This window comes from Desulfonatronum sp. SC1 (assembly GCF_003046795.1).
Lineage (GTDB): Bacteria > Desulfobacterota > Desulfovibrionia > Desulfovibrionales > Desulfonatronaceae > Desulfonatronum.
The window spans coordinates 1-56077 of sequence record NZ_PZKN01000029.1 but is presented as its reverse complement, the minus strand read 5'-3'; the positions used below and the strand labels follow the sequence as shown (position 1 = coordinate 56077).

At 59.6% G+C, this 56077-nt stretch carries 57 protein-coding genes, 1 rRNA gene and 1 riboswitch; of the genes, 24 read left to right on the top strand and 34 right to left on the bottom strand.

Annotated features, from left to right (window positions below):
* Positions 1-252: 252 nt before the first annotated feature.
* Positions 253-678 carry a DUF4351 domain-containing protein gene (locus C6366_RS14640; protein ID WP_107739187.1) on the bottom strand — a complete coding sequence of 142 codons (426 nt, stop codon included), beginning with the start codon at positions 676-678 and terminating at the stop codon, positions 253-255.
* 96 nt (positions 679-774) lie between these two features.
* Between C6366_RS14640 and C6366_RS14635 the strand changes: the two genes are divergently transcribed.
* Both C6366_RS14635 and C6366_RS14630 read left to right on the top strand, forming a co-directional pair.
* Positions 775-999 (top strand): addiction module protein, encoded by a 225-nt coding sequence (locus C6366_RS14635; RefSeq protein ID WP_107739185.1) that lies wholly within the window; start codon positions 775-777, stop codon positions 997-999.
* Entirely contained in the window at positions 996-1319 is a 324-nt protein-coding gene (locus C6366_RS14630; RefSeq protein ID WP_107739183.1) for a type II toxin-antitoxin system RelE/ParE family toxin, read from the top strand. Before C6366_RS14635 ends, C6366_RS14630 begins: the two co-directional genes overlap by 4 nt.
* A gap of 72 nt (positions 1320-1391) precedes the next feature.
* Here the strand turns inward: C6366_RS14630 and C6366_RS14625 are convergent, their stop codons facing one another.
* The 5 genes from C6366_RS14625 to C6366_RS14605 all read right to left on the bottom strand — a co-directional run bounded on the left by C6366_RS14625 (position 1392) and on the right by C6366_RS14605 (position 5995).
* Positions 1392-2105 carry an ABC transporter ATP-binding protein gene (locus tag C6366_RS14625; protein ID WP_107739181.1) on the bottom strand — a complete coding sequence of 238 codons (714 nt, stop codon included), beginning with the start codon at positions 2103-2105 and terminating at the stop codon, positions 1392-1394.
* A 2-nt stretch (positions 2106-2107) separates the two neighbouring features.
* Positions 2108-2896, bottom strand: a complete 789-nt coding sequence (locus C6366_RS14620; protein ID WP_107739179.1) for an ABC transporter ATP-binding protein — start codon at positions 2894-2896, stop codon at positions 2108-2110.
* Positions 2893-3852 carry a branched-chain amino acid ABC transporter permease gene (locus C6366_RS14615; protein ID WP_107739176.1) on the bottom strand — a complete coding sequence of 320 codons (960 nt, stop codon included), beginning with the start codon at positions 3850-3852 and terminating at the stop codon, positions 2893-2895. The genes C6366_RS14620 and C6366_RS14615 overlap by 4 nt, the downstream gene beginning before the upstream one ends.
* Entirely contained in the window at positions 3849-4754 is a 906-nt protein-coding gene (locus C6366_RS14610; RefSeq protein ID WP_107739174.1) for a branched-chain amino acid ABC transporter permease, read from the bottom strand. The genes C6366_RS14615 and C6366_RS14610 overlap by 4 nt, the downstream gene beginning before the upstream one ends.
* 113 nt (positions 4755-4867) lie before the next feature.
* On the bottom strand, positions 4868-5995 hold the full coding sequence (locus C6366_RS14605; protein WP_107739172.1) for a branched-chain amino acid ABC transporter substrate-binding protein: 1128 nt from the start codon (positions 5993-5995) through the stop codon (positions 4868-4870).
* Between the two features lie 351 nt (positions 5996-6346).
* Here C6366_RS14605 and C6366_RS14600 point away from each other — a divergent pair, with 351 nt between their 5' ends.
* From C6366_RS14600 to C6366_RS14585, 4 genes are all read left to right on the top strand, one after another.
* The gene (locus tag C6366_RS14600; RefSeq protein WP_107739170.1) at positions 6347-7744 is read left to right on the top strand and encodes a pitrilysin family protein; all 1398 of its coding nucleotides are present in this window, start codon (positions 6347-6349) and stop codon (positions 7742-7744) included.
* On the top strand, positions 7725-9140 hold the full coding sequence (locus tag C6366_RS14595) for a pitrilysin family protein (protein WP_107739168.1): 1416 nt from the start codon (positions 7725-7727) through the stop codon (positions 9138-9140). The genes C6366_RS14600 and C6366_RS14595 overlap by 20 nt, the downstream gene beginning before the upstream one ends.
* Positions 9141-9188: 48 nt before the next feature.
* A complete protein-coding gene (locus C6366_RS14590) occupies positions 9189-9797 on the top strand; it encodes a DUF1007 family protein (protein ID WP_107739165.1) in 609 nt (202 codons plus the stop codon).
* A gap of 192 nt (positions 9798-9989) precedes the next feature.
* Complete coding sequence (locus C6366_RS14585) at positions 9990-10817, top strand: ion transporter (RefSeq protein ID WP_107739163.1); 828 nt, start codon at positions 9990-9992, stop codon at positions 10815-10817.
* 188 nt (positions 10818-11005) lie between these two features.
* Here the strand turns inward: C6366_RS14585 and C6366_RS14580 are convergent, their stop codons facing one another.
* The 3 genes from C6366_RS14580 to C6366_RS14570 all read right to left on the bottom strand — a co-directional run bounded on the left by C6366_RS14580 (position 11006) and on the right by C6366_RS14570 (position 13497).
* A complete protein-coding gene (locus C6366_RS14580) occupies positions 11006-12031 on the bottom strand; it encodes a rod shape-determining protein (protein ID WP_107739161.1) in 1026 nt (341 codons plus the stop codon).
* Positions 12032-12226: 195 nt separating this feature from the next.
* Complete coding sequence (locus C6366_RS14575; RefSeq protein ID WP_233248515.1) at positions 12227-13267, bottom strand: GAF domain-containing protein; 1041 nt, start codon at positions 13265-13267, stop codon at positions 12227-12229.
* Between the two features lie 17 nt (positions 13268-13284).
* Positions 13285-13497: a DUF6485 family protein gene (locus C6366_RS14570; protein ID WP_107739157.1), complete on the bottom strand. Its 213-nt coding sequence runs from the start codon at positions 13495-13497 to the stop codon at positions 13285-13287.
* A gap of 328 nt (positions 13498-13825) precedes the next feature.
* Here C6366_RS14570 and C6366_RS14565 point away from each other — a divergent pair, with 328 nt between their 5' ends.
* Positions 13826-14266 carry a Fur family transcriptional regulator gene (locus C6366_RS14565; protein WP_107739155.1) on the top strand — a complete coding sequence of 147 codons (441 nt, stop codon included), beginning with the start codon at positions 13826-13828 and terminating at the stop codon, positions 14264-14266.
* 276 nt (positions 14267-14542) lie between these two features.
* On the top strand, positions 14543-15664 hold the full coding sequence (gene msrB / locus C6366_RS14560) for a peptide-methionine (R)-S-oxide reductase MsrB (RefSeq protein ID WP_107739153.1): 1122 nt from the start codon (positions 14543-14545) through the stop codon (positions 15662-15664).
* 75 nt (positions 15665-15739) lie between these two features.
* On the opposite strand, the gene C6366_RS14555 is transcribed toward msrB, so the two are convergent.
* The 14 genes from C6366_RS14555 to C6366_RS14485 form a co-directional block, all read right to left on the bottom strand.
* Positions 15740-16216 carry a PaaI family thioesterase gene (locus C6366_RS14555; protein WP_107739150.1) on the bottom strand — a complete coding sequence of 159 codons (477 nt, stop codon included), beginning with the start codon at positions 16214-16216 and terminating at the stop codon, positions 15740-15742.
* A 2-nt stretch (positions 16217-16218) separates the two neighbouring features.
* On the bottom strand, positions 16219-17862 hold the full coding sequence (pgi, locus tag C6366_RS14550) for a glucose-6-phosphate isomerase (RefSeq protein WP_107739148.1): 1644 nt from the start codon (positions 17860-17862) through the stop codon (positions 16219-16221).
* A gap of 32 nt (positions 17863-17894) precedes the next feature.
* Positions 17895-19010, bottom strand: a complete 1116-nt coding sequence (aroC, locus tag C6366_RS14545) for a chorismate synthase (RefSeq protein WP_107739146.1) — start codon at positions 19008-19010, stop codon at positions 17895-17897.
* Positions 19007-21004: a nucleoside-diphosphate sugar epimerase/dehydratase gene (locus C6366_RS14540; RefSeq protein ID WP_107739144.1), complete on the bottom strand. Its 1998-nt coding sequence runs from the start codon at positions 21002-21004 to the stop codon at positions 19007-19009. Before C6366_RS14540 ends, aroC begins: the two co-directional genes overlap by 4 nt.
* A 313-nt stretch (positions 21005-21317) precedes the next feature.
* Complete coding sequence (gene ccsA, locus C6366_RS14535) at positions 21318-21992, bottom strand: cytochrome c biogenesis protein CcsA (RefSeq protein ID WP_107739142.1); 675 nt, start codon at positions 21990-21992, stop codon at positions 21318-21320.
* A 238-nt stretch (positions 21993-22230) separates the two neighbouring features.
* Complete coding sequence (locus tag C6366_RS14530; protein ID WP_107739140.1) at positions 22231-22902, bottom strand: heme exporter protein CcmB; 672 nt, start codon at positions 22900-22902, stop codon at positions 22231-22233.
* Positions 22895-23563 (bottom strand): heme ABC exporter ATP-binding protein CcmA, encoded by a 669-nt coding sequence (gene ccmA / locus C6366_RS14525; RefSeq protein ID WP_107739138.1) that lies wholly within the window; start codon positions 23561-23563, stop codon positions 22895-22897. The genes C6366_RS14530 and ccmA overlap by 8 nt, the downstream gene beginning before the upstream one ends.
* A gap of 40 nt (positions 23564-23603) precedes the next feature.
* Positions 23604-25526 carry a heme lyase CcmF/NrfE family subunit gene (locus C6366_RS14520; protein WP_107739136.1) on the bottom strand — a complete coding sequence of 641 codons (1923 nt, stop codon included), beginning with the start codon at positions 25524-25526 and terminating at the stop codon, positions 23604-23606.
* Positions 25527-25599: 73 nt separating this feature from the next.
* A complete protein-coding gene (locus C6366_RS14515; RefSeq protein WP_107739134.1) occupies positions 25600-26019 on the bottom strand; it encodes a cytochrome c maturation protein CcmE in 420 nt (139 codons plus the stop codon).
* Positions 26020-27803: 1784 nt separating this feature from the next.
* A complete protein-coding gene (locus tag C6366_RS14505; protein WP_107739130.1) occupies positions 27804-28202 on the bottom strand; it encodes a ribbon-helix-helix domain-containing protein in 399 nt (132 codons plus the stop codon).
* 26 nt (positions 28203-28228) lie between these two features.
* The gene (locus C6366_RS14500; protein WP_107739128.1) at positions 28229-28792 is read right to left on the bottom strand and encodes a DJ-1/PfpI family protein; all 564 of its coding nucleotides are present in this window, start codon (positions 28790-28792) and stop codon (positions 28229-28231) included.
* Between the two features lie 356 nt (positions 28793-29148).
* A complete protein-coding gene (locus tag C6366_RS14495) occupies positions 29149-29574 on the bottom strand; it encodes a peptidylprolyl isomerase (protein ID WP_107739126.1) in 426 nt (141 codons plus the stop codon).
* 320 nt (positions 29575-29894) lie between these two features.
* Positions 29895-30230 (bottom strand): TraR/DksA family transcriptional regulator, encoded by a 336-nt coding sequence (locus C6366_RS14490; RefSeq protein WP_107739124.1) that lies wholly within the window; start codon positions 30228-30230, stop codon positions 29895-29897.
* An 8-nt stretch (positions 30231-30238) separates the two neighbouring features.
* On the bottom strand, positions 30239-31846 hold the full coding sequence (locus tag C6366_RS14485; RefSeq protein WP_107739122.1) for a peptide chain release factor 3: 1608 nt from the start codon (positions 31844-31846) through the stop codon (positions 30239-30241).
* Positions 31847-32104: 258 nt separating this feature from the next.
* On the opposite strand from C6366_RS14485, the gene C6366_RS14480 reads away from it, so the two are divergent.
* From C6366_RS14480 to C6366_RS14415, 14 genes are all read left to right on the top strand, one after another.
* A complete protein-coding gene (locus C6366_RS14480; RefSeq protein ID WP_107739192.1) occupies positions 32105-32338 on the top strand; it encodes an antitoxin MazE family protein in 234 nt (77 codons plus the stop codon).
* Complete coding sequence (locus C6366_RS14475; RefSeq protein ID WP_107739120.1) at positions 32328-32675, top strand: type II toxin-antitoxin system PemK/MazF family toxin; 348 nt, start codon at positions 32328-32330, stop codon at positions 32673-32675. The genes C6366_RS14480 and C6366_RS14475 overlap by 11 nt, the downstream gene beginning before the upstream one ends.
* 123 nt (positions 32676-32798) lie before the next feature.
* A complete protein-coding gene (locus C6366_RS14470; protein ID WP_107739118.1) occupies positions 32799-33878 on the top strand; it encodes a putative metalloprotease CJM1_0395 family protein in 1080 nt (359 codons plus the stop codon).
* 61 nt (positions 33879-33939) lie between these two features.
* Positions 33940-34088: riboswitch (cobalamin riboswitch) on the top strand.
* Between the two features lie 439 nt (positions 34089-34527).
* A complete protein-coding gene (locus C6366_RS14465; RefSeq protein WP_158269802.1) occupies positions 34528-35526 on the top strand; it encodes a sirohydrochlorin cobaltochelatase in 999 nt (332 codons plus the stop codon).
* On the top strand, positions 35513-36145 hold the full coding sequence (gene cbiM, locus C6366_RS14460; RefSeq protein WP_107739114.1) for a cobalt transporter CbiM: 633 nt from the start codon (positions 35513-35515) through the stop codon (positions 36143-36145). Before C6366_RS14465 ends, cbiM begins: the two co-directional genes overlap by 14 nt.
* On the top strand, positions 36139-36789 hold the full coding sequence (locus tag C6366_RS14455; RefSeq protein ID WP_107739112.1) for a hypothetical protein: 651 nt from the start codon (positions 36139-36141) through the stop codon (positions 36787-36789). Before cbiM ends, C6366_RS14455 begins: the two co-directional genes overlap by 7 nt.
* 8 nt (positions 36790-36797) lie before the next feature.
* On the top strand, positions 36798-37586 hold the full coding sequence (locus C6366_RS14450) for an energy-coupling factor transporter transmembrane protein EcfT (protein WP_107739110.1): 789 nt from the start codon (positions 36798-36800) through the stop codon (positions 37584-37586).
* Positions 37586-38236, top strand: a complete 651-nt coding sequence (locus C6366_RS14445; protein WP_107739108.1) for an energy-coupling factor ABC transporter ATP-binding protein — start codon at positions 37586-37588, stop codon at positions 38234-38236. The genes C6366_RS14450 and C6366_RS14445 overlap by 1 nt, the downstream gene beginning before the upstream one ends.
* Positions 38237-38539: 303 nt before the next feature.
* The gene (locus tag C6366_RS14440; protein ID WP_107739106.1) at positions 38540-39664 is read left to right on the top strand and encodes an iron ABC transporter substrate-binding protein; all 1125 of its coding nucleotides are present in this window, start codon (positions 38540-38542) and stop codon (positions 39662-39664) included.
* A 2-nt stretch (positions 39665-39666) separates the two neighbouring features.
* Positions 39667-40740, top strand: coding sequence for an iron ABC transporter permease (locus C6366_RS14435; RefSeq protein WP_107739104.1), 1074 nt, complete (start codon positions 39667-39669; stop codon positions 40738-40740).
* Positions 40737-41489, top strand: coding sequence for an ABC transporter ATP-binding protein (locus C6366_RS14430; RefSeq protein WP_031387616.1), 753 nt, complete (start codon positions 40737-40739; stop codon positions 41487-41489). The genes C6366_RS14435 and C6366_RS14430 overlap by 4 nt, the downstream gene beginning before the upstream one ends.
* 107 nt (positions 41490-41596) lie before the next feature.
* Positions 41597-42211 carry an FmdE family protein gene (locus C6366_RS14425; protein WP_107739102.1) on the top strand — a complete coding sequence of 205 codons (615 nt, stop codon included), beginning with the start codon at positions 41597-41599 and terminating at the stop codon, positions 42209-42211.
* Between the two features lie 108 nt (positions 42212-42319).
* Positions 42320-43009 carry a hemolysin III family protein gene (locus tag C6366_RS14420; protein ID WP_107739100.1) on the top strand — a complete coding sequence of 230 codons (690 nt, stop codon included), beginning with the start codon at positions 42320-42322 and terminating at the stop codon, positions 43007-43009.
* A gap of 4 nt (positions 43010-43013) precedes the next feature.
* Entirely contained in the window at positions 43014-43619 is a 606-nt protein-coding gene (locus C6366_RS14415; protein WP_107739098.1) for a MarC family protein, read from the top strand.
* Positions 43620-43794: 175 nt separating this feature from the next.
* Here C6366_RS14415 and serB read toward each other — a convergent pair whose 3' ends face one another.
* Positions 43795-45027 carry a phosphoserine phosphatase SerB gene (gene serB, locus C6366_RS14410; RefSeq protein ID WP_107739095.1) on the bottom strand — a complete coding sequence of 411 codons (1233 nt, stop codon included), beginning with the start codon at positions 45025-45027 and terminating at the stop codon, positions 43795-43797.
* A 379-nt stretch (positions 45028-45406) separates the two neighbouring features.
* On the bottom strand, positions 45407-46849 hold the full coding sequence (locus C6366_RS14400) for a PLP-dependent aminotransferase family protein (RefSeq protein ID WP_107739091.1): 1443 nt from the start codon (positions 46847-46849) through the stop codon (positions 45407-45409).
* Between the two features lie 166 nt (positions 46850-47015).
* On the opposite strand from C6366_RS14400, the gene C6366_RS14395 reads away from it, so the two are divergent.
* Positions 47016-47366, top strand: coding sequence for a DUF2917 domain-containing protein (locus tag C6366_RS14395; RefSeq protein WP_107739089.1), 351 nt, complete (start codon positions 47016-47018; stop codon positions 47364-47366).
* 151 nt (positions 47367-47517) lie between these two features.
* On the opposite strand, the gene C6366_RS14390 is transcribed toward C6366_RS14395, so the two are convergent.
* From C6366_RS14390 to C6366_RS14355, 8 genes are all read right to left on the bottom strand, one after another.
* The gene (locus tag C6366_RS14390) at positions 47518-47949 is read right to left on the bottom strand and encodes a single-stranded DNA-binding protein (protein WP_107739087.1); all 432 of its coding nucleotides are present in this window, start codon (positions 47947-47949) and stop codon (positions 47518-47520) included.
* Between the two features lie 8 nt (positions 47950-47957).
* Positions 47958-48323 (bottom strand): hypothetical protein, encoded by a 366-nt coding sequence (locus C6366_RS14385; RefSeq protein ID WP_107739084.1) that lies wholly within the window; start codon positions 48321-48323, stop codon positions 47958-47960.
* 49 nt (positions 48324-48372) lie between these two features.
* The gene (locus C6366_RS14380) at positions 48373-49023 is read right to left on the bottom strand and encodes a biotin attachment protein (protein ID WP_107739082.1); all 651 of its coding nucleotides are present in this window, start codon (positions 49021-49023) and stop codon (positions 48373-48375) included.
* Between the two features lie 77 nt (positions 49024-49100).
* Positions 49101-51356, bottom strand: coding sequence for a carboxyl transferase domain-containing protein (locus C6366_RS14375; RefSeq protein ID WP_107739080.1), 2256 nt, complete (start codon positions 51354-51356; stop codon positions 49101-49103).
* A 261-nt stretch (positions 51357-51617) separates the two neighbouring features.
* The gene (locus C6366_RS14370; protein WP_107739079.1) at positions 51618-53042 is read right to left on the bottom strand and encodes a biotin carboxylase N-terminal domain-containing protein; all 1425 of its coding nucleotides are present in this window, start codon (positions 53040-53042) and stop codon (positions 51618-51620) included.
* Complete coding sequence (locus tag C6366_RS14365) at positions 53017-53349, bottom strand: hypothetical protein (protein ID WP_146164873.1); 333 nt, start codon at positions 53347-53349, stop codon at positions 53017-53019. Before C6366_RS14365 ends, C6366_RS14370 begins: the two co-directional genes overlap by 26 nt.
* 85 nt (positions 53350-53434) lie before the next feature.
* Positions 53435-54199 (bottom strand): flagellar motor protein MotB, encoded by a 765-nt coding sequence (locus C6366_RS14360; protein WP_233248514.1) that lies wholly within the window; start codon positions 54197-54199, stop codon positions 53435-53437.
* Positions 54189-54944, bottom strand: coding sequence for a motility protein A (locus C6366_RS14355; protein ID WP_107739075.1), 756 nt, complete (start codon positions 54942-54944; stop codon positions 54189-54191). Before C6366_RS14355 ends, C6366_RS14360 begins: the two co-directional genes overlap by 11 nt.
* A 115-nt stretch (positions 54945-55059) precedes the next feature.
* Between C6366_RS14355 and C6366_RS14350 the strand changes: the two genes are divergently transcribed.
* Positions 55060-55884 carry a purine-nucleoside phosphorylase gene (locus C6366_RS14350; RefSeq protein ID WP_107739073.1) on the top strand — a complete coding sequence of 275 codons (825 nt, stop codon included), beginning with the start codon at positions 55060-55062 and terminating at the stop codon, positions 55882-55884.
* Between the two features lie 105 nt (positions 55885-55989).
* On the opposite strand, the gene rrf is transcribed toward C6366_RS14350, so the two are convergent.
* Positions 55990-56077: ribosomal RNA gene (gene rrf / locus C6366_RS14345) — 5S ribosomal RNA — on the bottom strand; the annotation flags it as partial.

The window sequence follows — 56077 nt, the reverse complement described above, 5'->3', positions numbered from 1 at the left end:
ACAATGCAGCAGATGCGCACACTCCATTCATGTCTTTGTTGGAATGCCGGGGCACGAAAAGCGACCCGCAAGCTTGAGGAACCAAGCGACGCCCAGGCCCAGATACTGAAGGCCATGGGCTACGGAGTGAGCAGTGGGGTCTTACAGGAATTGGCGACTTAACACACCGAAATCACTTGCGTTTTCAAAAAAAATGACGTTCAATCTGTTAAACTCCTGTCTCTCAAATTTTTGCGCTCTCCGCGCTTGTTTTCATACTTTCCGGCCCCCTCCGTCCCTCTCACCACCATACCCTTCCACACCCTCATTGACCGTCAGCACATCCTCCACGGACTTCCCGTCCAGCACCCGCAAGGCCCAGTCTTCCAACTGCTCCGGTCGTGCGGACAGGATTTTTTGCTCAGCCCAGCCGGGCACGTTGCCGAATCGTTTGCCAAGCTGCTTCTGAAGAATCAGGGCTTGTCCCTCTGCTCGTCCTTTCTCAATTCCAATCCGCTCAATGCTTGTAACGTACGGCATCTTGTGCTCCTCTTCGATTCGTTGGATATCCTCGCCAAGCTTCTTGTCCAGATCCACGGGCAAGTGCATCAGCCAGTCGATGACCGTGAACAGATCCAGGATGCGCTGGCGTTCCCAGGAAGAATTGAAAATGGGACAAGCATCCTGTATCGGTGCCAAGTGTAGAGGGGTTTTGCCTGCTTGCGGCAATCGGTAATCTTGGCTAAAATCAAGACCAAATTATGCCAAATATGCCAAATTGATGGAGATACGTCCATGACAGCCACCGTTCAACAAATTCTGAAAAGCGCTTCAGTCCTCTCACCGATTGATCGTGCCGAGCTGATCGAGAAACTATTTTTGAGTTTTGATCATTCCGAGGAACGGTCCGTCGATGCAGCCTGGAGGCATGAGGTGGAGGATCGGTTTGATGCCTACGATGCCGGTGAGATTGAGGCTTCCCCGGCTGAGGATGTGCTGGCCAGGATCAGCCGACTATGAAACTGCTCGTCCTTGCTTGCGCCGAAGACGAGTTTGCCGAAGCCGTCAACTATTATAATGGGCAGTGCCCTGGCCTGGGCTACGAGTTCGCCGCCGAGGTCAGGCGGTGTTTCGAAAGAATCCGTCGGCACCCGGACGCTTGGCCCGCATTCACCTCCCGCACCAAGCGGTGCCTGATGAATCGTTTTCCTTATGGAGTGCTGTATAGAGCCGAAGGCGATTCCATAATCGTCGGCGCAATCATGCACCTCAAGCGGAATCCCATACTGTGGCGGAAACGTGCGCATCGTGCATTTGGCGATCAGAACCGCCCAACCTGAAAGTGTACCGCCCCATCTCCCGCCTTGTTCTTATCCTTTGTGGCTTATCGTCCTGAGCCCACTCCACGAAAACTACCCCACTCCCCCCAAATACGCGTTCTGGACTTCCGGGTTGGCCAGCAGGTTCTTGGCCGAGTCTTCGAGCACGATTTTGCCCAGTTCCAGAACGTAGCCCCGGTCGGCCAGTTTCAGGGCCAGACGGGCGTTTTGTTCCACCAGGACGATGGTTACGCCGGACTTGTTGATTTCCTTGACCGTGGAGAAGATGGATTTGACCAGGATCGGGGCCAGGCCCAGACTGGGCTCGTCCAGGAGCAGGATCTTGGGGTTGGCCATCAGGCCGCGGCCGATGGCCAGCATTTGCTGTTCTCCGCCGCTGAGGGTTCCGGCCAGTTGACTTCGGCGCTTGTGCAAAATGGGGAACATTTCGTAAACCCAATCCAGATTTTTGCGGATCAAAGCCTGGTCCGTGGCCGTGAACGCTCCCAGATGCAAGTTCTCCCGCACGCTCAGGGTGCCGAAAACCCGGCGACCTTCCGGAACCTGGGCCAGGCCCAGCTTGACGATGTCGTGGGCCTCCAGCTTGTGCAGGGGTTTGTCTTCCAGGTAAATCCCCCCGCCGGACGGCTTGACCAGGCCGCTGATGGTCATCAGGGTGGTGGACTTGCCCGCGCCGTTGGCTCCGAGGATGGTCACGATCTCGCCTTGGGCCACGTTCAGGTTCAACCCGTGCAGCACCTGCACGTTGCCGTATTTGACTTCCAGATTTTCAATGCGCAGCAACATGATCAAAAGTCCTCATCATCTTCGTCCGGGGCCCCCAGATAGGCGTCGATGACCCGTTGATCCTTCTGGATTTCCGCCGGAGTCCCCTGGGCGATCATGATGCCGTACTCCAATACCACCAGTTTTTCGCAGATCTTCATCACCAGATTCATGTCATGCTCAATGAGCAGCACCGTGACCCCGCGCTCCCGGATCTGCGTGATCAAATCCACCAGGACCTGGGTCTCGTAGTCGTTCATGCCCCCGGCCGGCTCGTCCAGAATCAGGAACCGCGGCTTGGTGGCCAGGGCCCGGGCGATTTCCAGAAGGCGCTGGTTGCCGTAGGACAGGTTGCGGGCCGCCTGGTCCAGATGGGGCCGCAAGCCGACGAACTCCAGTTCGTTCACCGCGATCTCCAGGGCCTCGCGCTCTTCCCGCTTCTGCCAGGGCAGCCGGAGCATGGCCCCGATCACGCCGGAGCGCATCCGGCAATGGCAACCGGCCAGGACGTTTTCCAGGGCGCTCATGCTCTGGAACAAACGGATGGTCTGGAAAGTCCGGGCGATGCCCAGGGTGACGATCCGGTTGGTGCGCATGTTCACGATGTTCCGGCCGTCGAAGAGGATCTCGCCGGAGTCCGGTCGATAGTTGCCGGTGATCAGGTTGAACACCGTGGTCTTGCCGGCGCCGTTAGGGCCGATCAAACCGACGATGGCCCCGTGGTCCACGTCGAAACTGACCTGATTCACGGCCATGACTCCGCCGAAGGACTTGGTCAGGCTTGCCAGCCGCAAAAGAGGGGAAGGACTCATTTCCCACCTCCCCGGGCCGAGGACAGAAAGTCAAGATTGAAGGTTCTGGGAGGCGGCGGGAGAATACCTTTAGGCCGAAAGATCATCATCAAAATCATGGCCGCGCCGAAAAAGAGCATCCGCGCCCCGGCGAACTCCCGAAAGACCTCGGGCAGGCCGACGATCAGAAAGGCGCCCAGGATCACGCCGCGAATGTTCCCGGACCCGCCCAGGATGACGATGGTGAACATGACCACGGATTCCCAGAAGGTGAAGGACTGGGGCGAGACGATGGTCATCTTGGCCGCGAAAATGGTCCCGGCCATCCCGGCCCAGAACGCGCCCAGAACAAAGGCCACCAGCTTGTAGTGCGCCGCGTCGATCCCGCTGCCTTCCGCGGCCACGTCGTCCTCGCGGATGTAGTTCAGGGCCCGTCCAAAGCGGGAGTTCTCCAATCTCAAAAAGAAAAAAACCGTGATCGCGGCAAAAGCGAAGATCAGGTAATAAAAATCATGAGGCGTGCGGATCACATGGCCGAACAAAACCGGTCGGCTGATCCCGAAGATCCCGTTGGACCCGCCGGTGATCCCGAAGACGTTGTTCACCAGGGCAATACGCACGATCTCCACGATGCCGATGGTCACGATGAGCAGGTAGTCCCCGCGCAGGTGGATGATCGGCCTTGCCACCAGCAGGGCGAAGAACCCGGCCACCATCCCGGACAGGGGCATCAGCCAGAGTACCGGAATGCCAAACTGGGTGTTCAGGATGGCCGTGGTGTAAGTGCCCATGGCGAAAAACGCGGCATGCCCCATGTGGAACAGGCCGGCGTAGCCCAGGATGATGTTCAGGCTCAAAGCCAGCACGGCGTAGATGCCGATGGAATTGAGCACGTCCACCCAGTAGGCGTTCAGCCAGTACGGGGCCACGAGCAGGGCCGCCACGACGAGAATGTTGATGATGGTCGCCGGTTTCATACTTTGTCCGCCACGCGTTCGCCCAGAATGCCCGTGGGCCGGAAGATCAGGATCAGGATCAGGACCATGAAGGAAATGGCGTCCTTCCAGGCCAGGGAGATGTAGGTCGCGCCCATGGCCTCGATCACTCCCAGCAGCAGACCGCCGAGCATGGCCCCGGGAATGTTCCCGATGCCGCCGAGGATGGCCGCGGTAAAGGCCTTCAGCCCGTAGACCCAGCCCATGGTGAAGTTGATCTGGCCGTAGTACAGGCCGACCATCATCCCGGCGGCTCCGCCCAGGGCCGGACCGATCAGGAAAACGTACATAATCACCCGGTTCACGTCGATGCCCATCAACTTCGCCGCGCCCTGATCAATGGCCGCGGCCCGGATGGCCGTGCCGGTCTTGGTCCGCTGCACGAAATAATAGAGCCCGGCCATCATCACCAGGGAGGCGGCGAAAAGCACGATGCGCATCACCGGGATGTCCACCCCGAACAGGGAAATCGACGTGGTGGGCAGCAGGTCGTGGGGATAGACCCGGAACCGGGCCCCGTAGATGAGCATGATCGCGTTTTGGAAAAAGATGGACGCGCCCAACGCGGAAACCACCGCGGACAACCTGGGCGAAGTGCGCAGCGGACGATAAGCCGTCCGCTCCAGCAACGCGCCAATCAGGGCCACCAGCCCCATGACCATCAACGTCAGCACGATAATCCCGGCCACCGGGCCGATATGGTCGGTCAGCCCCAGGGACAACAGCAGGGTCAGTCCCAGAAAGGCGCCGATGGTGAACAGGTCGCCGTGGGCGAAGTTGATCAGCTTGAGCACGCCGTAAACCATGGTGTAGCCCAGAGCGATCAGGGCGTAGATCCCGCCCACGGCCAGCCCGTTGGTCAGTTGTTCGAGAAAAAGTTGCATGGCATGTCCTTCGGATGGTGGTCGATGATGTGTGGCTGGTGTTTCATCATCAGTCGTCCATCAATGACGTAGGGGCGGTTCGCGAACCGCCCCTACCCTGGAATCGGTACTCGTTACGGTTGCAGGATGAACCGGCCTTCGCCGTCCACCTTGTACACGCGGTACAGTTCGCCGACCCGGTCGCCCTTGTCGTCAAAGGCGATGGTGCCGGTCAGGCCTTCAAAGTCGGTCAAGCCGGTGCGCAGATATTCGGCGATCTTGTCCGGCTCGGTGGAGCCGGAACCTTGGATGGCAGCCACGATGACGTTGAACGCGTCGCCGGCCAGCACGGCCCAGACCGAGGCGGGATCATCGTTGTACTTGGCCCGGTAGGCGGTCATGAACGAGGTGGCTTCAGGAGAATCCAGGTCCTGGGGCACGGGCGGGCTCAGAAACATGAAGCCCTCGGCGGCGTCCTTGCCGGCGATGCTGACCAGGTCCGGGTTGTTGGTGGCGTCGCCGCCGACAAAGGGCACGTCCCAGCCCATACCTTTCTTTTGGCGCAACAACAGTCCGGCTTCGGGGAAGTAGCCGGTGAAGAGCACGACTTCGGGAGCGCGGGCGCGCAACTGGGAGAGGATGGCGCTGTAATCCCGCTCCCCGGGGGTCAGAGCGTCAAAAAAGACGATCTCCACATCGCTATCCTTGAGCAATGTCTGAGCCTCGTCGGCCAGGCCCTTGGCATAGGTGGTGTTGTCATGCAGGATGGCCACCTTGCCGTACCCCATGTCCTTCAGGGTGTTGGCCGCCACCAGCCCCTGCTCGTCGTCCCGGGGGGAAGTCCGAAAAAAGTAACGCAGGCCCTTTTCGCTCAGCCGAATGGCCGTAGAGCCCGTGGCCACCTGGACGATCTTGTTCTCGTCATAGATGTTCTGGCTGGCCTCGGTGATGGACGAACCATACGTACCGATGACCGCGACGATGCCCCGGGTGGACAGCCGCTGCGACGCCAAAGCCGCGGTGCGCGGATCTCCGGCATCGTCCTCGGCCACGATCTCCACCTTCTGCCCCAAAACACCGCCGGCGTTGTTCAGTTCCTCGGCCAACAGATCCACGATCTGCTTCATGGCCTGGCCCTCACTGGCCCAGGAGCCGGTCAGCGGAGCCATCAGGCCGATCCGGACCTGGGCATGGGCCTGGCCGATCAACAGGGGCAACGCCAGTAGTCCGGCCAATACAGTCAACAACAGTCTTTTTTTCATGCAAGTGCCTCCTTGCGGGGAAAAGGGTTAACCACACCTCATTCGCGAACAACCTTCCTCATACGCTCTGAACCATCGGACGTCCTTGATGCGAAACCGAAAAACAGCCGTCGCCCAGACTGAAACCGATCGGGTTTCTTACGGCGAAAAACGTGGAAAATCAACAACCTTGCAAGATTAACTGGCCTGAGATAATTTGCCGAAACAAGCGTGAACTAACTCTTCGTCATTGCAGCACAATCAAACTCGGTCTTTTCGAGGCCCCCTTGCCAACCCCGCTCCGAAGACCCATCTCTTGAGATTGATCCTTCACCCAACCCATTTCGATAGCCATAGGCTAAAGTCTTCACCATGCTGAAATTTAAGACCTTGATCCTGATTTGCTGGTTTTTGCTTCTGTCGTCACCAGTTTTGGCCGACGTCGTGGAGCACCGCCTGGAGAACGGGCTGACTGTTTTGGTGCTGCCCGATCCCCGCGCACCGGTGGTCACCAATCAAATCTGGTATGATGTCGGCTCCAGACACGAGCACAGCGGCATCACCGGAATCTCCCACATGCTTGAGCACATGATGTTCCGGGGCAGCGAAGCCTACCCTCCCGGCGAGTTCACCCGAATCATCGCCCGCCTCGGCGGCAACCAGAACGCCTTCACCGGCCAGGACTTCACGGCCTACTACCAGGTTCTGGGCAGTGCGCACTGGGAAACGGCCATGGCCATGGAGGCCGAGCGAATGCGCGCCCTGCGCCTGACCGAAGAGCAGTTTCAACCGGAACGGGACGTGGTTGTCGAGGAACGTCGATTGACCCGGGACGACCGGCCCACCGCCCTGCTGCACGAACAATTCATGGCCGCGGCATTTCTGAACAGCCCTTACGGCCACGGGGTGATCGGCTGGATGACCGACATCGAGAACTACGCTTTGGAGGACGTTCAGGCCTGGTACGACGCCTGGTACGCGCCCAACAACGCCGTAATCGTGGTGGCCGGGGACGTGGACCCAACCGAGGTGATTGCAGCGGCCCAGCGCCACTATGGCCCCATTCCAGCTCGGCCTCTGCCCGAGGTCAAACCCCGGACAGAGGTTCCCCAGCGGGGCGAACGAAGGGTTGTCCTGCGGGTTCCCGCGGAACTGCCGCACTTGGTGATGGGCTGGAAGACCCCGAGCCTGGCGACGCTCAGGGAGGACGCAGGGGACCTGTCGGACGCCTACGCACTGATGGTCGCCGCCGGAGTGCTCGCCTCGGGTCAAGCCTCTCGCCTGGACCGCGAACTCGTGCGCGGACAAGAACTGGCCCTGAGCGCCAGCGCCGGATACAGCGGCTTCAGCCGCCTTCAGACATTGTTCACCCTCTCGGCCACGCCCTCGTCGGAAACCAAACTGGAAAACCTGGAACAGGCCTTGTTGGACATGGTCCATCGTCTGTGCGACGAGCCCGTGACCGAGGAGGAACTGCGGCGGGTCCAGGCTCAGGTGATCGCCTCGGAGGTGTTTCGCCGGGACTCCCTGAACGCCCAGGGTTTCGAGCTGGGCATGCTGGAAACCATCGGCCTGGGCTGGCGGGTCGGCGAGGAGTACGCCAAACGCGTCCGGGCCGTGACCGCCGAAGATGTCCAACGCGTGGCCCTGACCTACCTGATCCCAGACACCCGCACCGTGGCCATCCTGGATCCGTTGCCCATGTCCGAAACGAATGGCTCCGCCTCCCCAAACCGCCAAGGATCCCAGCATGAACCATCTGACCACTAATCCAGCTCTTCATTCTTCCGTCGGCCTGCACGCCCTTGCCCTACTGTTGCTGCTCGGTCTCCTTTGCGGGCCGACACCCCCGGCCCGGGCCGCTGATTTTGAAACCTGGACCACGTCCAACGGGCTGCGCGTGCTTTTCGCTCCGGCTCCGACCCTGCCCATGCTGGACATCCGGCTGGTCTTCGACGCCGGCTCGGCCCGGGACGGCGACCACGGAGGGTTGGCCCGGATGACCAACCTGGCCCTGGCCTTCGGCACGTCGGACCTGGACGCGGACACCGTGGCCGAGCGCTTCGAGTCCGTGGGGGCTCAGTTCAGCGCCAGCGCGGCCCGGGACATGGCCATCGTCCGTCTGCGCACCCTGACCGAGCCGGACTGGATGGAAGTCGCCCTGGCGACTTTCGTGTCCCTGCTCGCGGATCCGGCTTTTCCCGAGGATGATCTGGCCAGGGCCCGCCGCCAGGCCCTGCAGGCCCTGCAGCGGGATCGCCAGGAGCCGGGAGCCATGGCTTCCAGGGAATTCTACCGTCTGGCCTACGGCGACCATCCCTACGCCGTCCACCCACTGGGAACGGAACAGAGCGTACCCACCCTGGAGGGGCCACTGGTTCGAGTTTTTTTTCAGCGCCACTATACAGCGCAAAACGCCGTCCTGGCCCTGACCGGCGACCTGTCCATGAACGCCGCCCAAGCGTTGAGCCAACGCATCGGCGCGGCCCTGCCCCAAGGCGAGCGCCCCGCGGCCCTGCCCTCACCGGAAATACCATCCGAACCGATCATGAAGCACATTCCCTTTCCTTCGGAGCAGGCTCATATTGTCATGGGCGGACCGCTCCTGCGCCTGGACGATCCGGACCGCTTTCCCCTGAGTGTGGCCAACCACGTCTTCGGAGGCGGCGGGTTCACCTCCCGGCTCTTTCAGGACGTGCGCACCGAGCGGGGGCTGGCCTACTCCGTCTCCAGCCACATTCAGCCCATGGCCGCGGAAGGTCCGTTCCTGATCACCATGCAGACCGGAGTCCATCAGGCCGCCGACGCCCTGACCGTGCTGCGCGACGCCCTGGCCGCCTTTATCAGCGAAGGCGTGACCGAAGAGGAGCTGGCCGCTTCCAAGGACAACATCATCGGCCGCTTTCCCTTGGGCCTGGCCTCCAACAGCGACATCGCGGCGACCCTGGGGATGATCGGGTTTTACGACCTTGCGCCGGACTACCTGACAACGTACACCGACCACGTCGCGCGGGTCACCCGGGAAGATGCCGGAGACGCCTTGGCCCGCCGGCTGGCGATGGACCGGATGGTCACCGTGGTCGTGGGCGGACCGGCAGGCATATTGGACGCACTTCAGGATGAGCATCCGGATGATCGTTCAGGGACACCGTTCGTGGAAAGGTAATCCGTTTTGGCCGCGACCCTCTCACAACAAGAGCAAAGGACCAACGCCATGCACCGGCTCCGTTGGATCAGCCTCTTTCTGGCCGTGACCACGTTGCTCTTCATGACCGCGCAACCAGCCCGAGCCCATCCGCACGTCTGGGTGGACTACGCCATCGAGGCCCGGTTCGACGCCACGGGGCTGGTCGGATTTCACCACCGCTGGACCTTTGACGAAATGTTCAGCAGCCAGATCATGGAAATGTTCGACGCGGACGGAGACGGTGTCTTTTCAGACGAGGAGATCAATGAGGTCCGCCAAGGAGCGTTCGAGTATCTGAGCGAATACGACTACTTCATCCAGATCAAGGTCAACGGCTCGTCCTTTCACGTAGCCGCGGTCACGGACTTCCGGGCCGTCATCCAGGGCCATCGAGTGGTTTACGACTTTTTCGTCCCCTGCGCCGTGCCGGCCTCGATCGAGCCCAAAACCGTGCATTTGCTGGTGGCGGACATGGAATACTTCGTGGACCTCGGCCTGAAAAAGGACGGCCTGTCCATTAGCGGCCAGGAGCATGTCACGGTAAGATCCACGTTTCACAGCAGCGAGGTCTTTTCCTTCTGGGGTGGGGCTTGGGAGCCCAGGCATCTCACAATAGAATTCCAGAAATCGTCCTGACAGTCCGTTGAAAAACTCCCAATTGCCGCGTCGCCGCAAAAAGCTCAAACTCTCACGCATCAATAAATACGCTTCGACCTTGAGCTTTCTTTGCTCCTTGCACTTGGGATTTTTGAACGGACTGCCGCTAAGAGGACGTGTTCAACAATCATCTGATCCTTTTCCTCAACCATCATTTTACAAACCAACCCCATGACCACCACACCCAGCGCGAGCACTCGCGATCGAATCCTGAACCTCGTCCAGAACAGCCGATTTCAGAACGCGGTTATTTTCGTGATCATCATCAACGGCATCGTTCTCGGCCTGGAAACCTCGGCCCGGGCCATGGAACTGGCCGGCCCGTTGCTCCTGGGCATCGACCGGATATGCCTGACCATTTTCATCGTAGAGATCGGACTGAAGCTGTACGCCCAGCGCCGAAACTTCTTCCGGGAAGGGTGGAATGTGTTCGATTTCTTGGTGGTGGCCATCTCCCTGGTGCCCAGCCAAGGAGGTCTGGCCGTGCTGCGGTCGCTGCGCGTGCTGCGGGTGATGCGGATGATCTCCGCCCTGCCCAACATGCGCCGAGTCATCGCGGCCATGCTCCACGCCCTGCCCGGGGTCAGTTCCGTGGCCGGTATCGTGGGCATCATCTTCTACGTCGGCGCGGTCATCTCCACCAAGCTGTTCTCCGCGGCCTTCCCGGAGTGGTTCGGCTCCATCGGCGGCTCGTTGTACACCTTGTTCCAGATCATGACCCTGGAAAGCTGGTCCATGGGCATCGTCCGGCCGGTTATGGAAGTCTATCCGCAAGCTTGGATGTTCTTCGTGCCGTTTATCATCGTGACCACGTACACGGTCATCAATTTGGTGGTGGGAATCATCGTCGGAGCGATGGAGGAGAAGGCCATCGAGGAAGGGACGAAAGAGGACCCGGCCAAGGTCTGGCTGAAACTGGAAAGTCGCCTGGAGGCAGTGGACGCCAAATTGGCCGAATTACTGAAGGAAAGAGAAGGACGGAGCGACGGTCGGCGCTGATTGGTTTCCATCCGGAAACTCTTTTGTTTCCGGATGCTGAAACTGCCGGTTTTCAATCCGGAAACGAGCAATTTTTTCTTTTGGCAAGGAAGTCAAACAATTATGAGGAGGCGTATAGCAATACGTTGACGAAATAATTGTGAAGACTGACGCAGCCAAAAGGAAAAAGGGCCGTTTCCGGATGAAAACTAGTTGATGAACACCGAAGCAAACCGCTTCTGGTTTTCAAGCACCTTCCCCACTCCGCGCACCACGGTGGTCAGCGGATCGTCGTCCGTGATCACCTGAATATGGGAACTTTCGGAAATACGATCGTCCAGCCCCTTGAGCAGCGCCCCCCCTCCGGCCAGGTACAGGCCGTTGCTGGCCACGTCGGCCACCAGTTCCGGCGGGGTCTTTTCCAGCGCCCTGCGAACCGCCAGGACGATGGCGTTGACCGGTTCCTGGATCGCCTCTCGGATTTCGGCGTCATGCAGGGTCAGGGTACGGGGGTTGCCGTCCACCATGTTTTTCCCCCCGATTTCGATGGAAAGCGGCGTCTTCAACGGATAGGCCGAGCCGATGGCGATTTTGGCCCTTTCAGACATGTTTTCACCGATCAGCATCTGGTACTTGTCCTGCACGTACCGTTGAATCGCCTCGTTCATCTCGTCCCCGGCGATGCGCACGGACTCGGAGTAGGCCACGGAAGAAAGCGAAAGTACGGCCACCTCGGTGGTACCGCCACCGATGTCCACGACCATGTTCCCGATGGGCTGGTCAATGGGCAATCCCGCGCCTATGGCCGCGGCCATAGGCTCCTCGATCAATCGGACTTCACGGGCTCCGGCCTGGGTCCCGGACTCGATGACCGCCCGTTTTTCCACCTGCGTAATGCCCGCCGGCACGCCGATGATGATCATCGGCTTGACCAGCCGCATCCCCCGGATCACCTTGCGCACGAAGTAGGCGATCATCTCCTTGGTGACCTCGAAGTCCGCGATGACCCCGTCCTTCAGCGGGCGAATAGCCCGGATGCTTTTCGGGGTCCGCCCCAGAAACTCCTTGGCCTCCCTGCCCACCGCCAGCACGTTTCCACTTCGGTTGTCCAGGGCCACGACGGACGGCTCGTTCAAAACGATGCCGTCTTTGGGTGTATAGACCAGGGTGTTGGCCGTACCCAGGTCCATGGCCAGATCCTTGCTCATGAGCGAAAAAAAACGTTGGAGAAACATCGAGGCAGTCCACCTTGTGAATTACGGAAAGTGTGCGGCGAAAGCCGGGAGCAGCCGAAAAGAGGCACGAAAACCACGTCGGGCCTGATGGCCTAGATAAGCGAAAAAAAACGGCAAGCTCTGAAGGTCGCTCGTGCCTCGCGCCTCGCGCCTCGCGCCTCGCGGCGACATGGCGTCAGAACTGATACAGCCGCCTCAGCTTGGTGGCAAGTCCTGGGCTTCGTTATTTGGAAAGATCGGAGACGTTTTGGGGGAGAGTTGGGCTCGCAGTTTGCTCACATGGTTCTTGAGATACAGATTTTCCAGAAAAAACTCCAGATACTCCGTGACCAGACGCAAAAAAAACCGCATTTCATCGGCGATATCCCGCGGGGCCTCATCGGCGAGGATCAGCACCGCCCTGGTCCGCTTGTGTACGCTCAGCGGCAGACAGATCACGGTGTGCAAGGCCAGTCCTCCGATGACGTCCTTGGCGAAAAGGGTCGACCCGGTATGGCCGGACTCGGCGTCCGCGGAAAAAACCGGTTTTGCATTCTTGAACACCCAGCCCACGAGCCCGCTGCCGAAGGGATATTTTTCGTTTTTCGAACGCTGATTGATGGGAAAGTCGTCCGTCCAGCCCTCGATGAAAAAATTTTGGCCGAACTCATCTCGCGCGGCCAGGGCCACGTGTTTGGTCCCCGTGGTGCGGGCCAAGATATGGAGGAATTGATTCAGATAAGCGGACCAAAGCGGATACCGTTGGCGAAGTTCCTGGATTTCCCGCAAAGCCTGGTAATAAACGAAATCCTGCCTATTGGTCTCCTGGCGACAGGAATCCAATTGCAATTTGGCAATGAATTCCGCGAACTGATGCAGAATTTTTTGGTCCTTGGTGCTGAAGGAGTAACTTTTCTTGCTGTCCACGCAGACGATCCCCTGCCCGTCGCGCAAGGGACATCCCATGAACGACTTGACAGCTGATTCACTTCGTCCAGAGTAGTACCCCAAAGATTCAGTCTGCAACTCGAAGTTGTTGACAAGGAGCGGTTGATCATTGCGTAAAATCCAGCCCACCAACCCCTTGCCCGGCACGACCTCCGCCCCCTCGGCCACATCGTCCCCGAGGCTGAAATGCGCCGCCATCCTCAGGACGCCTTCCTCGTTGGACAAAAACAGGACCGCCGAGTAGGCGTCAAAGGAGTTGGCCACGATGCCGAGAAGGTGTTTCAGGCACCCCATGTTCAAGGAGTCCATAGGATTCAAGGGAGGTGTCATTTGGGAGTGCGTCGTTGCACGAAAAAATCGATGCTTCGGTTGTAGGAACGCTCTTCATCCTCGGTGAAATAACACGCCGGCAGTTCGCGACGCTGGCGATGGTAGTGAAGGCACTCGCAGCACAGCCCATGCTTCGGGCAGCCCTGATGCGTACATGAGCAAAATTTGGTGTTGATTCGGATTCGCGGGCATTGACTGTTCTTGATCATGAAACGCTCCAAAAGTCGAGGAATCAAAGGGTCTGGGGGCCTCGGCCCTTCATTTTTTCCATCCGCTGGCGGACGCAAACCTTCCTTTCTTTCGTGCCATCCGATATGCAACCACTCAGCACATTCCATTCATGGCCGTACCTTAGAGGCTGGAACCCCAGTTAACGAAATGGCGCGTCATGGCCATATACCCATAATTTCTCTTGACCTCAATGTCAATACACTGAAATTACTTATTTTTTACACACACCCGCGCTATGGGGCATACATTGACAGAGAGTGAGATGCGCTGTAGAGCAAAATCAATCTTTCCTTGGAGATGCCAACCATGCACGATGCGCGCAATCAGTTTTTCCACTTCCTGAGCAAGAAAAAGCTCAAGTTCACCGCCCAACGTGGTCTGATTTTCGACGTTTTTTGGAACACCAAGGACCACGTATCCCCCGAGGAACTCTACAATCTGGTCAAGCAGATCGATCAGCGTGTCGGACAAGCCACCGTCTACCGGACCCTGAAACTGCTCTCCGACTCCGGGATCGCCCGGGAGGTCAACTTCGGGGACGGCGTCTCCCGCTACGAGCCGACCTTCGGCCAAGCCCATCACGACCACCTGATCTGCACCAGTTGCGGCCGCAGCGAAGAAGTCGTGGACCACCAAATTGAAAGCCTCCAGGAACAACTGGCCAAGGACCACGACTTTACCTTGACCGGCCACAAAATGTACCTGTTCGGCCTGTGTCCGCAATGTCGGGGAAGCGGCCGAAAATAGCAGCATCGTCCCGCCCTCCGGCTACCCCCTCCCTCAGGGTTTAACGCCCTGTTCTCCTAGTGCTTCACCATCCCGCATGACGCTTCACGTGCGCATGCATGGATGCGTCTTGTCCATGCCCTTGAGTCATTTCCCGACTCCGCCGCCCCACGATCCCTTTGCCTATACAGGCTTCCGGCACTGTTATTCTCCACCCTGTCGCATTCGCCTTCTTGCCATACCGATTCCCGATCTTATTTGATCCATTCCGGCAACCGTTTCACGCAAGAGGCAAGAATGAGTAAATACACAGGAACGGACACATTCACCATCATGGCACTGATTACGATACTGACTCTGATGATCGCGACAACCATGGCTGAAGCCAAGGAGAGCACCATGCAGCACGCCCCTGAAACCATCCAGACGGCCACCCTGGCCGGAGGGTGCTTCTGGTGTCTGGAATCCGACCTCCGCAACCTGGACGGTGTCCTGGAGGCGATTTCCGGCTACACCGGAGGAACCGTGGAACACCCCACCTATGAGCAAGTGGTCGGCGGCGACACCGGCCATGTCGAGGCGGTCCAGATCCGGTTCGATCCCGCGAAGACGTCCTACTCCGAAATCCTGGACGCCTTTTGGCGCTCCATTGATCCCACGGACCCAGGGGGTCAGTTCGCGGATCGCGGATCGCAGTACAAGACCGCGATCTTCTACAACAACGAAGCCCAGCGCATCACCGCCGAAGCCTCCAAGAAGGCCCTTGACGCCTCCGGCCGTTTCTCCAAGCCCGTGACCACCCCGATCCTTCCGGGCCAAGCCTTCTATCCCGCAGAGGACTATCACCAGAATTACTCCGAAACCAACCCGACCCACTATCAACGATATCGAGTGCTGTCCGGTCGCCAGCCCTTCCTGGACGCGCACTGGAGCGGCACCGAAGTCCAGCCACGCACCACGGCCAAGGGATTTGCCGCTCCATTCATCAAGCCTTCCCGTGACGTGCTGCAAGCCAAGCTGACCCCGCTCCAGTTCCAGGTCACCCAGGAGAATGGAACGGAGCCGCCTTTCAAGAACGCCTACTGGGACAACAAGCGCCCGGGCATCTATGTGGACGTGATTTCCGGTGAACCGCTGTTCAGCACCCTGGACAAGTTTGATTCCGGAACGGGATGGCCCAGCTTCTCCAAGCCATTGGTCGCCGAGAACATCACCGAGCATGTGGACCGCAAGCTGTTCATGCGCCGCACCGAGGTCCGCGGCAAACACGCCGACTCCCACCTGGGCCACGTCTTCCCCGACGGTCCGGTGCCCACCGGCCTGCGCTACTGCATCAATTCCGCGGCCTTGCGCTTCATCCCCCGGGAAGATTTGGAGCTGGAGGGGTATGGTGAGTTCACGGAGCTGTTTCAGGAATAACGCCCCCTCGGTTTCCCCACAACGCAAAAAGGCGGCCCATATGGGCCGCCTTTTGCGTTACGTCATCCAATGATATCAACCTTGCAATTCCATATTCGCGGGCATGGGCGCGGCCACCACTTCCCCACGGACCGTGACCACGCCATTGACCAGAATCTCCACCTCCACCACCAGCTTGCGGCGCTTGCGCTCCCGGACCCGGCCGCGCAGCTCCAGCTCCACGCCCAGCGGGGTCGGCCTGAGAAAGTCCACGTGCAGCGACGCGGTGACGTATCGTCCCAGAGGCTCGCCTTCGGCCCGGTCAGCTCCCCCCGCCGCGGCCGTCCCCACGCCGTGGCAATCCACCAGCGAAGCCAGCAGTCCGCCATACACGAACCCTGGCACGGCGATATGCTCCGGTTTGGGCGTAAACCTGGCCACGGACGTTTGCCCGTCCCAGAAGCTTTTCACTTGCAGCCCGTCCGGATTGTTCCGACCGCAACCGTAGCAATGGCTTAGTTCGTCGGCGTACTGGTGCTGGATAGGAAGCGGGATGGAGGATTGCGACGTCATGATCACCCACGCATCTTCTTATACGCAGTGATCAGCCCGTTGGTGGACGCGTCATGGCCGGAAACAGGGTCGGCTCCGGGCAGTTCCGGCAGGATGGCCTTGGCCAGTTCCTTGCCCAGCTCTACGCCCCACTGATCAAAGGAATTGATTCGCCAAACAACGCCCTGGACGAAAATCTTATGCTCGTACAGGGTGATCAGGCTGCCCAGGACGTGGGGCGTCAGTTTTGGGAAAAGGATGGAGGTGGTGGGCCGGTTGCCCGGAAACACCTTGTGCGGCAGGATCTTTTCGATCCGCGCCCGGTCCATGCCCGAGGCCTCCAGTTCCCGGCGCGCCTCGGCCTCGGTTTTGCCGCGCATCAGGGCCTCGGTCTGGGCGAAGAAGTTGGAGAGCAGAATTTCATGATGGTCGCCCAGCGGGTTGTGGCTCTGGGCCGGGGCCAGAAAATCCGCGGGAATCAGCTTGGTGCCCTGGTGAATGAGCTGATAAAAAGCGTGCTGGCCGTTGGTTCCGGGCTCGCCCCAGATCACCGGACCGGTGGAGTGGTCCGTCGTCTCGCCGTCCCGGGTGACCCGCTTGCCGTTGCTCTCCATGTCGCCCTGCTGAAAATAGGCCGGAAAACGGTGCAGATACTGGTCGTAGGGCAGGATGGCATGGCTCTGGGCGCCCAGGAAATTGTTGTACCAGATGCCCAGCAAGGCCAGAATCACCGGCACGTTGCGTTCCAGCGGGGCGGTCCGGAAATGCTCGTCCATGACAAAGGCCCCGTCCAGCAGCTCCTCGAAGCGATTCATGCCGATGAACACGGCTATGGGCAGCCCGATGGCCGACCACAGGGAGTAGCGCCCGCCGACCCAGTCCCAGAACTCGAACATGTTCTCCGGGTCGATGCCGAATTCCCGCACCTTCTCCGTGTTCGTGGACATGGCCGCGAAGTGTTTGGCCACGGCCGCCGGGTCGGTCAGGGAGCGCAGCAGCCAGTCCTTGGCCGTCTGGGCGTTGGTCAGGGTTTCCTGGGTGGTGAAGGTCTTGGAGGCCACCAGGAACAGCGTGGTTTCCGGATCGCACTGTTTCAGGGTTTCGGCGATGTGCGTGCCGTCCACATTGGACACGAAATGCATCCGCAGATCCGGATGGCCGTAGGGCTTCAGCGCTTCGGCGACCATGTACGGTCCCAGATCCGATCCGCCGATGCCGATGTTGACCACGTCCCGAACCCGTTTGCCGGTAAACCCCAGCCATATCCCATCGCGGACCGCGTCGCTGAAGGCGCGCATCCTGGCCAACACTGCCCGGACATCCGGCATCACGTCCCGCCCGTCAACCTTGATCGCCCGCTCGGACCGATTACGCAGCGCCACATGCAAAACAGCCCGGTTTTCCGTAAAATTGATCCGCTCCCCGCCGAACATCTTTCCCCGCCACGTTTCCACCTCGGCTTCTTTTGCCAGGTCCAGCAACCGGTGCATGGTCTCTTCGGTGATGAGATTCTTGGAGTAGTCCACGAGGATATCGTTCACCGTGGCTGAAAATCGGTCGAACCGAGCGGCGTCTTCAGTAAAAAGATCGCGCATGTGGCGACGCTTCATGACCTCGGCCTGGCTGGCCAGGGTCTTCCAGGCGGATGTTGCCGTCAACGTGCTCATGAGACTACCTCCAGGGGGGTTATCAAGGAAACTTACGAACGTGAATCACCCGCCGCGCGATGCAGCAGGAGCAGGTCCGCCAGGGTCAGGCAGACCATGGCCTTGAGCACCGGAACGATCCGGGGGATAGCGCAGATGTCGTGGCGACCGCCGATACGCAGTTCGTGCTCCCGACCGTGTTGATCCACGGTGGTCTGGGGCTTGGCGATGGAGGGGATGGGCTTGACCGCGACCCGGACCACCAGGGGCTGGCCGGAGCTGATCCCACCGAGAACGCCTCCGGAGTTGTTGGAAGCGAATCCACCGGCGAGGATCGGATCGTTGTTCGTGCTGCCAAGCATCCGGGCCGTCGCGAACCCGGCCCCGATCTCCACGCCCTTGACCGCGCCCACGCCCATCAGGGCATACGCGAGACGGGCGTCCAGTTTGTCCAATACGGGTTCACCCAGGCCCGCCGGAACCCCCAGAGCCTGAATCTCCACGATCCCGCCAAGGGTGTCGCCCTGGCCGCGTACATCTTTGATCCGCTCCTCCCAGGGGCCGATCAATTCGGGATGAGCGGCGAAAAACGGGCGCTCCGCCACGCCTTCCAAGTCCACTCCCCAACTTGCTCCGGAGCCGGTCTCACAATGGCTCCCGGAGTTGGACACGCTCTCCAGTCCGATCCCGCCCAACTCCACCGTGTACGCGGTCACGGCGACGCCTTCAGCGGCCAGAACCTCCTGGGCAATGGCCCCGCCCACCACCCGGCAGACAGTCTCACGGCCCGAGGACCGGCCGCCGCCGCGGTAATCCCGGATGCCGTACTTGGCCTGGTAGGTGATGTCCGCGTGTCCGGGACGGTGCAGGAACTCCAGCGGCCCGTAATCACGGGAACGCTGGTCCTCGTTGGCAATAAAGAAGCCGATGGCCGTTCCCGTGGTCCTGCCCTGGAACACGCCGGACAGCAGCCGAACCCGATCTGACTCCTTGCGACTGGTGGTCCCCAGCCCCTGCCCGGGCTTGCGGCGATCCAATTCCCGCTGGATCACGGCCTCGTCCAGAGCGATCCCCGCCGGACACCCGTCCACCACCCCGCCCAGGCCGGGCCCGTGGGACTCGCCGAAGGTGGTCAGGCAAAAGACGCGACCGATGGAGTTTCCGCTCATGCCGTCTCCCTCAGGTTTTCGCTTGGGTTTCTCTCGGCGCTCTCCATCACCGGCACCGAGACGGCCTTCTCCTCCACATCATCGGAGGAAAACAGCGGATGCCCGCATTGCGCCTTGTATTCCGGGACGATCCGACCGAGGATGTCTTTGATCGCGACGGCATCATGCCGTCCGGCCGCGGCCTGGAGCTGGTCCATCAATTTGTACAGAACAGCCAACCGCACGTTCCAGTCCTCGGCCTCGCCGTTAAGCCCATCCTCGTGCAAGACCATGATTTTCTCGTGGCTGGTACTGTCCACCCCCTCGGATTCCATCACCAGCTCCTCGAAAAGCTTCTCCCCCTCCCGAGGACCGGTGATCACAATGGGAATGTCCACGTCCGGCTCCTTGCCGGAAAGCCGGATCAGGTCACGAGCCATGTCCAGGATGCGCACCGGGGTGCCCATGTCCAGGACGAAAATTTCACCGCCCTTCCCCAGGGTCGCGCTTTGCAGGATCAACTGCACGGATTCGGGAATGGTCATGAAGTAGCGGATCATTTCCGGATGGGTCACGGTCACTGGCCCACCCAATTCTATCTGGCGGCGAAAAAGGGGGATCACCGAACCGGAAGACCCCACCACGTTTCCGAAACGCACGGCCATGAACCGGGTCCGGCCGTTCTGGATACCCCGCAGCAGCAACTCGGCCACCCGCTTGCTGGCCCCCATCACGTTGGTGGGTCGTACCGCCTTGTCCGTGGAAACAAGCACGAAACGCTGCACTCCGTGGGCCAGGGATTTCTCCATGACCACCTTGCTGCCGACGATGTTCGTCAATACAGCCTGCCAGGGGTTATTCTCCAGCATGGGAACATGCTTGTAGGCTGCGGCGTGGAAGACCACCTCCGGAGCGTAGGCAGTGAACACGTCCTCCATCAGAGCCTCGTCCTGCACCTGGCCCAGTACCGGAACATAGTCCGTAAAGCGATGCTCGTGCTCCAATTCCATCTGAATGGAATAGAGATTGGTCTCGCCGGAATCCAAAAGAATCAGCCTTCTTGGCGCGTAGCGGATAATCTGCCGACAGAGTTCCGAACCGATGGACCCCCCGCTTCCCGTGACCAGGATGGTCCTCTCGGCCAGTATCCCGCGGATGCCGTCGTCGTCCAGGGTAACGGCAGGGCGGCCCAACAAGTCTTGAAAATTGACTTCCCGCAAGGAGCGTACGCTGACCTTGCCGTCGATGATCTCCCCGATCACCGGCAACGTCTTGAAGGAAACGCCTACCTGCTTGCACAACTCGACGATGGAACGCATTCGGGTGCCGCTGACCGAGGGCAGGGCGATCAACAGCTCGTCCGGTCGCACCTTTTCCACGATGTAGGGCAGCATGGCAATCTCTTCCAGTACCGGGACTCCGTGCAGTGTCCGCCCCCTCTTGCCCAGGTCGTCGTCCAGAAATCCCACGACATGATGATCCAGGTCTGGATTTTCCTGAATCTCACGCAGAATCTTTTCCCCGGCGTCCCCGGCTCCCAGGATCAGAACCCGCCTGCCCTTGGGCGTACGCCGCAAGGGAACGCACCAGGGAAAATTGCGGATGCTGCCCTGCATGGTGTACCCGGAACGGATCACCATCCGCAGCCCTCCGGCAAAAAGCATGGTGAAGGCTGCGTCCAGGACGAACACCGTGCGCGGGTATCCTTCCAGGCGGTTCCAGGTGAACATCAGGGCAACCAGGAGCAGGCTGCTGATCAATGCCGCCTGGACCACGTGCCACAAATCGCCCAACCCCGTGTACCGCCACATGCCCCGGTACAGCCCGAAAACCGTGAACACCGCCAGTTTCAGCGGAAGGGCAATCATCACCAGGTGAATCATCTGCACCTGGTAGAGGTCGTCCACGTGAAAATCGAAACGAATCAGATAGCTCAGGACCATGGCCAGGGCGAACAGCAGGCCGTCGGTCAGGAACATGACGTAGAGTTTGGGATTTTTGAACTGGTGAAACATGGTCGGCGAGAATCGAGAAAAAAGAGAAGGCTCAATGTCGACGGAGAACCGTTGACGATACGAATACGCGTGGGCTTTCGACGCCCGGAGACTCAGAAAAGTCCCTTGTTGGCAGTCCGTTCAAAAATCCTAAGTGCAAGGAGCAAAAAAAGCTACCGGACACGTCCTGTGTCCGGCCCCTGCGGGCTGTGGCTGCGCCACATTATCGATTTGCCGTCCTGGCAATCGAATCAAGGTCGAAGCGTATTTATTTATACGTGAGAGTTTGAACTATTTGTGGCGACGCAGCAATTGGGAGTTTTTCAACGGACTGTTAAAGCCGGGCGGCCCAAAGGCCGTCCAGGCGGTCCTGGGACAAGATTTGCCGGACGCGCAACGCGACCAAAACAATCCAGAGCAGGCCCACCGCGGCCAGGGACCCCCCCATGGCCTGCCACATCTCGGGTTCCATGCCCCCTCCGGAAGAGGACATCACGGACGGATGAATGCTGCGCCACAACCGGGTGGAGAAAAAGACCAGCGGGATGTCCACGAAGGCCACGATGCCCAGCACCGCGCAGAGGGTCCGGCGTTTGACCTCGGGGATCGGGGAGGTGCGCAGCACCAGGTAGCCCATGTACACGAACCACATGATCAGGGCCGTGGTCAGCCGGGGGTCCCAGGTCCACCAGACGTTCCAGATGGGCCTGGCCCACAGGGAGCCGGTGATCAGAGCCAAACCGCTGAACAAAACGCCCAGTTCCGCGGCCGCACCGGCCAGGGCGTCCCAGACCGGAGTTTTGCGCACCAGCACGCCCACGCTGCCCACGAAGACCAGGAAAAAACTGAGCAGGGCCCACCAGGCCAGGGGCAGATGGAGGTAGAATATCTTTTGCACCAGCCCCATGGTCGCCTCCACCGGGGCATGCAGCCAGATGGCCAGATGCGCGGCCACCAGGGTCAACGCGGCCGCCACGGCCAGGGTCGAAAGCAAGACGGAATTCTTCATGTGCGGCTCATCTGAGTGTTGAAAAAGTCCTTATCCACAGTCCGTTCAAAAACCCCAAGTGCAAGGAGCAAAAAAGCTATCCGGACACGTCCTGTGTCCGGCCCCTGCGGGCTGTGGCTTCGCCACATTTTCGATTTGCCGTCCTGGCAATCGAATCAAGGTCGAAGCGTATTTATTCATACGTGAGAGTTTGAACATTTTGCAGCGACGCAGCAATTGGGAGTTTTTCAACGGACTGTCATCCCTCCCGGAAGACCAGGGGAAACAGAATCAACGCCACCGCGGCGAACAGGGCGTCGAAGGCCAGAATCAACGTCAGCCATTGGGATTCGTCCTGGAACCCGACCCCGGACAACAGGCCCCCGCCCAGTTTGACGCCGCCCAGGAGCAGGGGCACCAGCAGCGGAAAGAGAATCACGCTGAGCAGGGACTCCCTGGCCGCCTGCCCCTGACTGAGCGCGCCCAGCAGGGAACCCAGAACAACCAGGCCCAGGTCCACGGCCAGGACCAGACCCAAAGCCGACGCCCACTGGCCATACAGGGATTGGCCGAGAAAAACCACCAGCCCGAGCAGGAAAAAAATCTGGGCCAGCAGCAGCAGCGCGGCCCCGGCCAGGGCCTTGCCCAGAAACACGGTCCCCGGACTGATGGGCGCCAGGAGCAGCCCCAGACGGACGCCGTTGGCCTCCTCCAGGTGATACAAAGCATTGAACAGCAGAACCAAGCCGAAGACCGAAGCCAGCCAGAAGATGGCCGCCGCGGCCTGGCCGGTCATGGTCTCGCCCACGGGCAGGGAAAGACTGAAGACGAAGATGATCAACAGCCCCAGCAGGATCGTCTGGGCCAAACCCAGACCCAGGCCGAGCATCAGGCCCAGATCCTTGCGCGCCAGGACCAAAAATCTAGGCATCACCGGACCACTCCAAGTAGTCGTTCGCGCTCCCCAGAAAAGCCTGCCGCTTGCCTTGCAGCACCAGCACCCGGTCCGTCAGGAGAGCGTCTCGACGGGCATCGTGGCTGACCCAGACCACGGCGGCCCCGCGAGCCCTGGCCTGGCCGATCTCTCGGTCCAATATGGCCCGGGAGGCCGTGTCCAGACCCGTGGCCGGTTCGTCCAGGAGCAGCATCCGGGAGTTGAGCAGGAGGACGCGGGCCAGGCTGAGCCGCTGGGCCATGCCCCGGGAAAAGGTGCCGGCCCGCTCCAAGGCCGCGGCTTTCAACTCCACCCGGTCCAGGACCGTGGAGATTTCCGAGATCGATGGCGTCATGCCGTGCATCCGGGCCCAGAACAACAGGTTCTCCGAGGCGCTCAGAAACGGGTACACGCAGGTCCCGTGGCCAAGATAGCCGATCTCGCCGTGTTCCAGATTCCAGGCCACCTCCCCGCTTCCAGGGGTCAGCAGCCCGGCGACGATCTGAAGCAGGGTGGACTTCCCGGCCCCGTTGGGCCCCAGGACCAGCACCACCTCGCCCGGCGCGACGTCCAGGGATACCTGGCGAAAAACCAGGCGTTGGCCGAAAAAATGGCCAACGCCGTTCAGGCTGACGAGTGCTGGTTTACTTTGGGTCATTCAGGGCCACTGCTCACGAAGCCACGGCGCATCACCGCCCTCAAGAGGTGGCGGTGGCCGCATCCGCTCCGGGGTTGGTTTCCCGGTCCTTGCCCTTGGACGTGCGCAACGCGACGAACCCCACCAGACACAAAATAACGCAACCGATCCAGATCCAGTTCACCAGGGGCTGGGTGCTCATTTTCAGGCTGATGATCTCGTCCTCGGTAAAGCCCAGCAGCGTGGCATACAGTTCCACGCCCAGGCTGAAGCGCGTGTCGATCTTGGCATGGGGCCGATCCCAGGTCCGGTAGGAGCGTCTCTGCGGGGCCAGCTCGCCGATGATCTTGCCGTCCCGGGAAACTTCCAGCCGGGAGGCGAAGACCGTCATGGCCGGGGTGCTCCAGGTTTCCATGCCCACATACGTGATGGTGTAATCTTCAATGGTCATGTATTCGCCGGGAGCGAGCACGGCCTCGGCTTCCACCTTGTACGGACCGGAAATGGCCACGCCCAGAAACATCAGGGCCACGCCCAGATGCACCCCATAGGCCCCCCAGGCCGTGCGCCGCTTCCGCAGGGACGGATCCAGGATGAACAGCATCACTATGCTGACCACCATGGCCAACCCAGCGCTGGCACCGACCAGGGCCAGAGGCATGCGAATCCCGTTGACCCACAAAACCACGCCCAGGGCCAGCCAGATCCCGGCCAGGACCGCGAGCCATTTGCCGTGGCGCACGCCCCCCTTCCACTGCATCCAGGGGCAGATCACCAGGAGCGCGCCGATCACCACGAAAAGCGGCAAACAGACCCGGTTGTAGAACCCGGCGTCCAGGCCCATGGGATTCTGGGTCCACAGCTTGCTGATCACCGGCCAGAAAGTGCCCATCAGGACCACTAGGCCCAAGGTCAGAAAAATCCAGGCCGTGACCACCAGCAAGCCTTGTCGGCTGGTCAAACCGCTCAAGGGGCGATCATCCCGGGCCGGGCCGAAAAACAGGACCAGAGCCGTGACCGCCATGCTGAACATCATGAACAGCATCAGTGGATTGCCAACCCCGCCATCGCCAAAGGCGTGCAGAGAGTCGATCACCCCGCTGCGTACCAGGTAGGTGGCCATGAAACAGAGCACCAGGGTCAGAACCATCAGCAGCACATTGGTCTTGCCCAGGGCCTTGCGGCCCTGGCCGACGATGGCCGTATGCAGGAAGGCCGTGGAACTGAGCCAGGGAATCAGCGAGGCGTTTTCCACCGGGTCCCAGGCCCAGTAGCCGCCCCATCCCAGTTCCAGGTAGGCCCACCATCCGCCGATGATGATCCCGGCTGCGAGGAAGATCCACGCGGTCAGGGTCCAGTTGTGGGCAATCTGGATCCAGGAATGTTTCTCCCCGGTGATCCAGCAGGCCAAAGCCAGACAGGCCGGAATAGTGAACCCGGCGTACCCGATGAACAAAGTGGGCGGATGGATGATCATCCCCGGATGCTGGAGCAGCGGATTCAACCCCTGGCCGTCCAACGGCGCGGGGGAGATTTCCATGAAGGGATTCTGATGCCCGGTGAGCAGATACATGAAGAAAGCCTGGATTCCCAAAAAGAAAATCCAGAAAAAGATCCTGGTCTGGCCGCTGAGCAGCCGATATCGTCTGGTGAAGAGCATGATCGTCCCGCAAATCACCACCAGCCACGCCCAGAACAACATGGACCCGGCCTGCCCGGCCCAGAAGGCGGTCAGCCGGTAGAACAGCGGCAGGGTCAGGTCGGAGTAGCGACTGACGTAGAGCAGGGAGAAGTCCTTGACGTAAAACGCCCAGAGCAAGAAGAACGAGCTGATGGTCACCAGGGTGCAGACCACGATCTGGGCGTTCTCCACCCAGGGCAGCACTTTGGACCGGCCCTCCCAGGCTTGATGGACGCAGGCCGCGGCCGCCAGCAACGAGAGCAACAGGGCGGCCAGAAGACTGTAATACGGAATAATGTGCATGAATGCGCTCCAAAAAAAACGGCCCGCTCACGTCACTCGCGGACCGCTTCTGCAGAAGGAATTAGGGGAAAACTCATCCGGACCGATTCTCGGCCTCGTACTTCGAAGGACACTTGGTCATCAGGGTCTTGGCGTTGAAGACCCCTTCCTGGATCAAGTAGCCGCCTTCCAGAATCACCTCGGCCCCGGGCTCGAACAGATCCGGGACCACGCCCCGATACTGAACCGGGATGCGCTGGGACGCATCGTCGTTGTCCGCCAGCATAAACCGGACCCCCATATGCTGGGGATCAAAAACCAGGCCGTCCTCGGCCACGGTCCCGAACAGACGAATCTGCTGAATATCCTCCGCAGGCATGGCCAATGCCTCGGAAACATTCAAAAAATAAATGCTGTTCTGTTTCAGACCAGCCATCAACAACGTCCCAAAGCCGACCAGAAAGAGAGCCAAGGCCACGATGTAAACGGTGCGCGAATTTTTCTTCTTTTGCATGGGCGTGCTCACCTCGTGTCAGTTGATAAAGGAGACGGAACTGTACTGTTTTTGACACGGACTGACAAGAGTTGAAGAGCAAGGCCAACAGGGCAAATTCGTTCTCGCTCCTTACCCGCCACCTGAATCGCTATCGAAATTGAAACCGTGATCGAAATCGAACGCTTGTCCACGAAGATGACGCTATCACGGGGTGACGAAGAATAATTTTGGCTACTCAAAAAGCCCGGGCAATCTCCACCGGACACCCGTTGTGCCTGATGCGGCTTCTACCTTATGTAGCAGTTGAAAAACTCCCATTTGCCGCGTCGCTGCAAAAAGTTCAAACTCTTACGATCAATAACTACGCTTCGACCTTGATTCGATTGCCAGGACGGCAAATCGAAAATGTGGCGCAGCGACAGCCCGTAGGGACCGGACACAGGACGTGTCCGGATTGCTTTTCTTGCTCCTTGCGCTTGCTTTTTTGAACGGACTGCAGACAAATATTTTTTTCAACACTCAGGTAGGTCGACGTTAGCGCTCAGTTGCGCCGAGGCCGCGCAGCGGGCTCAGCGTCAACTGGAGGGCCGTGTTGGACCACACCGCAGGGTGATAATGGCAACTGTTCATGGAGCACACCGAGCAAGTCTCTTGCCTCAGGTTCTGTAAGAGGGCCGCTGACGACCCGCCCGGACTCGATGCGAGATCGAACTATTGCACTGGATAGCTTCGACTCCCCAGCAAGCACAATAAGATTTTTTCCAATATTCATTTCGGTCAAGGAGGCGAACGTTTCCGCAGCACCTTCGGTTAGCTTCACAGTGATTATGACGCTTTCGGGTTCCACATACATTTGAACGGCATGGACATCACCATGGCACAGCCGGTAGATGATCTGGGTATCTGCAACCCCTTGCCCGTATGCGCATCCACCAGCGATAAGCGCACTCGCGATTGCAACCAAATGTGAAAGTCTCATTTTAGAAAGCCCACCGGGCCGGGGTTGACCGGCTTCGAGCTGTGCTGGAGCAAGCTCGCTTGCGGAAAGACAGGCCGAAGTCCGGTCCAGCCGGTTGTTCTCGACGCGGCTTCCGCGGCGAGGGCAACCGGCTGGACGCAGTCAGCCCCGGCCCGTTCCCGCGACGCTTCCGCGTCGCGGAAACAGCGTTATTATCCGAAATTCGCAAAATTCCACCCCCCAAATTCCAGACCTTGCCACCTACCAATTTTGGTAGAATTATTCAACTCAAACCCCGACATTAACTCAATTATTTTAAAATTTTAAAATATGCAGCCCAACTTTCTCTTGACGCCGAAATCAGCTTTATGCCTTCTCCTGAGGTCAACTTTAAGAAGCAGCCATAATTTCATCCAACATAGGGGACATAAAGCCAACCTCGAAGCAAATGATGGACGCATCCATGACCTTTTTTTGACGATGGGAAGCAGGCTTGAAGGCCAGTATCCACCAAGATCGTTACACCCACATCGGGAAGCCATCGTCAAATTCCGGTGCTGGCTCCGAGAAGCCGAAACAATACCAAATGTTGAGTCCATTAAACTACATTTGGCATGGAAGCAATCGGGATGATTCGGAACCTGTTGACACGTAGGGAATTGAACCGCCCGCTTCGCTCAGGACGCGGGGTGCGCAAAGAAGAGGCGATTCATGAACCCTTCCGGCGATCCTGGCGGCTTCAGTACCCGTTGCGCTGGTCAACGAAAAAAGGTCCGACCCTGAATATCAAGGTCGGACCGTCATGCGTGGGCTGCCGATTTTGGCGTCAATGCTCCTGAGCGGTTCAGTGCATCCGGCTCCTCGGCGAAGCGGCTTTCACCAGCTTGCCCCGCTCAGTCCATCGGGCGCTCTCCCGCTCCAGGATTGCGGCGGAAGGGACGTTGCAAAGCTCCTCATTCAAGGCGGGGGATAATTCACCCGCGGCCATCAGCGCGTGATAACGGGCACAGCAGACGCGCAGAAAAGAGGTGAAATTGCCGAGGTCGTGATCGGCGTCCATGGACTCGAAGTACAGCTTGGTGATCAACTGATTCACCGTCATCCGATCGCGGGTGGCGATCTCTTCCAGGGTTGTCCAGAAGAAGTTTTCAATGCGGATACTGGTGGAAACGCCGTCGATCCGCAACGACTTGGTTTGGCTTTTCCAAAGATCGCTGTCGGCGTTGATGAACAGTTGGCACATGGAAAACCTCCCCTTTTCAGAAAGAATCAGCCATCAAGCAGGGCCATGAACTGCGCCATCCAGGCGGGATTGGCCGGCCAGGCCGGGGCGGTCACCAGTTTGCCGTCGGTTATCGCCTCCGTCATCTCCAGGGGAGCGTATTTTCCGCCCGCCACGCGCACTTCGGGTTCGCAAGCCGGGTAAGCGGAACAGGTCCGGCCATTGAGCACACCTGCCGCCACCAGCAGTTGCGCGCCGTGACAAATGGCGGCCACCGGCTTATCGGCCGTGAAGAAATGTTTCACCATTTCAAGAACCTCGGGATTCAGGCGCAGGTACTCGGGCGCCCGCCCACCGGGAATCACCAGACCGTCATAGGTTTCGGCCTTTATTTCGGCAAACGTGGCGTTGAGGGTAAAGTTGTGTCCCGGTTTTTCGGTGTAGGTCTGGTGCCCCTCGAAATCGTGGATCGCTGTTGCGACCACCTCGCCTGCCGCCTTGCCGGGGCACACCGCATCCACCTGGTGTCCAGCGGCCAGCAGGATCTGGAAAGGAACCATGGTTTCATAGTCTTCCGTGAAATCGCCGGTAATCATCAGAATTTTAGCCATCTGTTTCATCCTTTTTTAAAGTGTGAAAGAATTATAGCAATTCAGTACACCACATGTGAAGAGATGGGTGGTAGCGGAATACTACCTCGACAAAACAAAAACGCCGCGTCGAATGCATCCGACGCGGCGTAAAGATTCAAGCCCGCCGGAAGAAACCCGGCGTTGACGAGTAATACCATTTCCAATTCAAGCGTATCTTCCGGTATTGGGGTCGGTATCGGAATCGGGATTGAATTAAGGTTAAAGACCAGCAAACGGTATCGATACCGATACCGACCCCGACGCCGACCCCGATAACTGCACCATTTTAAGCAAATAACGGATTATTGAATCAGAATTGGCATTATCAACCCGAATCAGGCCACCTCGACCACTTCCAGGTCAAAGGTCAGGTTTTCTCCGGCCAGGGGATGGTTGGCGTCCAGGGTCATGGTGGTGTCCGTGAGTTCGGAAATGGTGACCACGGCGGTCTGCCCCTCCTGGTTGACCTGCAACTGCTGCCCCACCTCAGGCTGGATGGTATCCGGGAGTTGGGAGCGTTCCACGGAGAACAGCAGGTCGTCCTGACGAGGGCCGTAGGCGTCTTCCGCGGCAATGGTCACGGTCTTTTTGTCGCCCACCTGCATTCCGGTCACCGCGGCCTCGAAGCCGGGGATCAACTGCCCCTGGCCCAGGGTGAATTCCAGCGGTTCGCGATCCGCGGAGCTGTCGAAAACCTGCCCGCTGTCCAGACGGCCAGTGTAGTGCACCTTGACCTGACTGCCGGTTTGCGCCTGTGTCATAAAGCCTCCTCGGTTAGATAGTGGTAAAAAGTCGTTTCTCTGTTGATACGTATAAAATTGAACCGCCCGCTTCGCTCAGGGCGCAAAGGTCGCGAAGAAGAGATTTTTGGTTACTCCCGAAAGGGAGGGCAATGCTTTTGGAAAGCAGCTTTTTCCCTGCTTTCCAAAATCTTTTCCTTGGCGGTCCTGGCGACTTGAGCGACCAACGGGAGCGGGCGGTTCGTTTTTTCACGGCGGGCAAAGGAATTATGCGCTCCTGAAAAGCGTCAACCAATTCGCCCGGCACATTGGGCCATCCCAAGAAATTACTTGCTCAACCGCTACTCGGCGCACCCAACGCAGAGCACCGCCTCGGGCATGGCCAGTAGTCTGGCCGGGGCGATGGGGTCGCCGCAGTCGGCGCAAAGGCCGAAATCCTCGTCTTCGATCCTGAACAGGGCCCGTTCCAACCGCGCCAAACGGCTCTTGGCCTTGCCCAGGGCGTTGACCGCGATACTCTGGTTGGCCAGGGAGTCCATCCGGGAAAGCCGCCCCACGGCCTGCTGATCCAGCTCCACGGTTCGCGCCCGTTCCTCCAGATCGCCCAACTGCTCCCGCAGACCGGCCATTTCCTCCCGCATCCGGGCTTCCAGGACTTTCCTGCTCGCGTGATCCATGCGACCGGCTACCTGTGCTCCTTGATGGTTTGCAGCACGATGTCGTCGTAGGTTTCCAGCAGCCGCTCCAAGCGCCAGGGGTTGGACACGAGGTAGACCATGTCCCCGTCGATGTCCGTGGCGATGTCCCGGCCGTTGTCCGCGATGAACTTCTTGGCGTCCTTGCCGCCGGCGATCCACCGCGCCCCGGTGATGTCCACGGGCTCGTATCCGGCGTCCACGTTGTACTCGTCCTTGAGCCGGGCCATGGTGACCTCGAATTGCAGCGGCCCCACCGCGCCCAGCAGGTAGTCGTTGGCGCGCAGGGGCCGGAAGACCTGCACCGCGCCTTCCTCGCAGAGCTGCAAGAGCCCTTTTTCCAGTTGCTTGGCCCGCATCGGATCCTTGAGCCGGACCCGGCGGAAATGCTCCGGGGCGAAGCTGGGAATGCCGGTGAATTTCAACGGCTCCTTGAGGGAAAAGGTGTCCCCGATCTTGATGGTCCCGTGGTTGTGGACCCCGATGATGTCTCCGGGCCAGGCCTCTTCCACGCCGGTGCGGTCGTGGGCCATGAAGATCGTGGCGTTGGCGATCTGGACGTCTTTCCCGATCCGATGGTGCCGCACCCGCATGCCTTTCTCGAAATGGCCGGAAATAATCCGTAAAAAGGCGATCCGGTCCCGGTGGGCCGGGTCCATGTTCGCCTGGATCTTGAAGACCACCCCGGAAAAATCCGGCTCCAGCGGGGAAACGACCCGCGTTCCCGCGTTGCCGTTCACCCCGGTTTCCGCCTCCCTGGGCTGCGGCGGGGGCGCCAGGGCCACGAAGGTGTCCAGGAGTTCCTGTATCCCGAAGTTGTTGATGGCGCTGCCGAAAAACACCGGCGTCTGCCTGGCGGCCAGATAGCGCTCATGGTCAAAAGGGTGTCCGGCCCCGGCCAGCAGCTCTGCGTCCCCCCGCAGGTCCCGGGCGTCCCGGCCCAGCAATTCGTCCAGTTGGGGATCGTCCAAACCCTTGACGTGGACCACGTCCGTGGGCCGGGTGGATTTCTGGCCGTCGGGCACGAAAAACCGCAGCTCGTCCCGGCGCAGGTCGTACACCCCCTTGAACCCCTTGCCCATGCCCACGGGCCAGGTCAGGGGCGCGCACTCGATGCCCAGGTTGGTCTCGATGTCGTCCAGGAGTTCGATGGGCTCCAGGCCGTCCCGGTCCAGCTTGTTGATGAAGGTCATGATCGGCGTGTTGCGCATCCGGCAGACCTCCATCAGCTTTTTGGTCTGCACCTCCACGCCCTTGGCGCTGTCGATGACCATCAGCACGGAATCCACCGCGGTGAGCACGCGGTAGGTGTCCTCGGAAAAGTCCTGGTGACCGGGGGTGTCCAGCAGATTGATCTCATGGCCGTTATAATCGAACTTCATCACCGACGAGGTCACGGAAATGCCCCGCTCCCGCTCCACGGCCATCCAGTCCGAGGTGACCCCCCGGGAGTTCTTCTTGGCCTTGACCGCCCCGGCCAAATGAATGGCCCCGCCGAACAGGAGCAGTTTTTCCGTGAGCGTGGTTTTCCCGGCGTCCGGGTGGCTGATAATGGCGAACGTGCGTCGCCGGGCGACTTCTTTCTGGAGTTTGTTCATATGACGGTGGTTGGAAGGACGGGAAAAAGAACAAAAGAACCCCGCCACACATCGTCGAACTTTCGCCGGCGGCAGGGGTTATACAAAGGCAACGGGAATGAATTCAGGGAGTCACAAGAAGATCCATGGCTGGTGGAGAGGTCGCAGAGTGCGATATTTTTCGGACGCGGTCAAGTTGATTGGAAGCCGACCGTTTCCGGATGCCTTGACCCCGAAACCTCCCATAACTACGTTATCGAAAACAAGGAGGCCAACCACATGGAAACACAACGCTCCCCCCTCTCGGCCCGTGAAGCCATGAGAGGCTATCGCGCCCGGATGAAGGAACGTGGAATGCGGTCGATCCAGATATGGGTACCCGATACCCGGACTCAGGAGGTTGCCGACGAAATGCGGCGTCAATCCTCTCTGGTCAGCCAAAGCCAGGAGGAATCCGAAGTGCTGGAATTCCTGGAGAACGTCTCTGCCTGGGATACCTCTGATGAGCGGTGACCACCCACTTGATGTCCGCCGGGGAGATTTGGTCATCGTCGCAATGACCGGAGATTATGGAAAAATCTGCCCAGCCCTGGTCGTCCAGCACGACCACGCCAATGTCGGCCACGCCAGCATAGTGGTTTGTCCGTTTTCCTCCAGCATCCAGGACGCCCCGCTGTTCCGCATCACGCTCAACCCCTCCGAAACCAACGGATTGAGCGTCGTATCTCAGATCATGGTGGATAAAATCTCCGCCATCAAACGGGAACGCATCCGCCGGGTCATAGGTCATGCCCCCGAAGAAACCATGCTCCAGGTCAACAGGGCCTTGGCGCTCTGGCTCGGCCTGTAAAAAACTTTTCGCTCGCCCCTAAAGTATTCCGAAATCCCGCCGATAAAGCAGGTGGCATAGCCAATCTTCGACCGCCATGGCTTTACTTATCCCAGAGCCTCAGCACCTCTCAGAGTCCCCTCTATGGACATCGCCGCATCACAGCCCGCTTCCGCTCCCTCCTGGAGCAATTCGGCGTCCCTGGGCGGTTTCGCGAGCCACGACCATTCCCAGCACGGCGAAGACGGCTCGTGTCCGTTTTGCAACTCCTCTCGGCAACAGCACTCCGGGACCGGGCAGAACCTGAACGAGCAGGCTTCCACGGCGGCCGGAGTTGCAAGTGGAATTGCCGGTGCCGTGCTGCCTTCAACTCCTCTTGCTCCAAGAGATGTGGTCAACCTGAGTCACCGTGCCGACCAGGACGCCCAGAGAAGCAAGCCCTCCGACAGCCAGACCGTCACCCTCGGCCTGGATCTCGGCTACGGGCCGAACGCCAGACCAGTATCGGCCGGCGTATTCGAAGAACAGCACCACCGGGAGACGTTCACCAGAAAAGAAAGCCAAGGTGATACGGCCCCGGACCAGGACAATGATCCCAAAGAGACGCAAGCCGCGGGCCGGGACGACAGCGACAATCGGGACGAAATTCACGCGGCGCGCGACGAGTCCGAGTTGTCCTCGGAGGATCGTCAGGTTCTGGAGCAACTTCGCCAGCGCGACGCCGAGGTTCGGGCCCATGAACAGGCCCATGTGGCCGCCGGAGGGCAGTATGTCACCGCCGGAGCCAGCTACACCTACGAGACCGGTCCGGACGGACGGCAATACGCCGTGGGCGGGGAAGTGAGCATCGACACCTCTCCTGTCCCCGGAAACCCGGAACAGACCGAACAGAAAGCCCAGACCATCCGCCGGGCCGCCCTGGCCCCGGCCAGCCCTTCGGCCCAAGACGTCAAGGTGGCGACCAGCGCGGCCCAGATGGAGGCCGAAGCCCGGATGGAACGCATTCAGAACGAGCAGGAAGAGCGCCAGGCTGCAGGCGACGATCACCAACCCGCGGCCCGTGCTCAAGACCAGGCCGCGTCCGATCATCCCGGATTCTTCAGCCGAACGCCGGACTTCACCGTTCCCACGCAATCGTCAGCAATCGCCCCCGCTCCTTTCCACCTCGCCGCGAGTATTCAGGCCTACCGCAACCAACTGGCCATGACCGGCCTCTCAAGCTGACCTCGCCTCACAACCGATCTCCCATCCATCGCCCGTTTGACTCCTGCCCCCATCCCGGATACGAGGTCCGAAACATGCTGGTTCTCCGTTATGGAGACGAAGAGGGAATCCGGTGCGATACCGGAGCGGACCCGCCGCTGTAACCCCAGCTCCCCCTAACTGTTGAAAAAGTCTTTATCCAGCAGTCCGTTCAAAAACCCCAAGTGCAAGGAGCAAAAAAAGCTACCGGACACGTCCTGTGTCCGGCCCTCACGGGCTGTGGCTTCGCCACATTTTCGATTTGCCGTCCTGGCAATCGAATCAAGGTCGAAGCGTATTTACCCATACGTGAGAGTTTGAACTTTTTGCAGCGACGCAGCAATTGGGAGTTTTTCAACGGACTGCTAAGTTTCGGGGAGAAGCGAAGCGTTCTTGAAGACGCCACTGTCCATGCTCGGCAAAACACGCCGAACGGGGATGGGAAGGCGGAACGACTTCCTGGGGAAGCCAGAAGACCTACCGGCATCAGGCCCCAAGGCAACGGGTGTTTTGCCGCTTCAGGGGATGTCCCGCCAGTGCCCTGATGTTCCCGGCCCGACGCGCCGACAACCCAGCCTCCCAAGCACGCCGAACACTCGTTTCCCGTCCCGTTCTTTTCCGGAGGGAATCGATGCAGACCGATACGCACCCACATGGCCGACACCGTCACGGCCTCGCCTTTGACCATCACGACCACCACCCCAAATGCGGGCACGGCCATGATCATGGCCATGAGCACGACCACGATCATCATCACCATGGCCCCGAAGCTCCTCCCGGCCCCAAGCGTCCGGGCATTCTGCTGGTCGCCTTCGGCACAACGGTGGTCCCAGCCCGCCAAGCCTACGACCAGTTCGAAGTCCAGGTCCGCGCCCGGTATCCGGGCATTCCCCTAGCCTGGGGATTCACCGCGCACAAGGTCCGGCGCAAGCTGGCCGACCAGGGCCTGCCCCACGACTGCGTGGCCGTGGCCCTGAGCCGGATGCACGACCAGGGCGTGACCCACTTGACCGTCCAGTCTTTGCACACCATTCCCGGCGTGGAATACTTCTGGACCGAAAACCTGGCCAAGGCCTACGAGCACCCGCGCAAGGGATTCATCCAGGTCGCCCTGGGCGCGCCGCTCCTGAAAGACCCGGAGGATCTGCGCCGGGTCGCGGACTGCTTGCCGGGGTTCATTCCCCGGGAGCGCCGACCCGACGAAGCCGTGATCCTGGCCGGACACGGCACCTATCACGACGGCCAGCAACGCTATCTGGACTTGCAGTCCCAATTTCAGGACCGCGACCCGCTGCTGCACACGGCCCTGCTCATGGGCGAGCCGGGCCTTGCGGCCATTATCGCCCAGCTTCAGGAACAACGGGTTTCCACGGTCTGGCTGCTGCCCTTCATGGCCGTTTGCGGCCATCACGTCCAAAAGGACATGTTCGGAGACCGACCCACTTCCTGGAGCAACCGGCTGCGCACGGCCGGATTCGAGGTCCGGGAACACGCCGCCGGAACCATCGAATCTCCCTGCTTCCGGTCCATCTGGCTGGACCATCTGGACACGGCCATGGACAGCCTTGGGCTGACCGAACCAACCGCCGCCCAACCCAACCACGGAGGCGTCGGCCATGCACATCACTGAAGGCGTTCTCTCCGCACCGGTCCTGGCTCTGGGCGCTGCCGTCACGATCCCCGGATTGTGGCTTGGTCTGCGCCGACTGGACGAGGATCGGCTGGTCCTGGCCGCGGCCATGGCCGCGGTCTTTTTCATCGGCTCCCTGATCCACGTCCCCCTGGGCCCCGGCAGCGTTCATCTCTTGCTCAACGGCCTGGCCGGCCTGCTGCTGGGCTGGATCGCCTTTCCGGTTATCTTCGTGGGGCTGTTGCTTCAGGCCCTGCTCTTCCAGTTCGGCGGCCTGCTGGTCCTGGGCGTGAACACGGCGTCCGTGGCCCTGCCCGCCGTGCTCTGCGGCCTCGTTCTTCGCCCATTACTGGCCCAAGGCGGCAAACCGGCTCTCGTGGCCGGGCTGCTGGCGGGATCGGGCGCGGTGCTGGGCACGGCCCTGCTGGCTGGAACGGCCCTGGCCATGACCGACCAAGGGTTCCTGGCCGCGGCCAAACTGGTGGTCCTGGCCCACCTGCCGGTGGCCGCCATCGAGGGCGCGGTGGCCGTGTTCGTGGTCGGCTTCCTGGGCCAGACCCGGCCGGATCTGCTGACCTGCTCCCTTCCGCCCGCCACGGCAGGAGAGTCGCCATGCTGAATCCCGCTCCACTCCGCCTTGGGCTTCTCGCCCTGCTGCTGGTTTGCTTCTCGGCACCCTGCTGGACCGCCACGGCCCATGCCCACCGCCTGCTGATCATGGCCTGGATCCAGGGAGACCGGCTGATGGTGGAGACCGCCTTCGGCACGGGCCAGATCGGCGCGAACATGACCATCACCGTCCAGGACGCCGTCACCGGCGACGTGCTCCTTTCCGGTGCCACGGACGCCCAGGGGCTTTACGAAGCCCCTCTTCCGGCCATTGCCCTGGAACGCCGCGCCCCTCTGCTGGTCCAGGCCACGGACGGGGCCGGCCACCTGGCCGAACAAACCATTGCCCCCGACGAACTCCCCGCACTTGCCGCACCTTCGTCGGCCTCACCCTCTCCCCCAGAGATCCCAGACCTCCCATCCTTCCCAGACCAACACATGGACCAAACCCGGCTTTCCCCGCTGCTCCAACAGGCCGTCGCCGAAGCCGTGCGCCAGGAAATCGCCCCCCTGCGCCGGGAAATCCTGGCCTTGAGCCAACGCGGCCCGGGCATCCCGGAGATCGTCGGGGGCATCGGCTGGATCGTCGGTCTGGCCGGTCTGGGCGCGTTGCTGCTGCGCCGAAAAACGGAAACCAACACCCCTCCCCGGTGACTGGCGATATGCTCGACGAACTCCTCGGCCCTCAAGGCTCCCTGAGCCGAAACGTCGGCCCATTGCACCACGGCGCAAGCCCGCTGCACCAGATGGACGCCCGGATCAAGATCCTGACCTCCGCGGTCTGCCTGATCGCGATCTCAGCGGTCCAGGGTCACGGAGCCGGGTTGGCGGCACTGCTCTTCGGGCTGGGGCTGACCCGTCTGGCCGGGCTGCCCCTGGGTCGCGTGGCCGTAAGGCTTATCCCGGCCAACATCTTTTTTCTCGGTCTGGCCCTGGTTCTCGGCCTGACCTATCCCGGCCCGGCCCTTGCCGCCGTCTCCTGGCTCAGCCAGGACGGCCTGACCCTGGCCCTGCGGATCAGCCTCAAAGGCAACGCCCTGCTCCTGGTCTTCATCGCCCTGCTCTGCACCTCGTCCGTGCCCGCCTTGGCCCAGGCGATGCGCCGCTTGAGGCTGGGCCGTAAATTGTCGCTGCTCCTGGCGCTGACCTTTCGCCAGCTCTTTCTGGTGGCCGAGGAATTTCAGCGCCTGCACCGGGCCGCCCTGGCCCGCGGTTTCGTCCCCCAGTGCTCCCGGCATACCTACCGGACCATTGCCGTCCTTTTCGGACAGACCTTGCTCCGGAGTCTGGCCCGGGCTGAACGGATCCGCGGAGCCATGCTCCTGCGGGGCTTCAACGGTCGCTTTCGTACCCTGGACAACGGCTCCTGGACCGCGTCCCAAGCGGTCCTGGCATCCGCGCTCTGCATCCCTCCGGTGCTGATTACCTTGCACGACCGGTTGATCTGGTGATGACCCAAAAGACGACCCCGCCCCTGCTGGCCCTGCGGGAGGCCTTGGTGGCCCACGGCCCTTCGGCTCCACCAATTCTGGAAGACTTCCATCTCTCCCTGCATTCGGAAGAGCGCGTCGGCCTGGTCGGCCCCGTGGGCAGCGGCAAAACCACCCTCCTGCTCACTCTGGTCGGCCTGATCCCGCTTCGCCAAGGCTCCCTGCTTTTCCAAGACCGTCCCGTGCGGACCAAAGCGGACCTCGCGGCCCTGCGCCGCGGCGTTGGTCTTGTTTTTCAGAACCCCGACGACCAGCTCTTTTCCCCCACTGTCCTGGAAGACGTGGCCTTCGGGCCGCTGAACCTGGGCCGATCTCCAGCCGAGGCCAGGGCTGAATCCCTGGCCATCCTGGACCAACTGAACCTGTCCCACCTCGCCCATCGCCAGCCCCACACCTTGTCCGGCGGCCAGAAACGCCTGGTCAGTCTGGCCACGGTCCTGGTCATGCAGCCCCAAGTCCTGCTCCTGGACGAACCCACCAACGACCTGGACGCCCGCTCCCGGGACATGGTCCTCCACGCCTTGTCCTCTTCTCCCCGAACCATGCTCATCGCCAGCCACGATCAGGAACTGCTGCACACCCTGACCACTCGCCGCATCCTTCTCGGATAAATCCCCGCCAATCCTGAGTCGGGGGTGCGGATTAAAAGACCCCGGAAAGACGACCTGCCGTAACACGAAGAACCCTGAACAGTGACACGCTGTCGCTTTAACTCATTTTTCATTGTCATTATTCTGAAAATTGATATAATCGTATAACAGCGCCGACATGATTTCTCATTGGGCGCATTGTTCAGAACCGAGATCAGCATCCGGCAAAGCCTTTTTCGGGCTTCTCCTGGAACCTGTCAGGTTCTAATCCCCGGCCCTTCCCGGCCCGCGCTGATCAAATAACCCTCACAATCAGGAGAAGATATGCGCACCAAGATTGCTTGGTTTGGCTCCCCGGCGGCCCTCATCGTGGCTGTCGTCTTATTTTCGACTTTGGCCCAGGCTCAAGACACCAGGACCATCACGGATGCCCTGGGTCGCGAGTCCGTCATTCCGGCCCAGGTGGACCGGGTGATTTGTTCCGGGTCCGGGTGTCTGCGCTTGCTGACTTATCTCCAAGCCCATGACCGGATCGTGGCAGTGGACAGCATCGAGGTCCACGGATCACCCATTGACGCCCGACCCTACGCCATCGCCAATCCGCAATTCAAGATCTACCCGATTTTCGGTGAATTCCGGGGCCAGGATAGTCCGGAGTTGATTGCCGGGCTGGATCCCCAGCCCCAGGTCATTTTCAAGACCTATGCCGCCCGCGACGGCGACCCGGAGCAGCTCCAGACCAAGACCGGCATTCCCGTGATCGCCCTGGAGTACGGCAACCTGACGTTTGGTCGGAAGAACCTCAATGAGTCCTTGCTGTTGATCGGGGAGGTCATGGGTACACAGGAACGGGCCGCGGCGGTCATCGACTTTTTCGACGCCCTGGAGGCGGATCTGCTTGCCCGCACCGCGGATGTGCCCGATGACCAGCGTCCGTCCACCTACATCGGAGGGCTGGGCCAGCGCGGGCCACACGGTTTTCAGTCCACGGAACCGTCCTTTGCGCCGTTTGCGTTCACCCGGGCCAACAATGTCGCCGCCTCGCTCTCCACCCCTGAACAGCGGGCGTCCCATGCCACGGTTTCCAAGGAACAGATCGTGATCTGGGATCCGGAAATCATCTTCATCGACGTGGCCACCATGCGCTTGGACGCAGGAGTCAACGCCCTGGACCAACTCCGAACCGACCCGGCCTACCAAGCCCTGTCCGCGGTGCATGCCGGACGGATATACGGCTTGTTCCCCTACAACTCCTACACGCAAAACTTCGAATCCGTCTTCGCCAACGCGTATTACGTAGGCAAGGTGCTTTATCCGGACCGCTTCGCCGACGTTGACCCCATGGCCAAGGCCGAGGAGATCGCCATCCTCCTGAACGGCGGCCCGGCGTTTGAAGAAATGAACAGCCAGTTCCAGGGCCTGGCCTTTGGTCGGATCGACATCCGGTAATCATGAGCCATTTTGATCACGGCCAGATCCCGACGACCTACAGCGCGTACATCGGCCGCAAGATTCTGTTCCTGGTCTTCCTGGCCGGGCTGACCGGCGTCCTGCTGATTCTGGCCGTATCCTTCGGTGCGGTGCGTATCCCTCCCTGGGAAGTGGTTCTGGCCTTTTTCGGCCTGGGAGAGGATACCCGGTACGAGATCATCGTCCGGAACATCCGCCTGCCTCATGCCCTGGCCGCGATCCTGGCCGGGGCCGGGCTGGCCGCGGCCGGGGCGGCCATGCAGTCCATCCTGCGCAATCCCCTGGGCTCGCCCTTCACTTTGGGCATTTCCCAGGCCGGGGCCTTTGGGGCGGCCTTCTCCGTGATGCTCCTGGGCTCCGGAACCATGCAGAGCACCCAGGTGGGCGCGGTGAGCATCATCAATCCTTACCTGACCACCTTATCCGCGTTCATCGCCTGCATGGCCGCCTCGCTGATCATCATCGCCATTGCCCGGCTGCGCGGGGCCAGTCCGGAGGTGATGGTCCTCAGCGGGGTGGCCCTGGGCTCGCTCTTTTCCGCGGGGACCATGTTTTTGCAGTATTTTGCCGACGACGTGCAATTGGCGGCCATGGTCTTTTGGACCTTCGGCGACGTGGGCCGGGCCGGATGGCCGGAGGTGGGCTTCATGGCCGTGGTCGTGTCCGGTGCGGTGCTTTTTTTCATCCTCAACCGCTGGAACTACAACGCCATCGACGCCGGGGACGAGACGGCCAGAGGACTGGGCGTCCGGGTGGAGCTGGTCCGGATGGTCGGGATGCTCACGGCGTCCCTGGTTACCGCGGTGATCGTCTCCTTCCTGGGAATCATCGGCTTCGTCGGACTGGTCTGCCCGCATATCGTCCGCCGGGTCATCGGCGACGACCACCGCTTCCTGCTTCCGGCCTCGGCCCTGACCGGTGCCTGCCTGCTCCTGGCCGCGGACATCGCTGCCCGCATGCTGCTCGCCCCCCGGATGCTCCCGGTATCCATCCTCACCGCCTTCCTGGGCGCGCCGACCTTCCTCTATCTGCTGATCCGGGGACGCAACCGATGATCCTGGACGTACAAAACATCCGCATCGGCTACAACGGCCGGATGGTTCTGCACGGTCTGGACTTCAGCGTTGACCAGGGCCAGGTCCTGACCATCCTGGGCCCCAACGGCGTGGGTAAAACCACCTTGCTGCGCTGCATCAACGCCATGCTCAAACCCAAAACCGGCGCCGTGATGGTGGAAAACGCCGACGTCTTCCGGATGCGCGCCGGGGACATCGCCAAACGCCTGGGCTACGTGGCCCAGCGCAATGAGGCCGGGCGGATGACCGCCTTTGACGCCGTACTCCTGGGCCGCAAGCCGCACCTGCGCTGGCGGACCTCCGAGGCGGACCTGCGCATGGTGGACGGGGCCTTGAAACAGCTCGGCCTGGATCACCTGGCCCTGCGGCATATCAACGAGATGAGCGGCGGAGAACTGCAAAAGGTCTGCATTGCCCGGGCCCTGGTCCAGGAACCCTCGGTGCTTCTGCTGGACGAACCCACCAGCAGCCTGGACCTCAAAAACCAACTGGAAATCCTGCGCACCATCCGCCATGTGGTCCACGAACACAAACTGGCCGCGGTGATGACCATGCACGACCTGAACATGGCCTTCCGCTTCTCCGACGCCTTCGTGTTCATCAAGGAGGGCAAAGTCTTTTGCTGCGGCTGCAACACGGACCTGACCCCGGACATGGTTCACGAGGTCTACGGCGTCCAGGTGGACATCCTGCGCCATCAGGGACAGACTGTGGTCGTGCCCCGGTGAATGTATACGGAACAATATTCGCGCCGTTTCACGCCGTAGGGGCACGGCGCGCCGTGCCCCTACGGGACGGATTTTTCTCCAACGACCCAAAAACAGGAAAATAGAAAATGCCCAACTGCACTCTGACCCAGGAGCAAATCGACCGGGCCGTATCCTTTCACGGCCATGAATGTCCGGGACTGTGGATCGGCCTGCGGGCCGCGGAGCTTTGCCTGCGGGAACTCGGGCACAACGACGAAATCCCGATCATAGCGGTGGTGGAAACGGACATGTGCGGGGTGGACGGCATTCAGGTGCTCACCGGCTGCACTCTGGGAAAGGGGAATCTGATCCACAAGGACCTGGGCAAGACGGCCTTTTCCTTCTACCGGACCACGGACAACAAGGCCCTGCGCGCCGTGTTCCACCGCGAGGCCATGGGTCCGGAAGGCCAAGAACTGCGTGATCTGATGAAAAAGGTCTTCGCCGGTACAGCCTCGGAGGACGAGCAACACCGGGCCAAGTCGCTCAAGGCTCAAGCTCGTCAACGCGTCTTCGAGGCCCCCCTGGACGACCTGTTCACCGTGGCCGCCCCGGCCCAACCCGCTCCCCGGTCGGCCAAAATCCTGGACAGCCTGACCTGCTCGGCCTGCGGCGAATCAACCATGGAATCCCGCACCCGCCGCTTCGCCGGCGAAACCTACTGCATTCCCTGCTTTGCGGATGTGGAGCAAAAGGTGTAGAGACGAACTCATCGCATCGCCAGGAAGTCCGGCGCAACTCACGCCATTACCTGAAATCTCCGCAAAATGGTCGCGATCCCGACAACCTCGACAAAAAGCGAGATTCCCATGGTCGCCCAGAACATATCCACCCAGAATATATCTGCCCAGAATATATCTGGAAGATACTCCCTGCGTGAAGAGATCGCCAACAGCATCACCCATGGCGTGGGGATTCTGTTCTCCGTCGCCGGCCTCGCGGTTCTGACCGGTTTGGCCAGCAGATACGGAGACGCCTGGCACATCGTCAGTTGCAGCATTTTCGGGGCCACCATGATCCTGCTGTACACGGCGTCCACCCTGTACCACGGGATCACGCACCCCGGTGCCAAACAGGTTCTCCGAATCTTTGATCACTGCGCCATTTTCCTGCTCATTGCCGGAACCTATACGCCCTTCACCCTGGTCAATCTGCGCGGGCCGTGGGGCTGGTCCCTGTTCGGCACGATCTGGGGGCTGGCCGTTTTGGGCATCGTGCTCCAACTGACACCGTGGCGTCGCTTCCGGGTGCTCTCAGTGCTTCTCTACGTGGGCATGGGCTGGGCCGTGGTCGCGGCCACCAAGCCGCTTTTGCACGCCGTAGCCCCCGGCGGGCTGCTCCTGCTGGCCCTTGGGGGCCTGGCCTACACCGGAGGGATTGGTTTCTACGTCTGGCGCAGTCTGCCGCACAACCACGCCATCTGGCACCTGTTTGTCCTGGCCGGCAGCGTGATGCACTTCTTCGCGATCCTGCTCTACGTCATCCCGATCAGCGCCTGATGTCATGACCGAAAATCTGAACCTGTTCGTGAGCGTGTACATTAAGCTCTTTTTCCTGCTCACGCCCTTTTTCGTCCTCTCGGCCTTCCTGTCCATGACCAAGGAACTGGCCATTCCCGAACGCCGACGCCTGGCCCGGCGGGTCGCCCTGGCCGTGACCGTGACCGGGTGTATCCTCTCGGTGGCCGGCAACGCCATCTTCAACGTCTTCGGCATCACCCTGGACGCCTTCCGCATCGGCGCGGGGGCCCTGCTCTTCCTCTCCGCCGTGTCCCTGGTCCGGGGCACCCGGGTCGAGCCGACCCAGGAAGCGGACGGCGACATCAGCGTGGTCCCCCTGGCCATTCCCATCACCATCGGTCCGGCCACCGTGGGCGCCCTGCTGGTCATCGGCGCTGGCGTGGACACGCTGGGTGAACGGCTGATCAGCATCGGGGCCTTCATCTGCGCCAGCCTGTCCGTGGGCCTGATGCTGCTGGCCGCCAACACCATCGAACGGGTCGTGGGCCGCCTGGGCCTGACCATCCTCTCCAAAATCACCGGCCTGATCCTCTCCGCCCTCTCCGCTCAGATCATATTCACCGGCATCCGGGGCATGCTGGAACTGTAAGACAATCGTAACTCTTCAGCACATTTTGTGTCTGCTCTTGCTCCGGCAATCGGGGTCGGGGTCGGTATCGGTATCGAAACAGGAAGAATTTTGAACGCATCCCATCGTTTTCGATACCGATACCGATACCGACTCCGACCCCGGCAGCATCATTACTATATGGTTTCAGATCGGATCACTCCTGAGCCGCCAACTCCTCCATGGTTTCACTGTCCCGCAACCCTAAAAAGTAGAGCACTCCGTCCAGTCCCATATTGGAGATCGCCTGCCCCGCGCCGCGGCGGACCACCGGTTTGGCGTGAAAGGCGATGCCCAGCCCGGCCACGTCCAGCATGGGCAGGTCGTTGGCCCCGTCCCCCACGGCAATGACCTGGGCCAGGGAAATGTGCTCCGTGGCCGCGATCTCCTTGAGCAGGCGGGCCTTGCCCGGACCGTCCACGATCTCGCCCACCAGCCCGCCGGTAAGCTGACCGTCCCGGATTTCCAGTTCGTTGGCGTGCAGATAGTCGATGCCCAGCCGCTCTTGCAGACGCCGGCCGAAATAAGTAAAGCCCCCGGACAGAATGGCGATGGTGTAGCCCAGGTTTTTCAGGGTGCGGATCAACCGTTCGGCCCCTTCGGTCAGCGGCAGGGTCGCGGCCACCTCCTCCAGCACGGACTCCGGAAGCCCTCGCAGCAGGCCCACCCGCTTACGCAGGCTCTGGGAAAAATCCAGCTCCCCGCGCATGGCCGCCTCGGTGATGGCCACGACTTCCTCGCCCACCCCGGCCCGCTTGGCCAACTCGTCGATGACCTCGGCCTGGATCAGGGTGGAGTCCATGTCAAAGCAGACCAGCCTCCGAATCCGGCGAAAGGCGTTGTCCTCCTGGAAGCCGATGTCGATGCCCTGTTCCCGGGACAGCTCCAGAAAAGCGGCGCGCATGGCCGAGATGTCCGCCGGGGTGCCACGCACGGAAAATTCCACGCAGGTCCGGGGCATGGCCGCGGGATCGGCCAGGGATCTGCGCCCGGAAAGGCGGGTGATGCCGAAAATGCTCAGGCCGTTGTCCGTGATCACCCGGGCCAGACGACCCAGATTCTCGGCCGTCAAGGTCCGGCCCAGGAGGGTCACAATGTGCCGCCGACGCCCCTGCTGGCCGACCCAGTGTTCGTAGTCCTCCTCGGAAACCGGCGAAAATTTGAGGGTCAGACCCAGGTTGTAAGCCCAAAACAACAAGTCCTTGATCACGGGCGACGCCTGATTTTCCCGGGGCACTTCCACCAACACACCCAAAGACAATTCTTCGTGAATCACGGACTGCGAGATGTCCAGGACCGTCGTCCCTGACGCGGCCAACTGATCCATCATCCCGGCCAAAAGCCCGTCCCGATCCGTACCGGTCAATTGAATGAGAATGATTTCGCGCATGGTGTTATCTGGGGGCAATGAAAGCAATGCCGGTTGAAGGTTCAACGGTGATTTAATCGCACAACGGCGCACTTACCCGCGTCGAACGGAACAGAGCCGTTCTTGGACGAAACGCAGGTGGTCATTGTTCAGCGCACCACATTTCACAGTCAGGCCGCCGGATACTTGCTTGAGCAAGCCCTCCGCGTCAAGGATACCGAATGCAGGGCTGAAGCAGCTTGCCTCCACCGATTTGCAGTTCACCTGCCCAAGCTGAATAACGTCCTGGCGCTGCATCCTGCTCGACTCGCGACCGTGCGCTGTTTTTTAGGCAAGGCATCCTTCCATCTCTCTGCTTCACGGAAGCATATCGAGCCCTCCGCTCCAGACTCAAGGATTTCTACGTCCCCATGCTCCGGGCCAGTTCGCCCAGAACTTGAATCCCCGCCTCCAGATCCTGGGAAACGGCATGACCGCAACTGAGCCGGATGTAATTGCTGAATTTGTCCTGGCTGGAAAAAGCCACGCCCGGGGCCACGCCGATGCCCTTTTCCAGGGCACGATAGAAATACTTCACCGAATCCACGCTCGAAGCCAACTCCAACCAGAGCACGGCCCCTCCGGTGGGGCGGGTAACCCGGGTGGTTTCTGGAAAATACCGCGCGATAAGGCAGTGCATATGCCGCATTTGTTCCTCGATGCCGCCGCGCAGTCGCTTGAGATGCCGCTGGTACTGCCCGGCCCGGAGATACTCGGCCACGGCCCGCTGGGTCGGTGTGGCCGAGCAGATGTTGGTGGTGGCTTTGACCTCGAAGGCCTTGGTGAAATACCGACCGGGCATGATCCAGCCCACGCGATAGCCCGGAGCCAGGGTCTTAGAAAACGAAGAACACTGAATGACCAGCCCCTTGGAGTCGAACGCCCGGCAACTCAAGGGGCGGACCGGTCCGAAATAAATGTCCGCGTAGACCTCGTCCTCGATCAACGGGATGTCCTTTTTCGACAGGATGGAAACGATTTCCTTCTTGGCCTCGTCCGGGGTGAGCGAGCCGTCGGGATTGTTGAAATTGGGATTGAAAATGCAGGCCTTGACGTCGTGCAAGGTCACGGCTCGGCGTACGTCTTCGGGATTAATCCCGTTTTCAGGGCAGGAGGAGATTTCCACGGCCCGGAGCCCCAGGTTTTCCAGCAAATGCAGAAAACAGTAGTAAGCCGGGGCCGCGATGAGCACAATGTCCCCCGGCCTGGTCAAAACGCGCAGGGCGATGTTCAAAGCCTCCTGGCAACCGGAGGTGACGATGACTTCCTCGGCACGAGACGAGACGCCGTCCTCCGTGACACGCAGGGCGATCTGCCTTCGCAGTTCCGGGTCCCCCTCAATGGGCTCGTACTGCGCCGCGGCCATGGGCATTTCGCGAACCATTGAAATGAGTATCCGACTAAGCGCCTTGATGGGCAACAGTTCCTGGCCGATGGTGGCCACGCCGAACGGCAGGATGTCCTCCCGTCCCACGCCCTTGAATACCGTGCGGATCAACTCGCCTCGAGTGGCACTGGTGGGCACGAGATCCGAAGGGGTGCGGCAGGGCGACTCCAAAGTGCCGCGAAAGCCGGATCGCACGAAAAAGCCGGACTTTGGCCGAGCCTCAACCACGCCCTTGCGCTCCAATTCCAAATATGCCTGATTCACCGTGGCCAGGCTGACACGGAGCCTGCTGCTCTGCTTGCGGAGCGAAGGCAGCTTGTCCCCAGGGCGCAGCACGCCGTGTTCGATCTGTTCCATGACTTGCTTTTCAACGGCAACATACCGAAATTGCTCGGAAGTCGTTCGCATCATATCCATCTCGCTTCTCCTTCGCCGCAGAACTGTTATGACCATTTTCCTCTTTTTCTGTATCTGTTCATGAAACAGTTTTCAGGGTCTATCTCTCCTCACCGCGACGGGTCAAGCGCGGACCACGCCCAGCGGAAAATATTACGGAGAAATCTTCAGCTCCAGGAGGACGACCATGGTCACGGGGAGATGCGCGGGTCGAATTGACACGCCGAGCATGGAAACAGGGGTGTTGCAAGGGCTACGGAAACGGATAACCATTCTCGGCGGCGACATACTGGTTCTTGCCGGACTATTTTTGGCCAGACGCCCCGTGGAAATCACCTTGCGCGACCGACAAATCGCCACCATTGCCGGACGAAAACGGGTGCGCGTGGTCTGCCTCAGCGGTCGGGCCTGGGTCACGTCCGAGGGCGACGGCAAAGACTACGAGTTGAGGCCGGGCAACGAGGTCAAACCCGGCGGGTGGGGCAAAACAGCCGTAACCGGCTATGGCCCGGAAACCAGGATCGCAATTTTGCGTTGACGTAAACGGATCGGGGCCGACATCCGGCAATTCGACGGGAACTACCGTCCACAATGCCGCCCTGAAAGAGTGCGTCGACGAACACGCCAACGACAAAGCCCCGGCGACATTACATCGTCCGGGGCTTTGTGGATTCCAGTGACTATATAAATCAGAACGGCACTTCATCCATTCCGCTTTCCGAAGGCTGAGCCATGGGTTCCGGAGAGTGGCGGTCATCGGGCATGGGGGCCTCTTCGGTGCGCTGGCCTTTGGAATCCATGGCCTGGACCCGCTGGGCCACGATTTCCGTGGTGTATCGATCCTGACCTTGCTGGTCCTGCCATTTACGGGTCTGAAGCTTGCCCTCCACCATCACCAGTCGGCCCTTGGTCAGGTAGTTCCCCACGAACTCGGACTGCTTGCCCCAGACCACCACCCGGTGCCATTCCGCCTTCTCCACCTTCTGGCCGTCCTTGTCCGTATAGGACTCGTCCGTGGCCATGGTGAAATTGGCCACCGGCTGTCCACTCTGGGTATAGGCAAGTTTCGGGTCTTGCCCGAGCCTGCCGACAAGAATGACTTTATTCAGCGATCCGCTCATGATTCCTCCTATGGTGTCACAAAGGCCTGCTTCTTGATCAAGCCTTCCAGTTCGTCCAGGGCATCTTCCAGTTCATAGGTGATCCGGTCGGCCACATCGGCTCGACGGTCGGCCAAGGCATCTTCCAAGCGCCGATCCATCTCCCCCAGGGCTACGACATCCCTTGCCAGAAAATTTTTGAGATCACGGGGCCAATCTTCCCCAAACTTCCATTTATCTTCCAGCACGTCCGTCAATTGCCGCACCCCGACGTCCTTCAAATCGGCGTTTTGCTTCTCGCCCCAAGCCAGCCTGCTCAGCTCCGGCCATCGACGGAACACGTCATCCGGATCATGCGTGGCCGCGCTGACGCGAACCAGTAAAGTTTTTCCCATGGATTTCCTCTCTTTGTCTTGATGCGGGTAGATCCGCTCCGGCGAGAAATCAGTCCTGCTCCACCCACTCGCCCTGAACCCGGCTGACCACGTCCTGAATAGCGGAAAGCTCATCCTTGCGGCAGACGCCTATCAGGGGAGCTCCGGCATCGACGTTTTGGTTGGCCTCGAAATACACGGCATAGATGATGCCCTCCGGCCCGACGTAGTTCAACTGACTTTCCCGCTTCATCCGCGAAACGATGAACAGGTCCATGTCCGGCCGGACTTCCACGGACTGACACCCTTTGGACTTCACCTTAATGTCTATATCCGGTCGAAAATAATACTTGGCTCGTTCCGGCGCGTTGAACAGATGCAACGTCTTCCGCAACAGTCGATCCAACACTTCCTCTTTGCTGAGAAAATGCCGAATGGTCATCAGCCGCGTTCCGGCCTCAACGAACCGTCCCGCCAATTCCGTATGCACATGTTCGACTACGCCTTTCAACGCGGCGTGAATCGGCTTCTTGTTCTTTTCCCGATCCAGACGGGCAAGCAACGTGCCTGGCTTTTCACGCCACGTTCCGGACGGACCGACGACGTTCCCCCCCGGAGCGTCCACCGCGAACTCCACGATCCCGGTATGCGGAGCCGTGATGACGACTTCCTCGAACGGAGAAGCCTTAATCTCATCCAGTAGTTCGGTTATATTCAGCAATCAGCACCCCCAACTTCCACGTTTTTCCCGTATCCACGCAAGGCCCCGGCAAAGCTGAAGGCCGAGACCGTCGACGATCAGCGATAATACAAATTCCTTCCCCCCACGGTCAGAAGGGCCTGATATACGTTTTTGCGCATCTCCCGGCGATCCCAGACCCCTTGGATGTGTCCACGCGACAAAGCCTGATACGCGCCGTGATAATGCGGCTCCACTGGCATGCCAGTGGTTTCCTGAATCACACCGGGACCGGCGAAGCCGACCCTGGAGGAACGGATCGCGAACTGATACGGCGAGCACCCCAGGAAACTGGCCACGGGACCGGCATAGGAGTTCGTGTCATACACCACGAGATACAGTCCACCGTCTTCCAGGTAACGCCGGACGGCCATGGTGCATCGAGGCATCTGGATAACGCCCAGTGTCCCTTCCTGAATGCGAATTCCAGCGGTGCCATGGACGTAGGCTATGAATGGAGTATGCTTTTTACGCGCCCGGTCAACAGCGCGGATGAATTTTTCACCTTCCGCCGCCCCCACCGAGCCCCCTCGAAAGCCAGCCGTGAGCATGGCCGTGACCACGCTCACTCCGTTGATGGTGGCCTCGAAGGTCATGCACGAACTTTTCAACCCCGTCTTACGCTTGGCTTCCTCCAATTTCAGGTCCAAGCCCTCATAGCCAAGAGGATTCTTGGCCTCGATCTGGGCATTGAATTCCCTGATGGAATCCGGATCGTACACGTTGCGCAGATACCATTCATATTCCATTGAAAAATGATGCCCACAGTGAATGCAGACCCCGGCCCACTCGCCGAACAGGTCCGGCGCCCACATGTCCAGACAGCCGTGAATCGGCGTGTTAGGGCAGGTGATGGTCACGTCCTGTTTGGCCTTGGGACTGAGATACTCCTTTTTCGGCTCCGCCTCGCGCTCTTCCCAACGAGAAAGCTGGGTCAACTGGCACTGATCTCCGCCCCCATCTCCCTCGCTCCCGGTCAGGGAGCCCTTGATCCGCTTAATGGGCGCGAAGCACTTGTTCAGCACCACCTGAAACTCGGCTCCCACGTCTTCGGCCACCTGGGTTACCTTCTTTTGATGCTTGCGCCAGAAATCGTACTTGAAAAAGGAATAGACCGACCACCCCAGATCCATCCCATAGTCATAGACCCTTCGCCCCAGAGAGCGCCGGTCCAATACGGCATGCTGGCTCATGGTCATAAAGCGCTGGTAGCGCTTCCAGAGCAATCGTTCTCGAGCAGCTCCGCCGAGCTTCCAGCGGACAAAAATATTCTCGGCGTTGGCTCCGGGAGACTTCTTCTGCCGCATGACGGCCTTGGCCCGGAAGTAGTTCATCCCCCGAACCCGCAAGACAATCTCGTCCGTGGCGTTGATCACTTCCTGGCGTAGCGTCCGGAAAAAATCAAAATGCTCCGTCCGTGCTCCCAACACCGGCTCCTGGATAATCCTGTCCACAAGCCCCAGGGCCAGGTTGTCTTCAGCGGTAATTTTGAGCTGTTTCGCGCACTTTTCCACCAAATCCGATGGAACACGCTGCCCCTGCCTGATACGCCCCTCGATGGCCGCCGCGCCCTCCGGAGAAATGACCGAGTAATATCCGTGGGAAAGCATCAGCCGCACGTCGGCCAACCCAATGGCCTCCGCACCTCCGGACCCGCCCTCGGAGAAAATGGCGATCACGGGAACCCGCAACCCGGCCATTTCGTAAATATTCCGGGCAATCTGCTGCGCCGCTCCGGGGTAATCCTCGACGGGAAAGGCCCCAGGCGTGTTCACGTAGGCATGGATGGGGATGTTCTCGGTCTCGGCGACCTTCATGTACTGCAAGGCCTTGGCGTTCCCCCAGGGCTTGACCGAACCGCCGTTGCGGAACTCCTGGCCGTGACCTTTCTCCTGACCAATGACCATCACGGATTGGTTGAAGACCTTGTTCCCCACCCGCCGGGTGATGTAGGCTCTGGCGATCAACATGCTAGGATCCACGCTGTACTCGTCCTGACCACCAATTTCCGTGTAGTTGTCGTAGACGTGCTCCAGAATGTCCTTCAAAGAAATCCGCTGAGGGTGCCGAACGATTCGAACCCTGTCCATGGGCGTGAGTTGCCGTTCCAGTTTTTTTTCCAGAAAACCGAATAAATCCTCAAGTGAAGAGGCCTGCCGGATCTGATCTGAAGGATCCAGCTTGGGGAACTGCTCCTCGAACTCCTGAAGTTTGGCCCGCAAAAGCAAAACATTCTCATTCTCTTTCGGGCCAAAAATATCCTGAATGTATTTCAGCCGCTCACGCAAATCAAAAATGGTTTTATCTATATCCATCACGGTCTATTCTCAAAAAAATCGATGAAGGTTGGCGGGATCAGTGCTTGAACTGAGTCTTCGGCTGTACGGAGAGACACATCCTCTGTCTGGACCTCTCAAGTCGGCTTCCGAGGAACCACTGGATTCGCCGACCACATCATGGCGAACCCAGATCCCGCGGACGATCGCCCCTTCCACGGAATGCCTACGTGCAACATGGACAAAAGGCGTTTTAACTTTACGTCGTTTGCATCCGTGGGAACAATAAAAGTGGAAAAATTAAAACATCAACAACATGTCTGTTTTTTTACGTAAATAATCGATGTTGGACTGGAGCTGTTCACCTTTGACATCTTGACCTTCCAATACCAGACTGTCCAGAAACGCCTGCCCCCGCTCCCGCGCTTGGTGCAGCGTCTCCCCCCAGACAATACCCAAGGCCAAGTTCGGGTCGTACTCCGTGGGAATGTCGTACGGCCTGTCCGTGGGCACGTGCGTGAAGACCTGAGTCCAGGGCTCGTCTTTCCAGAAAAAACGCTCGATCCGCCCGACCCAGGGCGCGAACTTGTTGTCCGGTTCCTCGGCGATGATCCGGTACTCGATCCCGACACCGCCGAACACAATGTCTTTCTGAGCATATCCCATGGGTTCGCCCAGTCCCAAGCGAATCTGTTCCGCGATCAAATTGACCTGCTTCTTACTCGGAAGCCTGGAGATGGTGGCGCTGACTCCGTTTTCCACTTGGATACGGGTGTTCACTTCCAGCAAAAACGGCTGCCCGCTCGGCGTGACGATCCATTCCCATGTGCCAACGTTGTCGTAGCGGACCTCCCTGGCCATGGCCAGGGAATGGTTAATGATGGAATCAAGCACCTCACCGGCATCAAAGGCATACGTCACGAATTGCGGGGTGAAACCCGGAGCGACTTCAATCCGCTTTTGCCGCCCGATACTTTGTACCGAACAGTTTCTCGTGCCGAAGTGGACGATGTTCGTCCCAGAGCGTTCACCCACGATCTGCACTTCAAGGTGGTTGAAGTCAAAAATGCGTTGCTCCACCAGTACGCCTTCGTCTCGAAACTGTCTTTTGGCGTAGTTGCGCACCCGACGAAAGGTAGCACGAAATTTGTCCGGATCGTTGACTTCCTCAATGCCCATGCCCCCGCCTCCGGCGGAGGCTTTAACCAGAACCACCGGCCTATGTACGCCCTGGTCCACTTGGAATGAGAAGAGGGCCTCGGCAATGCTCTCGGCCTCGATCTCATCGTATAAAGGGCGATCCGAACCGGGAATGGTCGGGATGTTCAGGCTCCGGGCCAAGCGCTTGGTATTGATCTTGTCCCCGAGATCCCGAATCACGGCCCAGGATGGTCCGATGAAAACCAACGGACGGCTTCGCTCGCTGGCGCGGCGGGCAAACCGGTGATCCTCGGCGAAAAAGCCGTATCCTGGATGGATGGCGGTGGCCCCGGAAGCGTCCGCCACCGAAAACATTTCATTGGGGTCATAATAGGAACTAATTCTGTACAAGGCCTGTTCACCGCCCAATTCCGAGGCCAGACGGCAATGCCCGGACGCCACGTCTTCCTTGGTGGTGACGCAGACGAAATCCAAGCCAAGCTGTTCACAAGCCCGGATGATCCGAATCGCAATTTCGCCACGATTGGCGATGAGAATTTTATGTTTGGCTCGTGTTTGCTTCATCCTCGCCCTGCTGTTGCTGAAGTTTACGAATCTTGATCCATCTTTTTTGGATTTCCAGGCTGAGCTTGTCCATGCGTTGCTCCAGGTGTCTGGTCATGTTCTGAAACGTACATGCCACCAGAACTTCATCCCGGATCTTGACGATTCTGGCTTCCAGCCCTTCAACCCAGGCTTTTCCATGAACATGCACGTCCACCGTCACAGTTTGCCCGATCTGAAAAGATTTTGCCTCGTCCTTGAAGGCCAGACTAAATGTACTCAGATCGACAACGGGGTAGAACGTTTCCCGCTCCGGAACCCAAATCATGAGTCCCGGCAGGTGAACCCGAACGGCCCTTCGCTGATAATCATGGCGACCATCGCTCGGATACTCTACCGAGAACTCAAGCAGCTCAATTCCCAATGCGCTTCTCCAAGACGAAATCAACTCGTCTGTTTCTACTTCGATTGTCGTCCGTGGTATTCGGAAAAAGGGGATACATGTCCGCCAACCCCGTGGATGTCAGCCGCACCGGCTCAATGCCCAGCTCCATAAGATAGCGTAGGACGTTAACGGCACGCAAGGCGGATATTTCCCAATTGTCCTCGAATCGCCCACCGCTTCGGGGGGGAATGTCATCCGTAAACCCTCGAATATTAATGGTTTGATCGTGATAGCGAATAAAGAAATCCTTGAGTTCCGCAATGACGCGCCGCCCTTCGGGAGTCAAGTTGACCTGACCCAGCCCGAATAAAACATCCCCCGGCACCCGCAAAGTAATCGTTCCCTCATCAAATACGGCCCCGACAACTCCTTCCAACCCTTTGGTATTTTGGTAGTACCGGAAATCTGAAAAAATGCGGCGCTGATTTTCAACTACCTGCCTGTGCATCATCGCCTGATCAATAAACACGCCGATGTCCTCGGCGGGGATTCTATCCGCTCCAAGCGTCCCCCCCATGGCATCACCCAAAGCCATGCGCACGGAGTAAAAGGTCTCCTCAAAACGATTGTCGTCAAAAGTAGACATGGTGAAAAGCAAAATAAAGAAAACCAGGAGCAACAAGCACATGTCCGTGAATGTCACCATCCAGTCTTTTTCACCCTCACCATTCTCGTCGAGTTCGGACTCCAAGCTCGAGATGTTTTGGGATGAAGTTTGAAAATCAGCGTTCACTGCGACGATCCTTGGGAGGAACGAAAGAGGAGAGTTTTTCGTAGACGAGCCGGGGATTATTATTTTCGAGAATGCATTTCGCCCCCTCGAAAATAATGTTCAGATGGAGAATTTCCTCCTGGCTCCGGCTCCGCAATTTTCCAGCAATCGGCAAAAACAACAAGCTGGCCATCATGGCTCCATAAAATGTCGTCAGCAAGGCCACGGCCATTGCCGGGCCGATGGATGACGGGTCGTGCAGGGAAGCCAACATCTGCACGAGACCGATCAATGTTCCAATCATTCCAAAGGAAGGGGCATACGCCCCCATTCGCTTGAAAACATCTTGCACAATGTGGTGACGTCGTCGTAAGGATGCAATTTCGATAGCCAACATCTCGCGAATCATCATCGGATCGGCGTTGTCGGCGATCAGCTGGCAAGCCTTTTTGAGAATCAAATTTTCGGTTTTGATATTCTCCAATGCCAGCAATCCCTCCCTGCGGCTGATATCAGCTATCTTGACCATCGTATTCACAACGTCAATCTCACGCACCTTACGCGAAATAAAAATTTTATAGGCCGCCGCATGCGCCTGGACAATGTCGTGAAAGGGGTAGTTGACGGATATGGCGGCCAAAGTTCCACCGACCACGATCATAAATCCGGGAACATTAAGAAAGGAGTCTATGGCGCCACCGAGCATAATTGCGGCCATGATCAAGGACGTGCCGGCAATGATACCAAATAGTGTCGTTTTATCCATTGCTTTTTCCGTCCCTTATGATCAAGATGAATTGGACGAGGTCGTAGATGCGCACGATAACTATACAAACCTCCAAAAATCCGTAAAATGAAGCGCAACAGGAGCTACTACAAACATGGCCACAAACGTATTCGCACGAGAGCGTACAGCCGCCGAAGCCCTTTCCTCACGTCTCATTTCTTACCAACAAGCTCCGGTTGGCATTATCCTCGGGACCGGTCTTGGTCAATGGGTAGAATCTCTACATGATTTTCTCGCCATCGACTATAAGCAGATCCCAGGATTCCCCAAAGCCACCGTGGAAAGTCATGTTGGCAGGTTTTGCGCGGGGCGAGTCCGGAATGTCCCCGTATTGGCCCTCCAGGGCCGCTTTCATCTCTACGAGGGTTATACGCCGGATGAAGTTTGTTTTGGTTTACGCACCTTGGGGCTGCTGGGGGTCAAAAAAATTATCATAACCAACGCAGCCGGTGCCCTCAACCCTCTTTGCCAACCCGGAGAAATCATGGTCATAAGCGACCAGATCAATCTTACGGGACGCAACCCGCTAGTCGGCCTCAACTACGGTGAGCCCCTTTTCCCAGACATGAGTCAACTTTTTTCTCCACGGCTGGCCGCCTTGGCCCACTCTACCGCACTCCAATTGGGCCAACGGCTTCAAGACGGAGTTTACATCGGGATTCTCGGTCCCAGCCTGGAAACCCCAGCTGAAACCAGAATGTTTCGCCGACTCGGCGCGGATGCCATCGGCATGTCCACGGTCTTGGAGACCATCGCCGCCAAACAGATGGGCATGGAAATCATTGGCCTATCATGTCTCACGAACAAAAACCTTCCAGACTGCATGGCACCGACTTCTCTTGAAGAAATCATTTCCGTGGGGAAGGACATCAGCGCGCGCCTCTCGTCTTTGCTGGACGAGTTGATTCCACGCATTTAGTAATGGAGGTCTTCACGCTAGAATGTTTCTTCTTTCATACTCAGCGTTTAAACGCAAAAACGCCCACTTAGCAAACTAAGCGGGCGTTTTTGGTATTGAGAGATGATCTGGCGGCGTCCTACTTTCCCACGGTTAGAACCGCAGTATCATCGGCGCTGGAGGGCTTAACTTCCGAGTTCGGAATGGGGTCGGG

Coding starts and splice junctions, on each gene's coding strand:
- C6366_RS14530 (WP_107739140.1), bottom strand. CDS start 22,902: ATGCCTAGATTTTTGGTCCTGGCGCGCAAGGATCTGGGCCTGATGCTC.
- C6366_RS14465 (WP_158269802.1), top strand. CDS start 34,528: ATGCAGACCGATACGCACCCACATGGCCGACACCGTCACGGCCTCGCC.
- C6366_RS14450 (WP_107739110.1), top strand. CDS start 36,798: ATGCTCGACGAACTCCTCGGCCCTCAAGGCTCCCTGAGCCGAAACGTC.
- C6366_RS14455 (WP_107739112.1), top strand. CDS start 36,139: ATGCTGAATCCCGCTCCACTCCGCCTTGGGCTTCTCGCCCTGCTGCTG.
- C6366_RS14475 (WP_107739120.1), top strand. CDS start 32,328: ATGAGCGGTGACCACCCACTTGATGTCCGCCGGGGAGATTTGGTCATC.
- C6366_RS14515 (WP_107739134.1), bottom strand. CDS start 26,019: ATGCAAAAGAAGAAAAATTCGCGCACCGTTTACATCGTGGCCTTGGCT.
- C6366_RS14395 (WP_107739089.1), top strand. CDS start 47,016: ATGGTCACGGGGAGATGCGCGGGTCGAATTGACACGCCGAGCATGGAA.
- C6366_RS14425 (WP_107739102.1), top strand. CDS start 41,597: ATGCCCAACTGCACTCTGACCCAGGAGCAAATCGACCGGGCCGTATCC.
- aroC (WP_107739146.1), bottom strand. CDS start 19,010: ATGAGCGGAAACTCCATCGGTCGCGTCTTTTGCCTGACCACCTTCGGC.
- C6366_RS14625 (WP_107739181.1), bottom strand. CDS start 2,105: ATGTTGCTGCGCATTGAAAATCTGGAAGTCAAATACGGCAACGTGCAG.
- C6366_RS14540 (WP_107739144.1), bottom strand. CDS start 21,004: ATGTTTCACCAGTTCAAAAATCCCAAACTCTACGTCATGTTCCTGACC.
- C6366_RS14370 (WP_107739079.1), bottom strand. CDS start 53,042: ATGAAGCAAACACGAGCCAAACATAAAATTCTCATCGCCAATCGTGGC.
- C6366_RS14420 (WP_107739100.1), top strand. CDS start 42,320: ATGGTCGCCCAGAACATATCCACCCAGAATATATCTGCCCAGAATATA.
- C6366_RS14575 (WP_233248515.1), bottom strand. CDS start 13,267: ATGGACTCCTTGAACATGGGGTGCCTGAAACACCTTCTCGGCATCGTG.
- C6366_RS14600 (WP_107739170.1), top strand. CDS start 6,347: ATGCTGAAATTTAAGACCTTGATCCTGATTTGCTGGTTTTTGCTTCTG.
- C6366_RS14500 (WP_107739128.1), bottom strand. CDS start 28,792: ATGGCTAAAATTCTGATGATTACCGGCGATTTCACGGAAGACTATGAA.
- C6366_RS14400 (WP_107739091.1), bottom strand. CDS start 46,849: ATGGATATGATGCGAACGACTTCCGAGCAATTTCGGTATGTTGCCGTT.
- C6366_RS14385 (WP_107739084.1), bottom strand. CDS start 48,323: ATGGGAAAAACTTTACTGGTTCGCGTCAGCGCGGCCACGCATGATCCG.
- C6366_RS14390 (WP_107739087.1), bottom strand. CDS start 47,949: ATGAGCGGATCGCTGAATAAAGTCATTCTTGTCGGCAGGCTCGGGCAA.
- C6366_RS14520 (WP_107739136.1), bottom strand. CDS start 25,526: ATGCACATTATTCCGTATTACAGTCTTCTGGCCGCCCTGTTGCTCTCG.
- pgi (WP_107739148.1), bottom strand. CDS start 17,862: ATGAGCACGTTGACGGCAACATCCGCCTGGAAGACCCTGGCCAGCCAG.
- ccsA (WP_107739142.1), bottom strand. CDS start 21,992: ATGAAGAATTCCGTCTTGCTTTCGACCCTGGCCGTGGCGGCCGCGTTG.
- C6366_RS14445 (WP_107739108.1), top strand. CDS start 37,586: ATGACCCAAAAGACGACCCCGCCCCTGCTGGCCCTGCGGGAGGCCTTG.
- C6366_RS14415 (WP_107739098.1), top strand. CDS start 43,014: ATGACCGAAAATCTGAACCTGTTCGTGAGCGTGTACATTAAGCTCTTT.
- ccmA (WP_107739138.1), bottom strand. CDS start 23,563: ATGACCCAAAGTAAACCAGCACTCGTCAGCCTGAACGGCGTTGGCCAT.
- C6366_RS14630 (WP_107739183.1), top strand. CDS start 996: ATGAAACTGCTCGTCCTTGCTTGCGCCGAAGACGAGTTTGCCGAAGCC.
- C6366_RS14565 (WP_107739155.1), top strand. CDS start 13,826: ATGCACGATGCGCGCAATCAGTTTTTCCACTTCCTGAGCAAGAAAAAG.
- C6366_RS14485 (WP_107739122.1), bottom strand. CDS start 31,846: ATGAACAAACTCCAGAAAGAAGTCGCCCGGCGACGCACGTTCGCCATT.
- C6366_RS14590 (WP_107739165.1), top strand. CDS start 9,189: ATGCACCGGCTCCGTTGGATCAGCCTCTTTCTGGCCGTGACCACGTTG.
- C6366_RS14505 (WP_107739130.1), bottom strand. CDS start 28,202: ATGTGCCAACTGTTCATCAACGCCGACAGCGATCTTTGGAAAAGCCAA.
- C6366_RS14375 (WP_107739080.1), bottom strand. CDS start 51,356: ATGGATATAGATAAAACCATTTTTGATTTGCGTGAGCGGCTGAAATAC.
- C6366_RS14480 (WP_107739192.1), top strand. CDS start 32,105: ATGGAAACACAACGCTCCCCCCTCTCGGCCCGTGAAGCCATGAGAGGC.
- C6366_RS14570 (WP_107739157.1), bottom strand. CDS start 13,497: ATGATCAAGAACAGTCAATGCCCGCGAATCCGAATCAACACCAAATTT.
- C6366_RS14555 (WP_107739150.1), bottom strand. CDS start 16,216: ATGACGTCGCAATCCTCCATCCCGCTTCCTATCCAGCACCAGTACGCC.
- C6366_RS14430 (WP_031387616.1), top strand. CDS start 40,737: ATGATCCTGGACGTACAAAACATCCGCATCGGCTACAACGGCCGGATG.
- C6366_RS14620 (WP_107739179.1), bottom strand. CDS start 2,896: ATGAGTCCTTCCCCTCTTTTGCGGCTGGCAAGCCTGACCAAGTCCTTC.
- C6366_RS14355 (WP_107739075.1), bottom strand. CDS start 54,944: ATGGATAAAACGACACTATTTGGTATCATTGCCGGCACGTCCTTGATC.
- C6366_RS14435 (WP_107739104.1), top strand. CDS start 39,667: ATGAGCCATTTTGATCACGGCCAGATCCCGACGACCTACAGCGCGTAC.
- C6366_RS14350 (WP_107739073.1), top strand. CDS start 55,060: ATGGCCACAAACGTATTCGCACGAGAGCGTACAGCCGCCGAAGCCCTT.
- C6366_RS14585 (WP_107739163.1), top strand. CDS start 9,990: ATGACCACCACACCCAGCGCGAGCACTCGCGATCGAATCCTGAACCTC.
- C6366_RS14440 (WP_107739106.1), top strand. CDS start 38,540: ATGCGCACCAAGATTGCTTGGTTTGGCTCCCCGGCGGCCCTCATCGTG.
- C6366_RS14605 (WP_107739172.1), bottom strand. CDS start 5,995: ATGAAAAAAAGACTGTTGTTGACTGTATTGGCCGGACTACTGGCGTTG.
- C6366_RS14495 (WP_107739126.1), bottom strand. CDS start 29,574: ATGACACAGGCGCAAACCGGCAGTCAGGTCAAGGTGCACTACACTGGC.
- msrB (WP_107739153.1), top strand. CDS start 14,543: ATGAGTAAATACACAGGAACGGACACATTCACCATCATGGCACTGATT.
- C6366_RS14580 (WP_107739161.1), bottom strand. CDS start 12,031: ATGTTTCTCCAACGTTTTTTTTCGCTCATGAGCAAGGATCTGGCCATG.
- C6366_RS14365 (WP_146164873.1), bottom strand. CDS start 53,349: ATGATTTGGGTTCCGGAGCGGGAAACGTTCTACCCCGTTGTCGATCTG.
- serB (WP_107739095.1), bottom strand. CDS start 45,027: ATGCGCGAAATCATTCTCATTCAATTGACCGGTACGGATCGGGACGGG.
- C6366_RS14470 (WP_107739118.1), top strand. CDS start 32,799: ATGGACATCGCCGCATCACAGCCCGCTTCCGCTCCCTCCTGGAGCAAT.
- C6366_RS14595 (WP_107739168.1), top strand. CDS start 7,725: ATGAACCATCTGACCACTAATCCAGCTCTTCATTCTTCCGTCGGCCTG.
- cbiM (WP_107739114.1), top strand. CDS start 35,513: ATGCACATCACTGAAGGCGTTCTCTCCGCACCGGTCCTGGCTCTGGGC.
- C6366_RS14490 (WP_107739124.1), bottom strand. CDS start 30,230: ATGGATCACGCGAGCAGGAAAGTCCTGGAAGCCCGGATGCGGGAGGAA.
- C6366_RS14615 (WP_107739176.1), bottom strand. CDS start 3,852: ATGAAACCGGCGACCATCATCAACATTCTCGTCGTGGCGGCCCTGCTC.
- C6366_RS14610 (WP_107739174.1), bottom strand. CDS start 4,754: ATGCAACTTTTTCTCGAACAACTGACCAACGGGCTGGCCGTGGGCGGG.
- C6366_RS14635 (WP_107739185.1), top strand. CDS start 775: ATGACAGCCACCGTTCAACAAATTCTGAAAAGCGCTTCAGTCCTCTCA.